Here is a 49,308-nt window from a genome sequence, read left to right on the forward strand (position 1 = left end):
TCTTCTAAATCCAGTAAAGCAGCGCAAGCCACATACGTATGACCTTTTTCAGTATCATGAACTCCGTGATAAATCAATATCCAGCCTTCAGGAGTTTCTATTGGCGGAGCGCCGTTTCCTAAATAAGAGAATTCATGATCGTGATCCGGATCAAGCACAATATGTTTACAGAATTCCAGCATATATTCGCGCCAGAATTCAGGCGTTAAAACCTCAAGTGAATCCACACAGGCAATTTGAATTCCCGGATGAATCCGATGCAGGAAATAGATTTTATTATCGATTCGTCTCGGGAAGAAAACGACATTTTTATCCCAGACATATCCATCAATGCCTGTACTTGGTGTAAAATATTTATTATTAAGTCCGGTTTGTCCCTGCAATAATCCGTTAAGATCATAACCTTTTATTTGCGGAACAACGATTCCGTGCTTTTTAAATTCTTTTAAATCTGATGAAGTTGCAACGCATCCAAACGCATTTTCTCCATCATAACCACAATACGAAAGATAAAACAAATCATCGATTTTGACGATTCTGGGATCTTCAACACCGTGTTTTTCGTTAGGAAGTGTGGGCGTTAGAACCGGAAAATCAAGTCTTGTTTCGATTGTTAAAGGATCTTTGAAAATGCAATATCCAAGTGTGGAATGATTTCCTTTGGCAACGGCACGATAAAACATATGTATTTTGCCGCCATCGTAAATAACCGCAGGATTTAGTACTCCATCGCGTTCAAAATCCAAATCTCTTTTGGTCAAAACCAAACCGTGTTTTTGTAGCATATATTTCAAAAAATTATTAAAATTTAAAAAATAAATATACAGCCATGATTTGTATTAAATTTACACAAAATCAGCAAACTCTTTCAGAATTTCAAGGCTTTTTTGCACAAAAATTAATCGAGCAAAGGCGCTAAGAGGAAAAGTTTAAAACCTATTTTATACAAGACAATTGCAAAACATTCGCATTAAGCGGTTGTTCTATTTTGCGTTCGAGTTTTTCCTGATGCACCGTGATGTAAATTTCCATCGAACCGGTTCCTACTTTTAAACCCAAAATATGACCGCCATAGGCATTGAACTTATCATCGGTTGCGATTCCGTGAATATGAATGGATGGTTTTTCGCCGTTCCAGGCAATTGATCCCGTGAGATTTCCCATTTCTACTTTTTCAAATTTCTTCGGATTGAATTTCTTTTCTTTATTATCATAAAAACCAAATGTAACTTCGCTCCCAAAACCAATTCCCGTAAAATTTGCAAATGGAATTTTTTCCTGCTGCGCCAGATTTTCGATTAATGCCAATACATCATCGCCCTGACGTAAAACCATCAAATAACCGGTTGCTGTTTTGATATAACGGCATTTTGAAGCATCAGTTTGTTGAGCCTGCGCAAAAGTGGCATTGATAAAAAAAAGAGCAAAAAGCAGCATTGTTTTTAATAATTTCATCTTGTTGTAATTATGGGGTTATAGAAAATATTCTAAAATTCATTTTATGATATCAATTGATCAAAATGTATCGGTAGATTGTGAATTCTTCGTCCTGTTGCGTGATAAATAGCATTTGCAATTGCCGGAGGCATACCTACGATTCCTATTTCACCAATTCCTTTTACGCCAAGATCATTCACAAAATTATCATCTTCTTTTACAAAAATTACGTTAAGATCCTGAACATCTGCATGAACCGGAATATGGTATTCACCAAGATTGGCGTTCATGTATTTTCCAAATCTGTGATCTGTAATCGTTTCTTCATGCAGCGCTTTACTGATTCCCCAGATCATTCCGCCCAAAATCTGACTTTCGGCAGTTTTAGGATTTATGATTTTTCCAGCTGCAACGGCAGTTACGGCTCGTTTTACCTCTATCATTCCTAATTCTTCATCGACTTCCACTTCTACAAAAACGGCGCTGTGAACAGCTCTCGCTTTTTTTCCATGTCGTAAAGGATTTGGCATTGCCGTACTGGTGATTTGCGTTGCTTTTAGATTATTTTCTTCAAAAATTTGCTTAAAATTTACTTTTACATTTGAGTCACTTTTTAGGATTATAAAACCCTGATCAAAAATTACATCTTTAAATTTAGCTTTCGCCAAAGGAGAATTTCTAAGGACTTTTGCCTTATTAAATAATCTCTTGTTCATTGCTCTGCATGCTTCCTGCACAGCGGGACCAACAGTTGCAACGGTGAAAGATCCGCCTTGTATGGGCGCAAAAGGCATTTTACTATCAGCATATAAAAAAGTAATATCTTCAATAGGCAATCCTAATTCATCAGCTGCGATTTGCGTCATTACAGTCAGAGTTCCGGTACCAATATCAGTTACGGCATTTTTAATTTCTACTTTTAAATCTTTTGTCATCGTGATTTCGGCTCTGGCCAAAAGTCGGTTTGCTTCCCAGATTCCCGTTGCCATTCCGTAACCTACCAGTTTATTGCCACGTTTCATGCTTCGGGGTTCCGGATTTCTGTCTTTCCATCCAAACCTTTCGGCACCTTGCAAATAACATTCTTTCAATTCCTTACTTGAATATTCCTTACCCGAAGTGGTATCAATATCTGAATAATTGATCAGGCGCAATTCAAGCGGATCAATTTTTAATTTATACGCGAGTTCATCCATCGTAATTTCAATGGCATGCATTCCGGTACTTCCGCCCGGAGCGCGCATATCAAGCGGACTATAAACATCTAACGGAACTAATTCATGTTCCAGCAACGTGTTTTCTACAGGATAAAGCATTGGCGTCCAGTTGACAACAGTTTCTACATAATCTTCAAATTGCGAAGTTTCTCCTATTGCTTTATGATATGCTGCGTTTAGTTTTCCGTTTTCATCGGCACCAAATTTCGTAGTTTGAAGCGTTGGAGGTCGATGTCCGAAAGTATACATTTGCGCTCTGTCAAGCGTAACGCGAACGTTTCGTTTTAGTTTAAGCGAAGCCATAACTGCCATAAAAAGCTGGTATTGCGGACGAAGCCCTGAACCAAAACCTCCTCCAACAAATGGTGCAATGACCTGGACATTTTTCATTTTTAAGCCAAAAACGTTCGCCACATACATTTGAGAATTAATGGTTCCCTGCGTTTTATCGTATATTTTCAGTTTGTCTTTACCTTCATAAACTACGGTCGTAGCAAACATTTCCATAGGGTTATGGTGCTCTGTACCGTGTGTAAAATCGCTTTCAATTTTTGCGAAAGACGCCTGATACGCTCTGCCAAAATCTCCTGTTGGTTTTGGCGGAGGCGGTTTTAACAGCGATGCTAATCCTTTCTTAGGTTCTCGGGCTTTGCCTTTATTTCCTACAAGATCTGTTGAAAATTCTTCTTCGGTGTAAACCACTTTTATCAAATGCGCCGCATAACGTGCCATTTCAAAAGTTTCGGCAACTACCAAAGCAATTGGCTGACCGTTATACTTTATTTCATTGTCTTTTAAGGGTTTGAAAACCGTTCCCGGCGGAGCATCCATATCTGCGTATTGCAAATCAAACCAAGCCGTTGAAGGTCGGTTTTCATGCGTCAAAATCGATATCACACCATCGAGTTTTTCAGCTTCAGCGGTATCAATTGACTTTATTTTACCTTTTGTAATGGTGCTGTTTACCACGTATCCGTATAGTAAATCGTCAACATTATATTCACCCGAATATTTTGCAGTTCCGGTAACTTTTTGAACGCCTTCTAAACGGTTTATCGGTTGTCCTATTGAGGGTAATTTTGTCATAACTTTAATTTTAGGTTCGATGTATTATAAAGAAGGTTTTGCGCCGGGACGCTGAGATTCCGGATTCAGCGCCATCATACAATTACGGATAATAGCTCTTTTTGCCAGATCTATTTTAAAATCGTTGTTTTCATACCCTTTCGCACCTTCGAGAATAATATCCGCAGCAGCGGCAAAATGCTCTCTTAAAGGTTCTTTGTCTTTTAGGAAATATTCGGCCTCCATAATACGCCACGGTTTATGCGCCACGCCGCCAAGTGCAATTCTGGCTTCTCTGATAATGCCGTTTTCCAGATCTAAACCTGTTGCTACAGACACTAAAGCGAAGGAATAAGACGCTCTGTCACGTAATTTTAAGTACGAATAATTATTGGCAAAACCCATTTCAGGCAAATCAATTCCGGTAATTATTTCGCCTTGTTTTAAATTATTATCCAGATCCGGCGTATCTCCCGGAAGTCTGTGAAAGGTTTTAAAATCCAGAGTTCGGTCGCCTTCAGGACCCGTAATATTCACTACGGCATCTAAAGCCGCAAGCGCCACGCACATATCTGATGGAAAAACAGCAATACAATTATCACTCTGCCCTAAAATGGCGTGAATTCTATTATATCCTTTTATCGCCGAACATCCTGAACCGGGTTCGCGCTTATTACAAGGTGTGTTGGTATCATAAAAATAATAACATCTTGTGCGCTGTAAAAGGTTTCCGCCATTGGTCGCCATGTTTCTGATTTGTGCCGATGCTCCTGCAAGTATCGCTTTAGATAGTAACGGATAACGATCTTCAATAATGGGATGATACGCCGTTTCAGCATTGGTAAGCAATGCGCCAATTCTAATCCCGCCATTATCAAGCGCAATAACCGAATGATTATCCATAACGGGATTTATATCTACAAGCTTTTTTGCCGTGGTGACAAAATATTTTAAAAGGTCATTTATATTTGTTCCTCCCGCAACAATTTTATTTCCGGAATCATTGCTGAGTTCAGCAACTGCCTGACCTATGTCGTTTGTTTTTATGTATGAGAAATTATTCATGGTAGCTTTCCTGTTTTTTAACTTTCATAATTGCATCGATTATACCTTTACTGGCACCACATCTACAAAGATTTCCGCTCATTAATTCCTGAACCTCTTCTCTGTTTTTTGCCTTATTTTCATTCAGCATTCCAATCGCACTGCATATTTGTCCGGGTGTGCAATAACCGCATTGAAAAGCATCACATTCAATAAATGCCTGTTGTACAGGGTGCAGATTTTCGCCATCGGCAACGCCTTCAATTGTTGTTATTTGTGCACCGTCTTTCATAACCGCAAGCGTTAAACAACTTAGTACCCGTTTCCCGTCGACCAAAACCGTACAAGCGCCGCATTGCCCGTGATCACAGCCTTTTTTTGTTCCTGTAAGATCTATTTTTTCCCGAAGCGCGTCAAGCAACGAAACCCAGGGCAAAAGGTGGAGATGATGAGCTTGTCCGTTTACATTTAATACTATTGCGTGAGTTTCATTTGTTTGCATGGCGTATTTATTTAGTTCGTACTATATTTAAAATCAAGAAATCAGGCTTTCTCAGAATCTACTTTAAATGACTCCATATCAATAACATATCTAAAACGAACTTCTTCGTCCTTGATCTTATCAAATGCCTTATTGATATCTTTAATATCGATCATTTCTACCTGAGGTAAAATATTATGTTCTGCACAAAAATCAAGTACTTCCTGAGTTTCAGCAATTCCGCCAATTAAGGAACCGGCAACAGATCTTCCAAATTTTGCGACTTCCATATTATTGGTTGGTGATTTATAAGGTCCTAATAAACCAACAGTTACAATGGTTCCTCTTGGTGCTAAAAGACTGATGTAAGGCGTAATATCAAAACTTTCAGGAATAGTAACCAGTAAAAAATCAAACGATGTTTCCTTAGCTTTCATTGCTTTTTCATCTTCAGAAATCAAGACATCATCAGCACCAAGTTCAAGTGCTAACGACCGTTTTTCTTCTTTGGTCGTAATCGCAGTTACCTTTGCTCCCATTGCTCTGGCAATCATAACGCCCATATGCCCTAAACCGCCTATACCAATAATTCCTACCGAATCACCGGATTTTACTCCCCAATGTTTTAACGGAGAATATGTAGTAACACCGGCACATAAAATTGGCGCAGCTGCGGAATATTTTAAGGTATTTGGAATACTCAAAACAAAAGAATCTTTGACAACGATATGGGTAGAGAATCCGCCAAAAGTATTATAATCAGAACCGTCAGGTTTAAAATATCCGTTGTAGGTCATGGTTTGCGCCACTGGTCCAAGGCAAAATTGTTCCTCGCCATCCTGACAGGATTTGCATTCCTGACAAGAATCAATCATGCAACCCACTCCTACTATATCGTTTACAGAAAATTTCGAAACTCCGCTTCCGGCTTCAATTACTTTACCTATAATTTCATGTCCGGGAACACAAGGATATATTGTATTATTCCAGTCGTTATTGACCTGATGAATATCTGAATGGCAAACACCACAGTACAAAATTTCTATTAAAACTTCGTCAACTTTTGGTTTATATCTTTCTATTTCAATAGGTTCTAAAGTTTTTCCTCCAAAAATATTTCCTGATGCCCCGTATGCTTTGGTAACAAATTTTTTAGATTCGTCGTAAATGATTGTATCGCTCATAATTCAATTTTAAGATTTGTATTTTATTTTCTACAAATGAGCAACATTACACTCATTTACAGTCGATTAAAATTACTTGACAACAATCGTTTTATTTTATATTATTCAATCTTATTCTTACAGGAATCCAATTAGGATGATTTTTAGGCTCTGGAAAATTGAAAGGCGATACTTGGATTTTTTTAAACACATAGAAACATAGGATATTGTAAACTAAAAAAGGCGTTTCACTTTACAGTAATTCTCATAGCTATGTGAAAGAAACTTGTTTCTCATTTATAATCTTTTAAACTATGAAATCTATGTTTCTATGTGTTAAATGTTTTTTTATGTGAGAATATTAAAAAATAATATTATTGTAAATAAAAACCGTTTTTATCCGCGTTTTTACGAAGTAAATCTTTTATCCGCGTCAAAATTAGACGCTGATTTTACTGATTCGCTAAAGCGAAAACGCTGATAAAAACGGATTTTTCTATTTACTTCATTGAATAACTGTTAAGTAAATTTTATAGATTTTGCCTTAATTTAATGACATTGCCCCATGCTTCGCAACTATGTGAAAGAAACACATTTCTTTAATAATCTTTTTTAATCTATGTTTCTATGTGTTAAATGTTTTTTATCTAAGAATTAATCAATATGCATATTTTTTTAACACATAGAAACATAGGATATTGTAAACCAAGGAAGGCGTTTCACTCTACATTAATTCTCATAGCTATGTGAAAGAAACTTGTTTCTTTAATACAATCTTTTTTAAACTATGAAATCTATGTTTCTATGTGTTAATTTTTTTTTATCTGAAAATAATTAAAAATAAAAACCGTTTTTATCCGCGTTTTTACGAAGTGAATCTGTTTTATCCGCGTCAAAATTACACGCTGATTTTACTGATTGGCTAAAGCGAAAACGCGGATAAAAACGGATTTTCTAACTTATTTATGGATTAAACTATTCAGTATTTTTATAAATTCCCCCTTAACTTAATGACCTTGCTCAATGCTTGCGAACTATGTGAAAGAAACTTGTTTCTCTAATACAATCTTTTTTAAACTATGAAATCTATGTTTCTATGTGTTAAAAAATTATACATTCTAAAAACTTTTGAAAACAAGAAAGCTCTTTACAATAAGATTTCTTAAATTTGAGATAATCCAATTCTCTTACTTCTACAAAGAGATTATTAAACGTTTCAAGCCAATACTATGAATACAATTCCCGCTGAACAAAACATAGAAACCACCAAAAAAATATTACCCATAATTCTGGCAACTTCTATTTTTATGCAAATGCTGGATTCTACGATTCTAAATACTTCAATCACATCGATTGCCAGAGATTTACATGAATCACCACTTGAAATGCAAAATGCAATTATTAGTTATGTATTAACGCTGGCACTTTTTATGCCCGTGAGCGGATTTTTATCAGATAAATTCGGAACCCGAAGAATCTTTATTTTCGCTTTGTTTTTATTCAGCATTGGATCATTATTATGTGCGCTTTCGCAGAGTTTAACGCATCTGGTAATTGCGCGCGTTATTCAGGGAATTGGCGGAAGTTTAATGACGCCCGTTGGGAAACTGGCACTTATTAGAACATTTCCTAAAAATGAATTATTAAAAGCCATGAATTTTGCGATCATTCCTGCATTAATTGGTCCCGTTTTAGGACCGCTTGTTGGAGGTTATATGGTAGATTATTTATCGTGGCACTGGATATTTCTCATCAATATTCCGTTTGGGTTAATTGGAGTACTACTAAGTTTAAAATACATGCCGGATTACAAATCGCCCATTATCGATTTTGATTTAAAGGGCTTTTTGATTTTTGCTGCTGCTTCGCTCCTATTATCAATTTCATTGGAATTATTTGGCAATACCGTTCGCGTTTCGCCTGTTTTATTGATTTTAATGGGAGGATTTTTAATGTTGTATTGGTATTATCGCCACGCCATAACAGATAATAATCCTATTTTTCCTTTGAATTTATTTAAGGTCAGAACGTTTCGAGTTGGGATCATTGGCAATTTAGCAACACGTTTAGGATTCAGTTCCATTCCGCTTTTACTCCCTATGATGATCCAGATTGCTTACGGACAATCGGCAGTTACATCAGGCTGGATTGTGGCGCCAATGGCATTGACGGCAATGTTTGGAAAATCTGCCGTAATAGGAATTTTAAATAAATTTGGTTATCGTAAAACTTTAATGGTCAATACCTTTATTATTGGAGCTTTAATTTGTGCTTTAGCGATTCCGTCCATTCATACTTCCATTTACTGGTATGTTCCCATCATTTCGGTTTTGGGATTTTTTAACTCGATTCAGTTTACATCGATGAATTCGATTTCTATTGCCGATTTAAGAGTGTATCATACCAGCAGCGGGAATTCATTAGTTTCTGTTAATCAGCAATTAGCGATAGGTTTCGGGATTGCTTTCGGACTTTTGGTACTTAAAATATTTCAGGGCGATGTAAAATTAATTCATAACGAAATCCACAATGCATTTCGCTATACTTTTCTGGTCGTAGGTTTCTTAACGATCTTATCAGGTTTTGTTTTCAGACGATTGCATTTTAAAGATGGTGATAATTTAAAATCTGCCAAATAAATTATCATAACCATTATTTTCCTGATCTAAATTGAAAATATAACAATTTTTAACTTTTCAAGTGTCAATTTTTCTATTCTAAAATTTGCTTAAACGTTTAACTTAATTATATTTGCATTTAGAAATCGATATAGTGAAAAGAATTTCCATAAAAGATGTAGCCTTAAAAGCAGGCGTTTCGATCGCCTCAGTTTCTTATGTACTTAACAATAAGATTGATAGCCGCATTGGAAAAGATACTATTGAGAAAGTGAAAAAAGCCGCGGAAGAACTTAACTATCGCCCCAACAACGTTGCCAAAAGCCTCAAAACTCAACGAACGCATATTATAGCACTTATTGTAGCCGATATTGCGAATCCTTACTTTTCGCAAATAGCCCGAATTATTGAAGATGAAGCCAATAAAATGGGATACACCCTATTAATAGGAAGCTCTGATGAAAATGCAGAAAAATTTGAAAGCCTGATCAATATGTTTTGTGACCGTCAGGCGGATGGATTAATCATTGCGCCGGTTGAGAATACAAAACCCTGTTTGCAAAAATTACAAAAACAAAAAATTCCTTTTGTATTGATTGACAGGCATTTTCCAGAAATCGAAGCTGATACTGTTCAAATCAACAACTACGACATTAGTTATCAGGTAACTGAACATCTGATAAATAATAACTATAAAAACATTCATCTTGTAGCTTATAAAACGCATCTTGAACATTTGTTACAAAGAACTCAGGGGTTTACAGATGCCTTGAAAAAGCATACTTCTGAAAAAAATAATGTCCTGAACATCAATAAGGACAACATCGATCAGGATATTAATACTTGTTTTGAAGATGTATTTAAAAATTCAAAAAACAAACCCGATGCCCTATTTTTTACCAGCAATAAACTTGCCGTTTCCGGACTTAAAAAAATCATGAAAATGGGATTAAATATTCCGCAGGATGTTGCTGTCGTAGCTTTTGATGAAACCGAAGCGTACGAACTTTTTGCCACGCCATTAACTTTTGTGAGACAACCGCTTGCTGCGATAGGAACAACAGCAGTAGAAATTTTACACAATAAAATTGCAGATCAATTAGCACCATTACAACACATTGTATTAAATGCTGAATTGCATATTAACCAATCTTCGCAACCTCAAATTAGCTAACTTTTTTTATTTACCAATCTGCTTAAACGTTTAATCAAAAATATAAACAATCATGAAACAACTAACTAAACCGTCTGTATTTTGTTATGGAGAAGTATTATGGGATATTTTCCCTGAAGGAGCGCGTGCCGGAGGAGCACCATTTAATGTAGCGTACAATTTAATGCGAATGGGTATTGACGCGCACATGATCAGCCGTGTAGGAAATGATAAACTTGGAACTGATCTTTTGGCTCAATTAACAGATTGGAACATCAGCACGAAAGAAAGCCAAATCGATCTTATCAATCCTACCGGAACTGTAATTGCGCATATCGACGAACATAACGAAGCGCATTATGATATTATCCAGCCTGTTGCTTGGGATTTTATCGAATTCAGAAAAGATTATATGAAAATAAGCAGTGCTTCGGCATTTGTATTTGGAAGTTTGATTACACGAAATGAAGTTTCAAGAAATACTTTATTCGAATTACTGGAAGTTGCCAAATTCAAAGTTTTTGATGTCAACATTCGTCCGCCTCACTATTCGATTCCGGTTATAAAAGAGTTGCTTTACAAAGCCGACTTAGTCAAAATGAACAAAGCCGAACTCCGATTAATCCTTGATTTTTTAAACAAAGATTATACTAGTGAAGAGGACGGAATTCGTTATATCCAGGACACTTTTACTATCAATGAAGTTTTGATCAGCAAAGGCAGTAAAGGTGCGGTTTATTATAATGGAGAACAGCATTATGAAGCACCGGCAGTTCCCGTAACCATTCAGGATACAGTAGGAAGCGGTGATGCATTTTTAGCCGGATTTTTATCTAAAAGAATACTAAATACTGATCCTGTGGAAATTATGAATCAGGCAACGGCACTTGGTGCTTTTATCACTTCAAAAGAAGGTGCTTGTCCCAATTACTCCTGGAGCGATTTTGAATCTTTCAGAATAAAAAATGACGTTCACGGAAAAATATTTAACGAATAATAAGAATCGAAAATGAAATCTGAAGCTAAATTCACCGAAAAAAAATATACGATTACCCTAATATTTGTCATCTCTCTTTTTTTGTTCTGGGCAATCGCCATTACGATGGGCGATGTACTGAACAAACACTTCCAGAATGTATTGCACATCAGTAAATCCGAATCCGGTTTGGTGCAATTGTCCATTTTTGGCGCGTATGCCATTATGGGGATTCCCGCAGGATTATTCATGAAAAAATATGGTTATAAAAAAGGCGTTTTGCTGGGTTTGGCACTTTACGCACTTGGCGCATTTCTATTTGTTCCGGCGGCGCAAAACGAATCTTTTTCGTATTTCAGGATTGCATTGTTTATTCTGGCGTCAGGACTTGCAACGCTTGAAACCGTTGCGCATCCTTTTGTGGCTTCACTTGGCGATGAACGAACCAGCGATCAGCGAATTAATTTTGCTCAGTCTTTTAATGGTTTGGGCGCTATAATTGGACCTTTGTTAGGAGGATTTTTCATCCTGAATACAACAGGCGCAGACGGATTAGAATCAGTTAAAACCTTGTACATGGTTATTGGTTTTGTGATACTTGCGATAGGTATTGCATTTTGGTTTGTAAAAGTTCCTGCGTTGAAAAATGCGCATGGCGGGACTGAACAAGATACAAATGAAACTGAACATCAAGATGTTATTGTTAATGCGCCATTATACCGCCAGCGTCATTTTATGTGGGCAGTTGTCGCACAGTTTTTTAACATAGGCGCTCAAGGCGGAACCTGGGCTTATTTTATTAATTATGGTGTGGAAAAAACAGGTCTTGCCGATAATCAGGTGGCGTATTATTTCTCGCTAAGTATGGCAATGATGATGATTGGGCGTTTTATAGGTACTTTTTTAATGCGTTATATTGCACCTAACAAATTACTCGCAATCTATTGTCTGGCAAATATTGTGCTGTGTCTCGTGATTTCTCAAAGTTTCGGGTGGATTTCGTTTATCGCACTGATTATGCTGAACTTCTTTTTAAGCGTCATGTACCCAACAATCTTCAGCCTCGGATTAAAAAAACTCGGAAACAAAACAGAACAAGCTTCGTCATTTCTGGTAATGGCAATGTTTGGCGGCGCGGTGTTCCCTCCTATTATGGGATTTGTAGCCAATACTAATATTGCTTATGCTTATTTATTACCAATTATTTGCTATCTGGTAATCTTTTTATTCGCCGTAAAATACTCCAAACCTAAAACTCTCGGGATTAGTGACAAAACAACTTCTCCGAATTTAATTTAATACCACAGCAAAATGAAAATCAAACTTGGTGCTTCTCTCCTTTCCTGGATTACTCCCAACTGGACTGCAGAAGCCGGACATTATGCCATAAAAAAAACAGCGCAAACGGGTTTTGATCTGATCGAAATACTATTGCCCACTACTATGGAATTTGATTCCGAAACTGTAAAAAAGCAGTTGAAAGAAAATAAACTCAATGTTGCCTGTTCGCTAAATCTCCCAAAAGAAGCTCATATTCCGTATTATCCTAAAGCGGCTTTGGAACTTATTTGTAAAGCATTAGATAAAACCGCTGCTGTTGAAAGTACTTTTTTAGGCGGCGTTTTACATAGCGGTATTGGCGTTTTTACAGGAAATCCTGTTACAGCTTATGAGAAAGAAATTGTAATAAATGTTTTAGGAGAAGCCGCACTTTATGCTCAAAAATCAGGCATTACAATTGGTATTGAACCTATAAACCGTTACGAAAGTTACGTTTGTAATACTGCCGCAAATGTTTTAGAAATTATTGATAAAACGACTGCTCCCAATCTTGCCGTTCATCTGGATACTTTTCACATGAATATTGAAGAAAACAACTTTTATGATCCGATTATCGCGTCGGGAAAAAAGCTGAAACATTTGCACATCACCGAAAGTAATCGCGGAATGCCGGGTGAAGGAACGGTGAATTGGGACGCACTTTTTAAAGGTTTACGAGACATTAATTTTGAGGGAAATTTGGTTCTGGAAAATTTCTCGTCATCAATAGAAGGAATGCAGCAAGCGGTTTCGTTATGGCAGACTTCGCCTCATAATGCAGAGGAATTAGCAATTGGAAGTCTGCATTTTATGAAGGAGAGAATAAAGGATTTGCAGTAATCTGCTAGCTAGTTCCCAATATCATTAAGTTAAGTTTTTTTTAATAATTTTAAGTAATGCGATCCAAATGGAAATGTGCCGTTAGGCACTAAATATTGGTAGTTAATTATAGATTTCACATATGTTGGCGTGCCGTAGGTACGCAACAAAATGATCACTATTGCGTATCTAGATACGATAAATTTATTCCGGTTCCTGTTAACTACCAATATGTAGTACCTAACGGCATAAATTGCAGACTTTCAAATCTTGATTGGATATGAATAATATGATTGTTGATTTTAAGCTGTTTAAACATCTAAATCAAAAAGCATTAGTCAAAATCCTAACTTAATGACATTGTAGGCGCGAGCGCAATATCATTAAATCAAGCTTTTTTTTGAAAATTATGATAATGCGATCAGAGTTTAAATGTGCCGTTAGGCACTACATATTGGTAGTTAAGATAGATTTCACATACATTGGCGTGCCGTAGGTACGCAACAAAATGATCTCTATTGCGTACCTACGGCACGCTAAATTTATTCCGGTTCCTGTTAACTACCAATATTTAGTGCCTAACGGCACAAATTGCAGACTTTCAAATCTTGATTGGATGTGAATAATATAATTGTTGATTTTAAGCTGTTCAAACATCTAAAATCAAAAAGCACTAGTCAAAATCCTAACTTAATGACTTTGCAGGCGAGAGCGCAATGTCATTAAATTAAGCTTTTTTTTTGATAATTTCATCAATGCGATCAAAGAGTTTAAATGTGCCGGTAGGCACTAAATATTGGTAGTTAATATAGATTTCACATACGTTGGCGTGCCGTAGGTACGCAACAAAATGATCACTATTGCGTATCTACGATAGGCTAGATTTATTCCGGTTCCTGTTAACTACCCATATTTAATGTCTAACGGCACAAATTGCAGGCTTTCAAATCTTGATTGACATGATTAATATCCTTTTTAATTTTAAGCTGTTCACACATCTAAAATCAAAAGCATTAGTCAAAATCCCTAACTTAATGACATTGCGGGCGAGCATTCCGCTGTTGCCTAAAATCAAACTCAGCAATAAGAACCTTCAAATTAAAAATGATTTCATAGTTTTTGTGTAATTTGTATTTTCAACCTATATTTTATATTGAAAATAAGCATCTTTGCATCTTGATAAATAATTGTATTAATGATAAAAATTACACCTGAATTATCTTTTCCATTAACCGATGTATTATTTTCTTTTGCACTGCAATCTGAAGCGGCGGCTGTTTTTGACGCCCATAATGCGCTGATTACCGGAATAGGAAAAGTAAATGCCGCTTATGAATTAACAAAAGAAATTCAGCGAAAACGGCCCGCATTAATTGTGAATCTGGGATCTGCGGGAAGCAGTCATTTCCAGAAAGGTGATGTTATTTGCTGTACTAAATTTATTCAGAGAGATATGGATGTGAGAGGTTTAGGATTCGAATTATATGAAACTCCCCTTTCTGATTTACCCGTTATTCTGGAATATGGTTTAACAATGGATAACTTACCAATAGGCATTTGTGGAACAGGAGATAATTTTGAAATGGGACACGCCGTCAAAATATACGATGTTGTCGACATGGAAGCTTATGCGCTCGCTATGATCGCCATGAAAGAGAATATTCCGTTTTTGTGTTTAAAATATATTTCAGACGGAGCTGATGATAATGCTGCTGATGACTGGATTATTCAGGTTCATAAAGCTGCTGTAGCTTATGGAACTATTTTAGGTTTGAGTACCATATAGGTTTAGGCAGTCTTATTCTAAAAAGTCCACATGTTACCTTATTCTATTATTTAAATGACTTTTAAAGGTAATTTAAACGATGATTTTAGTTTTGTTTTACTGGTAATATTAACAACCAAACAAAATTAAATAATGAAAATCAGAATTGTAAAAGGAACAATAACAAAAACCACAGGTGGAAATCATAATATTTATTCTAATGGAGATATTATCTACAATGCGGGTGGTTTTATTAATGAATATGCCGAGAATGGTTTTGTTTACGGAGATCCCGAAGATGCTCCATTACCAAAGTTTTTTGATCGCATCATAAATGTAAACGGACATTTTTATAATAAAGATGGTAGTTTTGAAGGTAAATTAAATGAACCTGATTTTGAAGGAAGGGTAGATGACGTTTACGTTTGTGATGGAAAATCGACTAAAAAAGATAAAAATGGAAATGATGTTTTGACTTATAACAATACCAAATTACTGAAAGAGAATGAGGTAAATATAACGCATGAAAAGTTTATAATCTTAACTTCTACGGTTTATGGGGAGAGTAGTTTTCCTTATTTTAAGAAGGACGATGAAATTTTAAAGTTCGAAATGCTTTCTCTTGCGAGTGTCAATTATAATTATAAAGAAACTGCATTTGGTGAAAACAGTACCGCAGCAAAAGATTTTAGAAGTAAAACTCTTGAAGAAAGAAATGATACAAAGATGCAACTTGCAATACTTGGGGTGATTAATGCATTGACAGGAGGGAAAGATTATAGTAATGGAGCACGTTACTGGGATGGGAAAGAACAAGCTCTTTATTCAGCAGATGACAATAGACTTCGAGATCCTGATGAAAAATATATTATTCATATGAATACTAGAGGTTGGAATATATTAGATGAACATTACAAAAGCTGGAAAGAAGCTATTGGAAGTTCATTTCAAGCTCCACAAATGAAATATTCTCCATCTGGTGTTAATAAAGGTAAAATAACTTATGAGTCTACAGCGGTTTGGGGGAGAACTATATTTTGGAAGGACGTTAAATATGTTCAAGAAACTAAAAAATAATACGATGAGGGTACTTTTATTAATTACTTATTTCCTTACGTACATCTGTAATGCACAAGATCAGAATGTAAAAGTTACTATTAATAATAGGAATAATTATTATTTCATTAAAGAAAAACTTATAGCTATAGTGTCATCAAAAAATGATTCGATTTCTTTTAAATATAAAGATACTTTATTACTAAAAGTGGAGAAATATAAACTAGGTAAATTAATAAGTGAAGCGGATTTTATTTATGATTCGGATAATATAATAGCGGACGACTATACATTTTCAGAAGACTACTACGACTATTACGAGAAATTTCAAACAAAAATACCATTTATTAATAAATATAAAATGTTAGATGACGATTTTTATTATATCGATGCCATTTTGGATAAAGTAAATTGGGAAAATTACAATCCCGACAAAAAATTAAAATCTGCATATAATATAAGGTTTAAATTAGATATAGGTGTTTCTAATGCTAAATTTTCTCCTTTTGCATATGGGACAACAATAAGAGAAATTAAATTATATGTTGTTGCTAATTTTTTAAAAGAAATGAATGCTGATTTTATTGATAATCCAAGTGGAAAACAGGTAAAGTATAAGAAATATTATCATTACGATAATCAAGGAAGACTAGTTTTAACTAAAACTATAAATTCAAGTTTAGGAAAAATTGAAAATCAAGAAAAATTTGAATATAAAAGTTGGCAGTAAACTAAAAGGGTTGATAAAAAATACTTCGTTAAAATGAGAAATAATAAATTTTTAGTTTGCCTAATATCTCTTCAAGTATTGTTTTCTTGTACGCCTACGTACACAAAGAAAATAGATATACAATATCAAGATTTCAATATTATAGATGAAAAATGCAAAAAAGAATATGGAGGAAGTTTCACTTTTGATAAGATAGAAATTTCAAATTATTATTACATAGAACATAAAATTGGGTTTAATCCAGCTAGAAATACAATTGATTCTATTGCCATAGTTGTACCTAAACAATTTAACATGTTTAGGTATGATACGAATTGCAATATTAATGATACAGATAAAAATTTGCTGGTAATAACCTCAAGCAAAAGTAAAGAATTCTTTGCTTACGATAAAATAATATCTAATGAATCAATGTTACAAGGAGAAGAACTATTATTAGAATCAAAAACAGGATTTATTATTCAAGGTGACTGGGGACATTCAAATAAAAAATTCACTAACGTGTATGTCAATTTTTACCAAAATAACTTTTTTATAGACAGTATCAGAATTCAGTCAGATGGTAAAGAACAATACAATAAAATCAAGACTTTCAAAAAAAGTAGTTTTAAATTAAAGAATTACACAAATAAAGAAATCAATTCTTTGATTGAGTTATGGAGCAAAAAGTGAGATGAATAAATAGTAACATTTAAAATAAAATATGATGTAAACTTATTCGTCTAAACGCCGTAATACAAAAAACCTCCACAATCAATTGATTTTGGAGGTTTATAATTTTCAATCTAATACAAAATCAAGGAATTAACTTCTGATTTCTTAAGTCTGTAAACAAATCTAAAAAGGAATCTTTTGTACTTGTAAATGCCGTAAATCCTAGTTTTCTGCTTTTCGAGATATCTGTCATTACTTCAAGCGGACGACTAAGATCAAGATCTGTGTGCCATGCTGACGCTAATTGATTTAAATCTGATTCTGCTAAGTTTTGGTCTTTTGCAATTTTTGTCCAGATGGCTTGTTTCTCGTTTAATCGTGTTTCAAGTGGTTTTATTTCGCCATTATATCCTTCAAAATCAATTTCGAACCATTCTGCTATTTTTGGCCAAAGCCATTTCCAACGGAAAACATCACCGTTTGTGATATTAAAAGCCTCATTATGAGCCATTTTAGTTGTTGCAGCCCATATTATTTGGTCGGCTAAAATTTTAGCGTCGGTTACATCAGAGATTCCGTTCCATTGTTCAGCTGATCCCGGCCAGATGAAAGGAAGTCCTTCGTGTTTGCAAATACTGGCATAAACGGCTAATGTACTTCCCATATTCATGGCGTTTCCTACCGCATTTCCTATCAAAGTATGAGGGCGGTGAATGTTCCAGGTAAATCCGTCTCGAGAAGCCGCCGTGTACACTTCATCTTCCTGCGCATAATAAAAATTAGGTAAATCTAATCTTGGCATTTCTTCTCTTAACGGAGTTTCCGGCAACGTTCCTGCTTTGGCGTAAGCATCAAATGGTCCCAGATAATGTTTTAAACCTGTAACCAATGAAACATGTATTACTGATTTTTTAGGAGATAAAACGTCCAGTAAGTTGCGAATCATTGCACTATTTATTCTGATATTTTCCTCCTCGGTATCGTTTCGCATCCAAGTTGTGAAAAAAACATGTGTTGGCGCAACATCATTTAATGCCGTAGTCAAAGAATCTGTGCTCAATAAATTAGCAGCAATGGAATGTAATCCTCCGATATTGTTTTTTGGGTTTCTTGAAAGTCCAAAAACTTTCCATCCCTGTTCTATTAATTTTGTAGCAAGATTGCTTCCGGCAATTCCGGTTGCGCCTACAACTAAGGCAATATTTCCTTCTGTAGAAAGTGTCGTTATTTTTTCAGTATCCATAATATGATTATTTTTTCCAAAATTACTTCTAAAACAAGCTTCAAAAAGATGATCTAAAACAAGAAATTCGATTGATCTATATCAAGTTTACTCTAATAATAAGTTCTTTTTAAGCCTGCTAAGTGTTTCGGGCGAAAGTCCAAGATAGGATGCTAAAAGGTTCTGCGGAACACGTTTGATCAAATCCGGATTGTTTTCTGTAATATGTCGGTACTTTTCTTCTGCGTTATGGGTGTGAGAACTTATTAGTCTTCTTTCTTTGGTAATTAAACTATTCTGAAAAAGAATCCTGAAATACCTGTCCATAACCGGAACCTGCAAGGTTAAATTGTTAAAATCTTCGGCTGTAATGGTCAGAATATCCGAGTCTTCGATTGCGTTAATGCTGTAAAATGAAAGTTCGCCGCTAAAAAAACTGTTCATGTCTGATGTCCACCAGCCTTCGGGCGTAAACTGGTTGATGTGTTCATTTCCTTTATCGTCGACATTATAGGATTTTAAAAGTCCTTTTGATACAAATGTGAGGTATTTGCAAACGTGACCTTCAATAACTAAAAATTGCTTTTTCTTTAATTTCTGAGGTTTGAAAAAAGTTTTAATCAGTTCCTTTTCTTCTAAGGATAAAGTAACTTTTTCTTCCAGATGTTTAAAAATAATATCGTACATATCGGGGGTTATTAATGAAGGAGAACAAAGATAAACTATTTATTTTTCAGCATTTTTTTGATTCTTCTCAATTGCGAATATTTTTTGTTCGTACAACTTTCAATTAAAACAGACAAGTCCTTCAATAAAAATAAGCTTATCAATTTTGACTAAATTTGCAGCCGCAAGAGTATAAAATCAGAAATTTATAAAATGAATATAAAAAGGTTAGAAATTAAAAAAAACATTCAAAAACCGGAAGATAAAAATTTATCGTTTCGCGTTTTTGATTTAAATGCCGTAAATATTCAGGATTATTTACAGCCGCATAAAAACGATCATTTTTGTATTATCATTGTTGAAGCAGGAAAAATAAATATTCAGATTGAAGAGAAAATACATTATCTCAAAGCGGGAAAAATTTCTATTATTTTTCCGGAGCAAGTTCATTCTTTATCTGATTTAAGTGAGGATTTAAAAGGGAAAATTATTCTGTTTGAAGAAGTTTTGTTTTGTTCTGATATTCTAAAAAACGAATTAAGTGCTTATAATGTAAATCTTTCGGCTAATTTAAATTGCACGATGCTTTTAAATCCGGAATTTACAGAGGCTTTTTTTCTGATTCAGAATATCCAGAATATTTATAATAATCCCAGTCTTGTCAAAAAAGAACAGGCACGTTTTTATATCAAAGTATTTTTGTTGGGACTTATAGAATCTATTCACGGTCAGCATCCTGTATTATTACAAAAAGCCAATCAGCATGTTTATATTGGTTTTAAAAAACTATTAAACGAGCAATATAAAAGCGAACGTACGGTTCAATATTATGCTTCGGAACTTATGGTAACGCCCAAAAAACTGAATGAAATAACCAAAAAAAATTGTGGGGAAACGGCCATCAATGCGATTCATAACCGAATCCTGACTGAAATCAAAAGGCAATTATTATTCTCTGATCTTTCACATAAAGAAATTGCGTTTGATCTGGGTTTTAGTTCTCCATCGGCACTAAATAAATTTGTAAAGGCTAAATTAAAAGAAACTCCAACGGAACTTCAGCAAGAGCTGGCGCAAATTTATACCGCATAGTCTTGTTTGTATAACATCCCCTCTCCTGCCCGACTATATCTTTGCCTCAATAATTAATACGAATTAAAGATGAGCAAATTATTTGTTGCAGGTGAGGTTTTCCACGGTCCGGGAAGTCTTGAAGAATTGAAAAATATTAAAGGAAAAAAAGCTTTTATTGTTACTGGCGGAAGCTCGATGAAAAAAAGCGGAACGTTAGATAAAGCAATAGCGTACTTGAATGAAGCCGGTATAGAAACTACTGTATTTGATGGTGTTGAGGAAGATCCGTCATCTGCTACAAGTTTTAAAGGTGCAGAAGCAATGAGAGCATTTCAGCCTGACTGGATTGTTGGTTTAGGTGGATGTTCTGCAATTGATGCTGCAAAAACAATGTGGATTTTCTATGAATATCCGGACACTAATTTTGATTCATTAATCAAACCTTTCAATGTTCCTGTATTGAGAAACAAGGCTAAATTTATAGCTATTCCTTCTACAAGCGGAACAGGAACTGAAACTACTGGTCTTGCAGTAATTACAGATCGCGAAAAAGGGGTTAAATATCCTATTGTATCGTATGAATTAACTCCTGATGTTGCTATTATCGATGGTGAAATTTGTGCTTCTATGCCTGCTCACGTGACTTCAAATACGGGATTAGATGCCTTAACGCATTGTGTTGAAGCTTATGTTTCTAACATTGATGATAATTTTGCTGATGTTCTGGCAAAAGGCGGACTGGCAATTGTTTTTGATAATTTGAAAGAAGCGGTTAAAAATCCTTCTAATATTACAGCGCGTCAAAACATGCACGATGCTTCGTTCATGGGAGGTCTGGCTTTTAATAATGCATGGTTGGGAATTGTACATTCACTTTCTCACCAGGTGGGTGCTTTGTTTGGTGTTCCTCACGGATGTGCCAATGCCATTTTCCTGCCTAACGTGATTCGTTACAACTCTAAAGTAAGTACGCGTTTTCCTGATCTTGCAAAAGTTATTGGTAAAGAAACTACCGAAGAATTAGCTCAGGCAATTGAAGCTTTAAGACTTGATGTTAACAACATAGGTTCGATTAAGGAATTTGGTGTTTCTCAGGAAGACTGGAATGCAAAACTGGATTATATGGCTGCCAATGCTTTGGCTGATCCATGTACTGGTTTTAATCCAAGAAAACCAACTATTGAGGAATTAAAAGCTATTTATCAGGCATGTTATAATGGCGAAGTAGTGAATTTTTAAGTTTAAAAAACATACACGAATTTCAAGATTTTTAAAAAGGACAGCTATATATAAGCTGTCCTTTTTTTGTTGTGCTTATTTTTTTAACACATAGAGACATAGATTTTTGGATTCTTAAAATCCTATTAATTCATGCCAATCAAAATTTGAAATCCTAAAATTTGTGCCGTAAGCACTAAATATTGATAGTTTAAAAAGAATCGGAATAAATCCAGCGTGCCGTACTAATAGTTATCGTTATGTTGCGTACCTACGGAACGCCAGCGTATTGCTAATCTATTTTTTTTACCAATATTTAGTACCTAACGGTACATTATTTTTCTTAAAAATCATCTTAATTCATGCCAATCAAGATTTGAATTCCTGAAATTTGTGCCGTTAGGCACTGAATATTGGTAGTTAAAAAGGAATCGGAATAAATCCAGCGTGCCGTAGGGACGTAGTAGCTATTATTATGTTGCGTACCTACGGCACGCTAGCGTAGTGCTAATCTATTTTTTTTACCAATATTTAGTGCCTAACGGCACATTATTTTTCCAGCGTGTCGCAGGGACGTAATAGCTATCGTGATGATGCGAACCTACGGCACGCCAGCGTAGTGCTAATCTATTTTTTTTAGCAATATTTAGTGTCTAACGGCGCATTATTTTTCCAGCGTGTCGCAGGGACGTAATAGCTATCGTGATGATGCGAACCTACGGCACGCCAGCGTATTGCTAATCTATTTTTTTACCAATATTTAGTGTCTAACGGCACATTATTTTTCTACCAACATTTAACTCCTACGGAGTATGTCTCTTTGATATTGTATTTCATTTGTTTTAATGCGCATTGCTTTGTATGTGAAAGAAACATGTTCCTTTTTTGGATTCTTTTTTTGGCGCATAAAATCTATATTTCTATGTGTTAAAATATTTTTCACGTGTTTTATTATGCACAGATATCATGTGAAATAAATATTTTTCTATGTGTCAAAATATTTCTTAGAACGCAGATCTCCTATCCATTTTATGACGGTTTTTATACTAGTATTATATATCTTTGGTTTCGAAATCTTTAATGTTCACACTTCAGCACAATTAAGATTAAACCAAAATTCTATACAAACCAACCGTTACAATGAGTACATCAGGAATTAAATTGTCTAAAAGTCTTTTTATAACATTACTTTCTTTTTTTATAATAAGTATTTCTTACGGACAGAAAACTAAAAACGAGTTACTGAAATTAATTGGCCAGAAAGATTTACCGATAGAAAAAAAATGCGATTATTTATGTGAACTTAGCTCTTGTTATAAAAAAACAGATACTATAAAAGCCTATAAATATGCCAATCAGGCATTAAAACTGGCACGTGAAGAAAACGACATAAAAAGTCAGTCTATTGCATACGAAGCACTTTCAGACATTGCCCGATTTCTTGATAATGTGTCGCTACAAATAAAATTTGCCGATTCCAGTTATACTTCGGCCACAGCATCTAAAGATTTAAAAGCAATAGCATATGCGAATTACGCCATTGCTTACAAAAATGAATTTATTGGAAATAAAGAAAAATACATTGACTATATGCTCAGATCGCTGGCTTATTTTGAAAAAAATAAAATGCGATATGACAAACTGGTGAATGGATATGAGAATCTGGGTGCCTATTTTATAGATCATAACGATCTCATTCTTTCTGAAAAATACAATAAAAAGGCTTTGGAATTAGCTTATGAAAGCAAAAATCAGGTTAATATCGCCAATGGTTTAACCAGTTGGGCACTTTTACTCGTACGAAAAGCAGAACAGAAAACACCCGTAGATTTCCATTTACTTCAAACTGCAGAAAACGATTATCTCAAAGCGATTGAAATATTTGAAAATGAAAAAAGAAAAGGAAATATTATTAGTTCTTACGGCAGAACCTGCTTAAATCTAACCAGTCTTTATTTATATCATTTTTTTGAAAGTGAGCCCGAAAAAACTTTAGCGCACTTACAAAAAACAGAAGCCGTTTGCCTCGAATTAAATGAACCAATGCAGCTTATGGTTATGTATGGTCAGCAAGCACAATATTATACGAACTTAAATGATATACCAAACGTTGAAAAGGTATTGAAAAAAGTAGCTGATATTATTGCAAAATACCCCAAAATAAACCCACGGTATTATGCCTTGCTTTATAAAAATTATATGGATCTGGCAGACATTAAAAATGATTTTTCTTCGTATAAAAAATACTTCAATCTGTACGATAAAGCGGTTGCTGTTATGATGGAAAAGGAAAACAGAGACAGAGATTACAATGCTTCCGTACGTTTTGAGACTGAAAAAAAATCGCAGCAAATTCAACTGCTTCAGGATAATCTTGAATCGAGAAAGAAAATTAATTATTTATATATCGCGCTTTTGGTTTTTGTGTTTTTTACATTGGCCTTTATGCTGCGTTCCTATCATTTTAGACAAAGATCTTATATCAAAACGAATCTGTTACTTCAAAAAGCAAATGAAGAAGCGACTCTTTTATCTAAAATAAAGGAGGAAGAAGCGATGATTGCTGTTCTTGAAGCTGAATTGACAGAGAAGGAACTTCAAATTGCCATTCAGGAAAAAATACTGACGGAACAGCAAAAAAATAAATTGCAGCAGGAATTAATGACGAATAATTTGCAACTGGAAAAGAAAAATGAGGTTTTAAAAGACATTCAGAATAAATTGTCTGTCATGAAATCTGAAAAATCCACAGATATCAAAACGATTTCAAAAACAATTGACAAAAGCATGGAAGTCGATGATGAATTTGAGTTCTTAAAAACCAGTCTGGAGAATACAAATCCCATCTTTTTTTCGACTTTACAGGAAAAAGCTTCGGGAACTTTGACGAAGCTGGATTTTAAATATTGCGGTTATATAAAGTTAGGAATGAGTACGAAGGAAATCGCAAATCACATGAATATTGAAACGCAAAGTATGCGAATGGCGCGTTACAGAATTAAACAAAAACTAAATCTGGACCGCGAAACTGATTTGGATACCTATATCATGTCGGTTCAGTAAAATCAATACTTCCCGCGTATTTTTAGTTTAGATTTAATGATCTTGTAGATACAAAATAGATGCTTAAATAATGAATGTAGATAGTTAGTAGATATAAGATATGTGTTTTTTGAATATTTGATTGGTAGTTTTGGATTGAATTTTAAATCTACAAATCATGAACAAAAAGACGCTTTCAATTATTTCTTACATTACCATTATTGGATGGATAATCGCTTATGTAAATTACAATAAACTTACAGTTAAAGATTCTCTTACGAGATTTCACCTGAAACAAGGTTTAGGAATCGCAATACTTGGAATTGTAATTTCTGTTGCATTGACAATAATTGCGGTTGTAGTACCAACTTTAGCCAGCATTTTAAGTTTGGTAAATATTGTGGTTTTAGTATTATGGGTTATGGGAATAATTAATGCTAATAACGAGCAGGAAATTCCTGTTCCTATTGTAGGTAAATTATTTACTGACAAATTTGATTTCATCAAATAATTATAAAATTTAGCCAGTATAGAAACGTTGTTTTTGTACTGGTTTCTTTTTATCGAATGAAATGTAAAAAACAAAAATTCACGAACATGAAAAAAATTCAACTTTTACTATTATTGATTTATATTCCTAATTTAATATATAGCCAGGTTATCGACAACAATATTCAGGGCTATTATCAGTCTAAATCAGATTCAAGCATTTATTCATTTTTTGAGTTTGATGGAAATGGTAAAGTAAATATCGTCGGAATGGGGGCCGGCGATTACTTTACCAAAGGCGATTCGCTGATTGTCTATCCGGATAAAAGCATTTTTAAATTTAAAATAAAGGGCAATACTTTAATTGGAGCTTCGAGCTGGGTTGAAAAACAAACCTGGATTAAAAAAGATACGGTTGTTGCCAATAACAGAAAGGACGCTGCTGCCTCTAAGAAAAAAGCGGAATTACTTCACGAATATTATAAAATATCCCAAACTAAATCATCGCTTGATTTTGCGCTGAATGAGAAATCATTAAAAGCTCAGGAAGAAAAAATGAATATGCTTTGTAACCAGGGACTCAGCAAGGCTTGTCTGGATTATTTCGGGATGATGCTTATTGCAGATCAGGGTTTGGGTGCGTTATTGAGTAATAAAAAGAATGATAAACCCATAACGGTTAATCCTGAAATTATTAAACTTGGAAACAAAATTATTGCTCAGGGTGAACCTGAAGGTTATACGGTTTTAGGTGCTTATTATTTCTATCTGGGGGAAAAGGAAAAAGCGGTTGAACAATGGAATATTGGCGCAGATAAAGGAAGCCAGAAATCTGTAATGGCATTATTACAGGTTGAAATGGAATAAAAAATTATTCTAATTTTGGGAATAAATTTTATATCCTAAATTCTATTAAAAATAAAATGAAACGTTTAAAACAAATTATTAAGTCAGCATGAATCAGTTAATTATCCTTGCCACTCTTTTTTTAAGCAGCTTTTATTCTTCTACAGAAAATAAAACTTGTGAGCTGAAATCACCAATTGAAATTTCTGAAAATCATTTTAAAAAAGATGATTTCAATGATGATGAGGCAGCAAAAAAGTGGTTGTTAAAAGCTATTGATCAGTTTTTTAAAGAAACTGTTGAAATGGAGAATATTACAACAAAAGCATACAATGAATATAAATTGGATGCAATGAATATCGATATGGAAAGCGGAATGACTTTGCCTGCATTTGAAAAAAAATGGAAAAGTAAATTTAATACTAAACGTGTTGGTTATGATGGATTTTTAATTTCGGCTCAGGATTGGAACAAGATTAGCGTTACGAGTTGTTTGCTTATGAATACGACAAAGGATAATGGTTGTCTTTTTAGAGTGGTTCTTAAAGATGTTGTATCTAAAGAAGTTTTTAAAAGAGATATTAAAGTTATTCCGTCTGGAAAATCATTTTTAATTGCAGATGTTCTGGAATAATGGTAAATTAGAATATAAACTAAATAATACAAAAAATTAAAAAAATGACTTCTAAAATAAAATTCTTATCCTTAATATTACTTTCGATTTTCATGCAATCCTGCCAAAATACTCCTGAAGAATATTTTGACACTACGGCTTTAAACACCAATACTTTAACTCAATTTGGAGGAAAGGATTTCAGAACAATGGAACAGAATAAAAAGGGAAATCAGCTTTTGGCTTTTGATGACAAAAGTACATTTCCTGCCAAATCATATGAGGATCATATTCTACGATTTAAAATTCCGTACATCGATCAGATTATTGAAAAAATAAAGGACTTAAAACCTACGGAAGAAACTACGCCTTTGATTAATGCTTCATTAGATTTATTTGAATTTGTAAAAGGCAAATACAAAACCGATTACATCAAAATTGCTAAACTAATGGAAAGTAATGCGCCTCAGGAAGAAATTGACAAGGCAATTGCTGAAATGGAAAAAACATCGTTTCCTGAGTTTGATGCTAAGTATAAAAAAGTATGGGATCTTGCTATGCCGTATGCAAAAGAACACGGAATTCAGGTTAGTACTTATTAATCAAGATTTCAACAATGTATTTACTGGGTGATTTTTTGGGTGATTGAGTTATATACTGGGTGATTTTACCGCAAAGCTCGCAAAGGTTTTTATATTAGAGTGTTTTGAAAAATGCAAAGTTCGCAAAGCTTTGTGTTGAACTGGCTTTGTGAATTTAGGTGATTTTTTGCGTGATTTGAGTTATATATTGGGTGATTTTACCGCAAAGTTCGCAAAGTTTTTTATAGTAGAGTGTGTTGACAAACACAAAGTTCGCAAAGCTTTGTGCTGAACTTGCCTTGTGAATTTTGGTGATTTTTTGCGTGATTATACTGGTGATTTTTACCGCAAAGTTCGCAAAGTTTTTTATAGTAGAGTGTGTTGACAAACACAAAGTTCGCAAAGCTTTGTGCTGAACTTGCTTTGTTAATTTTGGTGATTTTTTGCGTGATTATACTGGGTGATTTTACCGCAAAGTTCGCAAAGTTTTTTATAGTAGAGTGTGTTGACAAACACAAAGTTCGCAAAGCTTTGTGTTGACCTGGCTTTGTGAACTTTGTGTTTATATCCATACTCCTTGGTGAAAAATCTTTGTGTGATCTGCGATAATTTTTTTGTTCTAAAATATAATCCTCTTTTCATAACGAAAGGAGATTTTTTTATTTCTTAAAACAAAAAAAACACCTGACATAAATTTTCATATGCCAGATGTAATTACAAATCAACCTTCAATTAAATTCTTATTTTACTGTATACAGAACATGGTTTGCTTCACAAAGCCTGAAATAGCCTAGTGCAAAATTGTTCGCATCGGTGGTATTGACTACATTTCCTCTGATATTTCCTGGTACTGCACCAAAAGGGTTAGCACTTGATGCCTCTAATATCAAATTAATGTAATTATAAAAGTTCTTAGAAATACCACGGTGCGTTATTTCCACAATTTTTCCGGGCTTTAAATCCGTATCTCCAAATTTTTGATTTATTTCATTCCCATTAACAAATTCATCACTTGATGATCCGTACTCAGGAAAGGGAGACAAATCACTTTTATAATCAGTCAGATAATAATTGACCTGATCTGCCGGATCTTTATAATAAAATGATACCACAATATAATCAGGTCCAGTTATATCAGGCATTAACTCCTGCTCTATTTTGTCAATTGGCGGTACGGAAATTAATTTTTCTGTAGCCGTTAAACTTTGTCCATCAACTTGTACGAATAATTTATAATCCATATTAATTTCAGGAACAAAATTAGTGCAGACATATAAGCCTGGTTCAGATTCATTGAATGTAAAAACATTTCCATTACTGTTTTCTACTCTTACCTGTGCTCCTGACACCTTTGGTACTTCGGCATTATAATAGGGAGCCATTCTGGTAATTTTAATTGATTGTTGGCTGCCATCTGTTCCTTTTTCCCAAATTATCTCAGCGTCGATCACTATTTTAGGATCTCCTGCTTGTAAATCAAGCTCAACAACCTTGTCACAGGACGAAAAAAGTAAAACAAAAAAGAGACTGAATAAAGTAATTGTTTTGCTTTTAAAGCTATATTTATTTAAAATCAGCATACTATTAAAATTTAAAATTATAAGAAACCCCAGGTACTAAACCGTAAATAGACAATTGACTGGACTCATTCATTCCTGTGTCATCATTTTGTGAAAACGTCATCGATGCAGCATTTTGCCTGTTATAAAGATTATAAATACTAAATACCCAATAGCTTTGCCATCCTTTCTTTTTATCCGGTTTGGGCGTGTAAGTTGCACCAAGATCTAAATGATGATATGCAGGCAGTCGGTCTGAATTTCTCAAGGTATAATTGGGTATATTGATTCCTGCAAATTCATAATAGCCATTTGGGTACGTTACAGGCTGACCAGATTGTAAGGAGAAATTAGCATTAAAAGACCATTTAGGACTGAATTCATAATTTGCGGTAATATTTAAATTGTGCAATTTATCATATCCTGACAGATACCATCCGCCATTGGCAATGCCCGGTTCTTCTGCTGTTCGTCCCGGTGTTTTTTGTTCTGCTTTTGACAAAGTATAAGAAACCCATCCTGTAAAACGTCCGGTATTTTTTCTGAATAATAATTCCATACCATAGGATCTTGCTTTTCCGTTTAGGATATCCTGTTCAATATTATTATTGCCCAGCAGGTTTGCTCCATCAATGTAATCAATCCTGTTTTTGATGTTTTTATAAAATAATTCTCCTTCAAAGGAATACTCACTTTCTTTAAAATTTTTGAAATATCCTACTGCGTATTGATCGAGCATTTGTGGTTTTGTGAAAGGTCCGCTTGGTGTCCAGATCGTCATGGGCAACGGAGCACGGGTATTGGACAACATATGAATATATTGCGCCATTCTGTTATAGCTCGCTTTTACCGAAGTTTCATCATTAAAAGCATATGATAATGCCAATCGTGGTTCAAGGTTATCAAATTTGCTGATGGTTTTTCCTTTTCCATAATACTTACTTCCGGTTGGCGTTGCTTCTTCATAAATATTATAGAGAGGATTGTAAACTACTGATTGTTCATTTTCGTACGTACTGATAGTTTCGTTACCTAAACGAAAAAACGTACTGTAACGAAGTCCGTAACGAAGATTCAACTTCTCAGTAACCTGATTTTCAACATCCAGATAAGCAGAAGTTTCTAAAGCATATTTTTTGTCTAATTGATTGTAATTATATGATGAATCCGAACCATAAGGTTTTACTGTTCCCGGATTAAAATCATAATACAAACCATCAATACCGTAATTAAGTTTAAAAGCCTCAGATAAAGTGTGGTTCCAGTTGTATTTAAGACCATAGTTGGTAATCTTACTATTCCATTCAAATTTTTGAAATGGAATTTGCAGATTAAATTTATAATCACTGTAAAAAACAGAAAGGTTTGTGTTTAAATTGTCCGAAAATTTATGTTTCCAGCTAAATGTTCCCATATTATTACCATAAATAGTATTGAAAAAATTGTTAATATCAAATAAATCATTTCCCATATAACCGGAAAAAGCAATCGTATTATTGGCTCCCAAACGATAATTAAACTTGGCATTAATATCATAAAACATAACAGTACTTTTAATATCTGTCAGTTTTAAAAATAAATGAGCGTATGATGCGCGTCCTGCAATAATAAATGAACCAACATCTTTTTTTAAAGGACCTTGTACCATTAGCCGGCTTGAAATAAGACCAATTCCTCCACTTACTTTATAATCAGTAAGATCTCCGGTTTGCTGGCTTACGTCAAGAACAGAAGAAACACGCCCGCCAAATTTAGACGGAATCCCTCCTTTGTATAAATCTAATCCACTAACAATATCTGCATTAAAAATGGAGAAAAATCCAAACATATGCGAGTCACCATAAACGGGAGCGCCATCTAAGAGAATCAAATTCTGATCAGCAGCACCACCACGAACATTAAATCCTGACGAAGCCTCTCCTGCATTTGTAACTCCCGGTAAAGTCAATAATGATTTTAAAGGATCCGGTTCCCCCATAGCGGTTGGCAATCTTTTAATTTCTGCCATTGAAAGCTTACTCACACTCATTTGGGTATTCTTGATATCTACGGCTTTAGTTCCTGTAACGATTACCTGATCGAGTTCCTGACTATTATCCTCCATATTAAAATCAATCCTGACATCATCTGAAACTGTAATTTCCTTTTCTTTATTTTGAAAACCTACATAACTAATTACAACAGTATAAGTGCCTTGGTCTAACTCTACATCAAACATTCCGTTTCTGTCGGTTGTTGCTCCGTTACCGGTTTCTTTAATGTAAATATTCGCACCAATAACAGGCTCTTTATTTGCATCAATGACTTTTCCGGTCAGCTTGTTTTTTTTTTTAGTGGTTGCTTTTGCAGATTTTTGCTTGACAAAAATATTGTTACCTACTATCGAAAACTGAATTGATGAAGTTTTATTAAGTTCGTTGATAAGCTCTTTTATTTCTATATTTCTATACATATGTGTCTGTGTGAAATATTTTTGGCTTGTATTAATCTGATCTGTAAAGGCAAATTTAAAATCGGTTTGATTTTCAATTTCTTTAAAGAATTCTTTTAATGTTATAGTCTGATCTACATTTACTGTAATGTTTTGGGAAAACATACACAAACTGAATAAAAAAAAGCATGCTGAAATTATATGCTTCATGAAATTTTGTATTTTTGAATATTATTAAATGTGATAGTTTTATACTATCCTGAATATGAGGAGGATGTTTAGTTTCGCGGCTAGTGCATCCTTTTCTTTTCTATTGAAAAGTAATCTGTTTTAAATTTTCATTTACTTCAAAATTTAGGTTATACATTTCTGATATTAATTGGACAATGGTATTTAAATCTTCTTTTTTATTGATTCTGATTGTAATTCTCTGATTATTATATTCTTGCGGAATTATCACATTATATCCGTAATGGGTCTCAATGTAATGGCTGATTGTGATTAGTTTTTCATTATCAAAATCTACAAATCGATTAAATTCAGCTACTAACGCTATATTATTTCCGTAGGTGAATTTTTCACCGGGTTTCAAAATCCATTTTTCATCCTGATTTTTTACACTCATCTGCACACTTCCTTCATAAAGTTCTACTGAAACTTCCTTTTGATTCTTTCCTTTAACTGTAAATGAAGTTCCTAAAACGGTTGTGGTTGTTTCGTTACAAAATACCTGAAATGGATGCTTTTTATCTTTGGTAACTTTAAAATAAGCTTCACCCCTAACTTCAATTTTTCTGTTGATGGCGAAATTATTTCCATAAACAATTTTAGAATTCGGACTCAATTCTATTCTTGAATTATCGGGCAATACTACGGTTTTGATTATTGAAGTGGTATTTTCAATCACATTTTCTGCAACAACACTTATCTTATTTACAGGGTCGTTATTAAAATAGATTCCGGTTCCTGCAAGAATAAAAAGCAAAACAGCTGCCGCAGCTGCATAACGCCAGGGTTTAAATTTCTTTTTATTTGAAGGGAATGCTTTTGACTGGAATTGTTCCCAGGAAACTTCTTTTTCTTTATCAGAATGTGAAACGGGAGTTTCGTCCCATAATTTTTTCAATTCTTCTTCTAATTTATTTTCATCCATTTTTTGGAGCGTTAAATTTTTTGGCAGTAGAATCCCTGTTTATTAAAAACACCATAGACCATTTCTTTAATTTCTCTGTTGGTTTCGATTCTTAGAATATTCTCATTATTTTCGAAATCAAATTTCATGATGCAATCAGAAATGATGAATTTCAGAAGCATGACAATAAAGCCCGCATCTTCTGTGGTTCTAACATCTGTTTTATAAGTCTCAATGTGCATTTTATGTTCTGTTTATAGTTATAACAAACGAGAACACAAAAGTTCCTAATGATCTTCGACTTTTTTTCGAATAAATTTACTGGCAAGATAAATATGATTGGCAATTGTTTTTTCAGAAAGGTCTGTAATTACTGCAATCTCCTTATAGCTAAGGTTTTCCAGTTTGTGCAGGGTGAATATTTTTTGTTGCTGTTCCGGAAGCTGATTAATGAAAGAATATAATTTTTCTTTTCTTTCTTCAAAAATTTCGGTTTCTGTGTCCTCAAGTTCCATTTTTTCGAACTTTGGATCTAGCTGAATTATCTTGTTTTCTCTGTTAAGATGATTGAGGATAATGTTCTTGCAAATTGTAAACAATTGTTTATCAAACAAAATCTCTTCATTAAGTAATTCTCTTTTATTATAAAGTCTTAAAAAAGTTTCCTGAACAAAGTCCTGGGGTGTAAGAACCGTAAAATCGAATCGTCTGGCAATGTTTATCAGTTTATCGTAGTAATTGAGATATGCTTCCCTGAAAGTAGCCTCATTACCTTTTTTTAAACTTACTATAAACTTTTTGTTGTCCATAACTTCAATACGATCCATAATCTAAACTCAATGTGCAAAATAATATTGCATTTTTAAGCTGACAGTTAAGACTTTTTCTGATTTTAAAATAAAACTTTTGGACGCAAAGAACAGCAATTTTATTGTAAAAATATTGAATCTGAAAAATATAGTATTAACCATCGATAACTGTACAGTTAGTAGCCTTTCCTGATAAAAGGTTACACTAATCTCCTGTTTTATTATCCGTTTTTATGAGAAGTGATGAAAGGAAATCTTTATTTGATTATCTACTAGTGTTTTATAAAAGTTAAAACTTGTATCTATTTTTTAATATGAGAATTTGTTATTCTGTTAAAATAAAATAAGAATAAACTTAAATAAGTTTATCTCACTGCTAATTATGTCATATTTTATTTATATTTTTATCAAGTAAACAGACAAAACTTACAAATCTTTACGTTTTCAATACAATATTTCATAATTAAGTTTCAATACAGATTCTCTATTTTGATGGAATGACTAATGGATTTATGAAAATGCCCGATCAAAATTTTCTATAACAACAAAAAGGGTTTTCGTGACATGAAAAACCGGCTTTATAGCATCTTTTCCTTTTTACGGGTCATAGATATCTAATTTTAAATCGGATTAAGAATACGGAATAATAAAGGAGATTAATTCTTATCATAAAAGTGAATTTATTAGAGTATGACAATTATTTGTCATTTCGAATTTCTAGTGTTATAAAAAGATATCTCTTTGTTTCGTTTGGATTTCAGAATAAAAATAATTTGTAATTAATACAAAATCAGGTAAAAACACCTGCTTCTGAGATACTTATAAAAAGTAATTTAGCAACATCTAAAAGACCGTCATAACCTATTAATTAGGTCATCTATTAAAACTAAATCTAATCATTAACTATTTAACACTTTTAAACTATGGAAGAATTCATTGGAGTTGTAAAACTTTTTGCAGGAAATTTTGCACCTAGAGGCTGGGCTTTATGTAACGGACAATTATTGTCTATTGCTCAATACAATGCTGTTTTCGCTATTTTAGGTACTACTTACGGTGGTAATGGTACTACGACATTTGCATTACCTAATCTTCAGGGTGCAACAGCTATTGGAGCTGGAAATGGTGGTGGATCAAACTACGTTTTGGGACAAACTGCTGGTACACCAAATGTTTCTATTTTAACAAGCAACTTGCCTGCACACGTTCACGCAGGACCAGGTAAAATATCTGTAAGTGCATCAAATGCAACAGACTCAACACCTGTAGCCGGTGCATCCTTAGCAGTACCGGGATCTGTTGTGTCAAGGGTTTTTACTCCAACATTAGGATATGCCACTGCAACTCCAAGTGTAGACTTAGCAACTAATATTACAACTGGTGTTACGGGTGCTAATATTCCGATTTCTGTAATGCAGCCTTATGTAGCATTGACTTACATTATTTGCTTAGAAGGTATTTTTCCATCAAGAAATTAATAGGGTTAATTACAATTAGTTTTTTAGGCTGTAAGACCATTTTGGTATTTCGCTAAAATCGTACATCAGCTGAATTCCTGAATAATCATTAATACTGTAAAGGGATACAACACAATATGGGTTTGTTATATACGACTCAGCCGTTTTTAACTCAATGTTGTCAAAGATCTTAATTTCAGTAAAAATGCAAATATCAGGATGATTTTCAAAGTTTGCCGGCAGGTCATAAAATTTACTTTCAATTTTTGAATTGTAAATTATACTGCTAAAAAGTTCTTTGTTTATTGTAAATAATCTATCAACAAATACATTGTGAGGATAGGGCTGCATTTGTTTGTGGCCCTTTACCTCTTGTTTGGCATTTTTAAGTGCTGGTTCATGATCAAAAAAAGTATAGGCAAGATCAATTGTTATTTCTTCCGGAATTAAAATTCCATGAGGAGGCAATTGTGAAACAATATTTTGTGTAATGGCAACTTGCGGTTCACTGGTCAATGCGTAATGCATAGTCTCAGAAATTGCCAGATCAATTGTAAAATCATTTGGTTTAGTGTACGTTGTCGCATCGGTTTCAATTAATTGTAACTGGTATTCATCAAGACCTGATACTACTAAAAGATGTTGCACAGATGCTATTGAAGCTGCATTGATATCTAATAGCAAAGCTTTAATTCTGTTTTTATCGAATAAAGGAAGTAAAGGCAGAATTAAGGTTGCATAAGGGCCACAGCCTGCATATAGAATATTAATGCTTCTTTCAGGAAAATCAATGCACAGTTTTATCAGAGCCTTGTAAATACCCTTTATAAAAAAAACCGTGCGCAGATAATCATCGACACAATCTGCCGCACCGGAACTTGATAATGCAATGCCGCCTTTAACAAGTGTTTCATTGCTGACAGAATGTTCTACCGAAGAAATTTTACTGTAGAAATCTGACAGTTCCTTAGCGCTTTTTACATGTTCATCAACAGTATTTGACGCAATGATAGATTGAACAATAACCGTTAACTCTTGTTTATACATGATATTCAACTTTAATTTAAAGATTGGAGTTTGAAAATAAACTGAAAAATAATTAACAAGAATACAAAATGATAAATCTAATATCAAAACATTATGAAAAAACTTTACTTATTATTAATTTTTCTCTTATTTGCGACGCAGTATATAACTGCTCAGACAACAGAGACATTTGAAGGCGGTACTGTTGGTGCAGCAAATTTCACTAGCGCTTCAAAAACATTTAACCTGACGAGCAGCTATGGCGTTTTTACGGTATTTAATGGTACAACTCAGGGTTATGGTGGTTCAAATAGATTTCTACAGGTTTCAGACTCACCAGGACCAGAAGCTTTAGGGCAGTTTGGTACTATTACTGCAGCTGCAGGAAGCTTTAAGGTTAGCAACTTTTGGATTTATCTAAGTGGTGACTCTGCTCAAAATGCAGGAGTTACCAGCAATGGTGCTGCGGGATCTGTTACTTTTACAGGAAAGCTCGCTGGTGTAACACAATTTACTGTTGTTAAAAATACTACTGGTGCTAACATTGGTTATACTTTACCGGGTAACGGTTTTGTTTATACTAATTTTGTTACTGACGGGGCTGCTGATTATACTAATGTAGTAATTGATCAGCTTGTGATTCAATTAAGTGCCAACTATGATTATTTTGCTATTGATAATTTTACATTCGCAAATGGAGCCGTAGCTCCAACGGTTACTACAACGGCAGCTACAAACGTAAAAGCGGTTTCTGCTACAATTGGCGGAAACGTAACTGCAGATGGCGGAGATGCAACTATAGAAAGAGGAATCGTTTGGGCAACTACAACAAATCCAACTATTTTAAGTAATAAGGTTCAAATTGGAACCGGGACTGGAGCATTTACAAATACTGTAACCGGATTTCCTCCCGCATCACTTATTTATTACAGATCATATGCTACAAATAGTGGAGGCACAAGTTATGGTGCTCAATTAACACTAACTACTAATGCAGCATTAGGTACTGCTGCGACGGGACAAAGTAATGTGAGTTGTAATGGTGGCAGTAATGGTACTGCAACTGTTATTGCAAATGGAGGTGGTGCTCCATACACGTACTTATGGACTAACGGAGCTACAACAGCTACTACATCAGGACTTGGTGTTGGACCAATATCTGTAACTATTACTGATAGTGAATTATCACAAATTACCAGAAATTTTACAATAACGCAGCCTTCAACTATCGTGGGAACTCCATCTGTAACAAATGTTTCTTGTAATGGAGGATCTAACGGAACTGCTACAATCACTGCTACCGGAGGTACTCCGGGATATACTTATTTATGGTCTAATGGAGCTACAACGGCTACTGCAACAGGACTTTTAGCAGGATCTTACAGTGTAACGATTACAGATGATAATTCATGTACACGAACTGTAAACAACATTATAGTAACACAACCAGCAGCTCTTAACGGAAGTGCTTCAGTAACCAATGTTTCTTGTTTTGGAGGATCTAACGGAACGGCTACGATTACTGCTTCCGGAGGTACGGGTTCCCGTACTTATTTATGGTCAAACGGAGCTACAACAGCTACTGCATCCGGACTTACTGCAGGAACTTACAGTGTAACAATTACTGATGCTAATTCATGTACAAGAACCGTGAGTAACATTATTGTAGGAACACCTTCTGCTTCTGTTAGCGGAACCGCTTCTACTACATCTGTTTCTTGTTTTGGAGGATCTAACGGTACTGCAACTGTTACGCCTGGGGGAGGAACTCCGGGATATACTTATTTATGGTCAAACGGAGCTACAACAGCTACAGCAACAGGACTTATAGCAGGAACTTATAGTGTAACTATTACTGATGCTAATTCATGTACAGGAACTATCAGCAATATTGTTGTAGGCGGACCTTCAGCTATTATTAGCGCAACTCCCTCTACTACATCAGTTTCTTGTTTTGGAGGATCTAACGGAACGGCTACAATTACAGCATCCGGAGGAACACCAGGATATACTTACTTATGGTCTAACGGAGCTACAACAGCTACTGCGTCAGGACTTTTAGCAGGAGCATACAGTGTTACTGTTACTGATGCTAATTCATGTACAAGAACTGTAAATAATATTATTGTAGGGACATCAACAGCTATAAATGCTGCTGCAACTCAAGTTAATGTGAGCTGTAACGGAGGAACTAATGGTTCTGCTACTGTTACACCAACTGGAGGAGCCGGAGGTTTTACTTATCTTTGGTCTAATGGAGCTACAACAAATTCTATAACGGGTTTAACACAAGGAAATTATAGTGTAACTATTACAGATGCAAATACTTGTCAGGCTACACAAAATTTCACAATAACTCAACCGGCTGTACTAGTTGCGGCTCAGGGAACAATAAATAATGTAAGCTGTAATGGAGGATCTAACGGATCTGCAACTGTAGTAACTACAGGAGGAACTGCTCCTTATACTTATGTATGGTCACCAACAGGTGGCACCGGAGCTACAGCAAGCGGTCTTACGGCAGGTACTTATACCGTTACGGTTACTGATAGCAAACTATGTCAGACAACTCAAACGTTTACCATTACAGAACCTGCTACATTTGCTGTAACTACAGCACAAACTGATATTTTATGTAACGGATCTGCAACAGGATCTGCGACTGTAAATGTAACTGGCGGAACAGGAACTTATACTTACGCATGGTCACCTTCAGGAGGAACTGCTGCTACGGCAACAGGTTTAACAGCAGGTAATTATACTGTAACCATTACAGATAGCAATACTTGTCAAACTACAAGAAATTTTACAATTACACAACCTTCTGCGTTAACACTAACACCAGTATCACTTACTAATATAGGGTGTCGTGGTGATGCAACAGGATCTGCTACTGTAAATGCAACTGGCGGAACAGGTGCATATACTTATTCATGGTCACCATTAGGTGGTAATGCAGCTACGGCTTCAGGATTAACTGCCGGTACTTATACCGTAACAGTAACCGATGCTAACTTATGTCAAAAAACTCAAAATTTTGTTATTACACAGCCGGCAGCAATACTTTCTGCTTCGACAGTTTCAACAGGAGTTAGTTGTTTTGGCGGATCAAATGGTTCAGCAAGTGTAACAGTATCAGGTGGAACTCCCGGATATACGTATCTATGGGCTCCTTCAGGAGAAACAAGTTCACTTATTTCAGGAAAATCTGCAGGAAATTATACTTGTACAATTACTGATGCTAACGGATGTACATTGGTGAAAAATATCACTATTAGTACACCAGCCGAATTCTCTGCGACAGTAGCACAAACAAATGTGTCATGTAATGGAGGCAGTAATGGTTCTGCAACTGTAACTCCATCCGGAGGTACAGCGCCATATTCTTATTCATGGTCACCTACTGGTGGAAATGCAGCAACTGCTTCAGGATTAACAGCCGGAACTTATACTGTGACTATTCAGGATGCTAATACTTGTGTATACACACAATCTGTTACTATTACAGAACCTTCAGCTTTCACTGTAACACCATCACAAACAAATGTTTTATGTAATGGAGGAAGTACAGGAACAGCTTCTGTAGTGGTAAGTGGCGGAACACCGGGATATACTTATGTATGGTTACCAACCGGAGGAACTGCTGATACAGCTACAGGATTAACAACAGGAAATTACAGTGTTTTAATTACTGATGATAATGGATGTACTTATACTCAGAATTTCAACATTACAGAACCTGCAGTATTAAATGCTTCTACAAGCCAAATAAATGCAACTTGTATTATTGGCGGACAAGCATCTGTTACTCCTGTTGGAGGAACGACTCCATATACTTATTTATGGTCACCAAACGGTGAAACTACGCAAACTGTCACAGGATTGGCGGCAGGAAATTACAGTGTTTTAATTACTGACGGTAATGGTTGTAACATTACTAAAAACTTTACTATTGGTTCAACCAATACTCTTGTTGCTGCAACATCTCAAACTGATGTATCCTGTAACGGAGGAAGTACTGGTTCAATTACCGTAGTTCCTTCAGGAGCTCCTGGTCCGTTTACTTATGTATGGGCACCTACAGGAGGTACTGCAGATACTGCAAGCAATTTAGCAGCAGGTAATTATAGCGTAACAATTACTTCGGCTAATGGTTGTTCTACTGTAAAAAACTTTACTATTACTGAACCGGCTATATTAGCAGTTACACCATCACAAACTAATGTGTCTTGTAATGGCGGAACTAACGGATCTGCGTCTGTAAACGTAACCGGAGGAACTGCACCATATACTTATGCATGGTCACCATCTGGAGGAACAGCTGATACTGCTACAGGATTAAGTGCAGGAACATATACTGTAACGATAACTGATGATAACTTATGTCAGACAACACAAAGTTTTACTATATCAGAACCAACTTTACTTATCACTACAACTACAGTTTCAAATGTTTCCTGTAATGGGGCAAATGATGGGACTGCTACTGTAATTGCAACTGGAGGAACAGGTACTTACTCTTATGTATGGTTACCAACCGGAGGAACTGCTGATACAGCTACAGGATTAAGTGCAGGAACTTATACTATAGAAGTTACTGATTCAAATTCTTGTACTACAACACAAATCGTTACTGTAACTGAACCACAAATTCTTGATGCTACAACTGCACAAATTGATGTAACCTGTACAGGAGGAAATGATGGAGAAGCAAGTGTAACAGCTAATGGCGGAACTTTACCTTACACTTATTTATGGTCTAACGGAGCTACAACAGCTACGGCGTCCGGTCTTACAGCAGGAAATTATACTGTAACTATTACTGATGCTAATGCATGTAATGTGACAAAATCAGTAACTATAATAACAAATCCAGACGTTCTTGCACCAGTTCCTGATGTAACGAATTTGCCTGATATTACCAATTACTGTTCAGTTTTAGCCTCTGAAATAGCTATTCCAACAGCTACTGATGTTTGTGCAGGAATTGTAAATGCTACAACTACTGATCCATTAACGTATACTGCCGTAGGTACTTATACAATCACATGGACGTATGATGATGGTAACGGAAACACTGTTGCACAAAATCAAACAATTAAAGTAGTAGCAAGTCCATTGAATCTGGTAACTTTTAGCAATGCTGAGGTTACTTATAACGGAAGTGTTCAGGCATTACAAGTTGCGAATCTTCCTGCGGGAGCTACCGTAGCATACTCAATTACACCAGCAGGAAGTACTGCAAATGGTGCAATCAATGTGGGTGTTTATACGGTTACTGCAATAGTATCTCCATCAGCAAGTTCAGCTAATTGTTCTCCGGTTACGCTTACTGCGCAGCTTACGATCAAAAAAGCGGCACAAGTGATTACTTTTGCACCAATACCTCAAAAAACTCTTGGAGCAATTAACACCTTTAATTTAGAAGCTGCTTCTACTTCAGGTTTAGCAATACGTTACTCTTTTACATATACTTCTGCCCTTCCTCCTGCTAATGTTTCAGCAGTTGGATTAGTGAATCTTTTAAGATCCGGAGAATTATTAATTGTAGCGCATCAGGATGGTAATGCTAATTATTTACCGGCAGCAGATGTTTCTCAACTTCTTGTAATCAAAAACAATGATGTTAGTATTACAAAAATTACTCTTGGTAATGTAGTATATCAAAACCCTGCTAAGGATATCAAATATGTTCTGGCTTGTGGAGAAAACAATTTGAATGTGGCTATAGTAAATGAAACTAATGCAACTTTTACTCCTTCTGCTAACTTTACAATTACTCCTCCTAAACCGGGAATTTATACACAAAACGTAAAAGTTACTTCTCAGGATGGATCTGCAACAGCTAATTATACTATAACTGTTGAAAAACCTTTTGGATTCTATGACATCGTTCATCAAAAATTCAATAATGTACTTCTTGTGAACAACAATCCGCAAACGAATGGTGGTTACGAATTTGTTTCGTACCAATGGTTTAAAAACGGACAGTTAATAGGAACAGGTCAATATTATTCAGCTGGAGATGATTTGGCTAATTCATTAGATAAAACAGCCGATTACAGCGTAAAAATGACAACGAAAGACGGGAAAGTACTGAGCACTTGTGCTACTAAAATCACGACTCAAAAAACGTTATCTGCTAAGCTTTATCCAAACCCAATTCAGGCTGGAAAAGTAATTACTGTTGAAGCTGATTATCCTCAGGAAGAACTTGATAACATGCAAATAAGCTTGTATTCAGTTTCCGGTCAATTAGTGAATACAATTAAATCTTCTTCAGTAATAACTGAAATCCAGTTACCTGACGCTGAAAGCAATATGTATATTGTAGTTATTGAAACTCCAAATATCAAAAAAACACTAAAAGTAATAGTAAATAAATAAAATCTGTCCGTGCTGTTTTCGGACAGCACGGGCAATTAAAAAAAATTAAGATGAAAAAATATATACGAAACTATATAGCATCAACAGCAATGATTACTGTACTTTTAGGATGCTTAAACAGTTATGGTCAGGATAAAAAACAAGAATTATCGATTTCTGTAGGCGGACCCGGTTCTTTTTTGAAATATAATACACCCGGAAATGTTGTTCCCGGAAACGGAATAAACGCAGGAATTCGATATTCCTATTACTTAAGTGAAAGTGTAAGTCTTGGAATTGGTGCCGAATACCAAACCTATAAATCTGATGTAAAATTCAACTCGATTAGCGGGCGTTATGCTGCTACAGATGCTGAAAATGAAAATTTTCAATTCAGATATTCAGCAACCGGATTGAGAGAAACTCAGAAATTAGGATATATTAATGTGCCTGTGAGCATTCAGTTTGAAACTCCGGGAACTACACAATTGTATCTTGCCGCAGGTGCAAAAGTTGGATTTGCAGTAAATGGAACTTACGAAAGTAAAATGGAAAACCTTACTACAAGCGGTTATTTCCCGCAATACAATGTGGAATTATTCAGCCCTGCATTTGCCGGTTTTGCCAGTACAAATAATGTACAAACAGCTAAAGAGGATCTGGATACTGAAGTATCCTATTCGGCTACTTTTGAAACTGGTGTGAAACAAAAAATTGGTGACAAAAGTGCTATTTATATCGGAGTTTATTTAGACTACGGATTAAATAATATCTACGATAAGAGCAGCAACAAAAATTTTGTTCAATATAATCCTGAATTGCCTGTGCAATTAAAACAAAATAGTGTACTTGAATCGCCGTTTGCAAGCAATGTAAGATTAGTTTCTTACGGACTTAAACTACGATTTGCTATACGATAAATTTGTTAGTATTAAATTTCTTTCCCTTTAGGGAAAAACTTAAAAAGCCGGTTTCATGGGGGAAACCGGCTTTTTTTTGTGCTCTTGTTTTTCAAAACAATGATTTTAAATATGTGCATTCCTTTGAGGTTCGTTTGGAAGGATTTTTTATCAAAATTGCAAAAGCTTGTCATTTAGAAGCAAGGAGAAATCACACGAGAAATTCCGCTCCTAAATTTGCCAATCTTTATCGAATATGTGATGTGATTTCTCCTTGCGTCGAAATGACATATTGTGTTTAAACTTTGCTCCAGCTGAATGATATTTATTAATTCATTCATTTTCAAAACCAATGTCACCCCTCTGGGGTTAGTTTGGACGGATTTATTGTTTTCTATAAATATTACGTCCCGCTGGGACTTGCAAATTCTTATTCGATCAATGCTTATTATTCTGTAATGCTCCAGCGGAGCAATATATTTATAGCTATTAGGCATCCTTTTTACCAAAAGCTCCGGCGGAGCGATATATAATGACTAAAAACCATAAAAAAAGCTGCAAGAAAATCTTGCAGCTTTTAAAATTAATAGAACCTCATGTTCTTATTTCATAGAAACAATTACAAATTCGCTTCTTCTGTTTAACTGATGTTCTTCTTCTGTACAAGCTACATTATCTGAACATTTATTGATTAATTGGCTTTCGCCATATCCTTTTCCTGTTATTCTGGCTGAGGCAATTCCGCGTTTTACAAACCATTCGATAGTTGCCTTTGCTCTTTTATTAGACAATGTCATATTATATTCCTGAGTCTGTCTGCTGTCTGTATGAGAACGAACATCGATTTTCATTTCGGGATATTGTTTTAATACAGCAAGTACTTTCTCTAATTCAAAAGCAGCTTCCTGACGAATAAATGATTTATCAAGATCAAAATAAATTATTGGAATCTCTAATGTTTTAGCCAAATCTGTCCCTACTTCTATTGGTTTGATTTGTTTATTTAATTTAATATCTAATTCAGGTTTATCATTTGTTGGCTGAATTGTAACCGGACTTTCATTTGTTTCATAATCTTGTTTTGAAACTCTTACATGATAGGTTTGATTGCATTTTACATCAAAATTATAAGTTCCGTTTTTATCCGAAATTACTGTTGCAATTTCCTTAAATTTATCGTCAAGCAAAATTACTTTTGCATCGGATAAAACTTCGTTCGTTTGAGAATCTGAAACAATTCCTGATAATTTTTTTTCACAATCCAGTCTTTTTGTTTCTGTGAATTTATAGATATCATCATTTCCAATTCCGCCTTCTTTGTTAGAGGAGAAATAACCTTTACGAGTATTGTTGTCAATTATAAAAGCAAAATCATCCGACTTTGTATTTACCGGTTCTCCAATATTTTGTACCAGATCAAAAGTAACATCTTCCTTGATTTTTGCCACAAATACATCAAGTCCGCCTAATCCCGGACGTCCGTCACTTGAAAAATATAGTTCATTATCGCCGGATATAAACGGGAATGTTTCTCTTCCTTCGGTATTAATTGCAGTTCCTAAATTTTCCGGTTTCCCAAAGGTTCCATCTTCATTAATAACAACACTAAACAAATCCGATTGTCCTAAAGTTCCCGGCATATCTGATGCGAAATACAGCTTTTTTTCGTCCAGACTTAAAGCAGGATGCGCAATACTATATTGATCACTATTAAAAGGCAACTCTGTAATATTGGTCCATTTATCATTTATAAAATCGGCTTTGTACAATTTCAATAAGGTAATTCTTTTAGTATCTTTTCCTTTTTTACCGCTTAAAAAATTGTTTCGGGTAAAGTACATTGTTTTTCCATCTTTGGTGAAAACCGGAGAAGATTCGTTGAATTTAGAATTAATCTTTTTCTCAAACCGAATTGGATTCTCTAAAGTTCCATCCGCTTTTAATTCTGCAGCAAATAAATTGGTAAATGATTTATTCGTCCATTTAAATGTTTTTTTTATAACACTTCCGGTATCACGAGCAGAAGCAAATACTAATTTATTATTATAAATTGTACTTCCGTAATCTGATTGTTTCGAATTAATTCCGGCATTTGCAATATCAAATCTTCCTGAATTCGCTTTAATCTGCTCCAGATAATTTTTATTGTTTTCGAATAAAACACCTCTTTTATCCGTTTTAACTTTGGCATTAAAAGTTTCCAGCATTTTATCTGCTTTGGCATAATCACCCACAGATTTCAGTGCCTGAGAATATCTGTAATAATATTCAGGTTCCTGCTGCTCGTTAAAAGCAAAAAGCGCGTCGTACCACTTTGCAGCTTTCGGTAACTCGGCATTAAAATAATAGGAGTTTCCTAATCTCTGAAACATTTTTTCATCCTTATATCCGCTTTCGGCTACTTTTTCATAAATAGCAATAGCATCTACATAAGCATATTGATTATACTCCTTCTCTGCTTTATTCAAAACTGTTTTTTGAGCCATTCCGTTAAAGCAAACAGACGACAAAACAGCAGCATAAATTATATTTTTAACTTTCATAATTAGAAAAATCTTGGTGAAGTTATACGTCCATATTTGTTTAAGAATTCAAAACGCAGGAATATCTCGTGCGATCCTGAGTTATAATTCACTAATTTGGTGGTTTCACGATCGTAAGCATAACCAAGATATAAAGCATCTGTTATTTGAAATCCAGCCAATGCACTTACCGACGCACTCCATCTGTAAGCCACACCAATTACAAATTTATCGTTGAACATAAAGTTAGCTGATGCATCTACTTGTAATGGAGAACCTTCGACCATTTTTGTTAATATAGCCGGTTTGAATTTTATAGTTTCGTAACGGTCTAAATCAAATACATAACCTGCGATGAAATAATAGTTGATTTTGTCTTTGTAAATGGCAACATCATTATCATCATAACGATTGGTCTGGATGAAATTAGGAACCGATAAACCTACATAAGCTTTATCTGTATGCCAGTAAACTCCTGCTCCAATATTAGGTGTGAATTTGTTTCGAAAATCCTGAAATTGCGGATCTCCCTGATCTTCCGGTGTTAATTTAGTTGGATCCAGTTTGAATAAATTGGCTGATCCTTTTATACCAAAAGAAAGTTTGGCTGTAGCCGATGTTGGTATAGAATAGGAGAAATCTGCTGATAAGTTATTCTCATTCGTTGGCCCTATTTTATCATTGATTAATGAAACTCCTAACCCAACGTTATTACCAACCGGAGTATTTACAGAAAAACTGCTGGTTTCCGGCGCACCGTCTAACCCAACCCATTGCGTGCGATAAAGTCCAAAAACGCTCATTACGCCTCTTGAACCGGCGTAGGCAGGATTTATATTTATGGTGTTATACATGTATTGTGTAAACTGCGCATCTTGCTGGGCAAAACCTGCAACGGAACAAAACAATAAAACTAAAACTAATTTTTTCATTTACTTTATTTTTAAATAATGGCTTAGCTGTCACTAAGCCATTTTATTTGTATAGTATATTATCTGGTCAGGTATAAATATCCAGCCTCTTGGTGTGGGTTAGATTGCTTGTCCTTATATCTTATGATATAATAATAAGTACCTTCCGGTAATCCGTTTGAGTCCTTAATAGTAACACGTCCTTCTGATATACCTCTAAAGGCGATGTCGTTATTATTATAATGATCTCTTTCGAACACTAAAACTCCCCAACGGTTGTAAATCTGAACCGTATTCTCAGGATAACATTCTAAACCTTGTACATAGAATCTTGAGTTCTTTTCATCTCCATTTGCAGAAACTGCGTTAAAGATTTTGATTACACAACCACTTAATTCTATGATAGTTGGTTTTTCACCATCGACATCGCTTGAATCTGATTTGTCCATAACAATGATTCCGCTTTTTGTAACTCCCGAAGCTGTTGCCTGATTGCTTATCGTTCCGGAATTTACATCTGCCTGAGTTAAAGTATACGTTCCTGTAATTGAAGAAGTATCAGTTTGACCAGCTGCCAAATTAATTGGACCTCCGCTCATCACAATTCCAGGTAACGGATCTGCAACAAGTATGTTTTCAAGATCTGTGTTTCCTTTGTTTGTAATTGCAAAATTATAGGTTAAAGTTTCTCCCGCTTCAGCATATCCATTTCCGTTAGTATCATTCAATACAACTGTTTTTACAATTGCAATTGCAGGAACTTCAACAAAAATCTTAACTGTTGCAGTGGTACAATTAGATGAATTTGCTACTTCGCATATTTGATAGGTTAATGTATAGTTTCCTCCTTTTGTTCCGGGTGCTACATCAATAGTTCCGTCAGGATTAAGTGTAATTCCTGCTGGAAGATTTTGACCTTTCAAAATAACATCCGCAGGCTGAACCGGAACACCATTTAATTTATCATTATCTAAAACATTAATTACTTCCAGTGATCCGTTAAGTCCGTCTGCGAGTGTTACATCATCTTCATTTCCTGCTACAATTCCAAATGTTGGCATTGCACTACATCCAGTTATTGCCGAAGGATAATTTACTACTACAGATTGTGTAGGATTCAATGAAAACTGCATTGTAACAGCTGGTCTTGTTAATTCGAAACCATCATTTCCTTGCGTCCATTGTCCGTTTGTTAGTACCCATCCCGGCCAGTCAACAGGATTATTATTTCCGTCAACAACAGCTCCAGGCCATAGTACATTACCATTTAATGGCATATTGTTTTGTGTCGCTACAATATTGTTGGCACTATCTATCCAATTAATAGTTAACAATGTTGTTGGCGTAAAATTATCTGCTACCACATTATAAGAAACATAAGGTGTATTATTCGAACAATAACTACTTGCCGTAATTGTCATTGTAGGCGCAACAACCGTAACTGTTACAGTAGCTAGGCTACAATTTCCAGCATTTGCTTTTTCACAAATTTCGTATGTCAATGAATAAGTTCCCGCTGGTGCATTTGGCGCCAGTTCGATTGTTCCATCAGGTTTTAATGTCAGAATACCTTTTGGATCCGGAGTTGGAAGACTTAGTTTAACATCTAAAGGATCTAATGGACTATTGTTTAAAGTGTCATTATTGAATATGTTGGTTACCGTTATAATTTTATTAATTCCTACAACTGAATTTATAGGATCAGCTACTGCATTTAAAATTGTTTTATCAATTACAATAGTAACAGTCGCCGGACTAATATCTATTGCTCCGTTATTATCCGTCGCAGTAAATGTAAATGTATCGTTACCTGAAAATGCTCCGCTAGGATCATAAGTAAGCATTGCAGCTTCTGAAGGTGTCAATATTTGGTTCACCGTTATTGCAGTTCCGTTTAAAGCCAAAGTTCCATTTGAAGGTAAACTTAAAACAGTATAACTTACAATTGTTCCGTCAGTATCTGTTGCTGTTAAAGCATTCATTGCTGTTGCTCCTGCTCTTGAAGGAATACTTGCATTTGTAGCATCATCGTGAGCAGTTGGCGGATTATTGCCAACCGGAATTGTAATTGCTGCAACTGCTGATACAGCATTTAAATCATCTGTCGCGTTAAAAGTAAAGGTATCAATACCTGTAAATGTTCCGCTTGGCTGATAAGTAAGCATCGCTGCTTCTGCAGGAGTTAATACCTGGTTTAAAGTTACCGGAACTCCTGATAATGCTAAAATTCCGTTAGTTGGTAAAGTTAAAACAGTATAATTTGCAATTGTTCCGTCAACATCTGTCGCCGTTAGAGCATTGATTGCCGTTGCTCCTGCTGTAGATGAAATAATAGCATTTGTATCATTGTTTGCTACTGGTGCATCATTTACTGATGTGACCGTTATCAATTCGTTTGCCGTAGCTGTTCCGCCGTTTCCATCGCTGATTACATAAGGAATACTGATTGGTGTAGCCGAATTAAAGTTCAATGCCGGAGTGAAAGTAATTACGCCAGTCGCCGAAATATTTACGGTTCCGTTGCTAACATTTATGGTTTGGATTCCACCAGTTAAAACTGTTCCGTTGATTGAAGTAATACTCAAAGTATCGCCGTCAACATCTGAATCCAATGCCAAAGGTGTTAATGTAACTGTTCCGTCTTCTGCAACCGTATAAACATCATCAACTGCAACCGGATTATCATTTACAGCCGTAACTGTAATTAGTTCATTTGCCGTAGCTGTTCCGCCGTTTCCATCACTGATAACATAAGGAATGCTTATTGGCGTAGCCGAATTAAAGTTCAATGCCGGAGTGAAAGTAATTACTCCAGTCGCTGAAATATTTACGGTTCCGTTGCTAACATTTATGGTTTGGATTCCACCAGTTAAAACTGTTCCGTTGATTGAAGTAATACTCAAAGTATCGCCGTCAACATCTGAATCCAATGCCAAAGGTGTTAATG

At 34.9% G+C, this 49,308-nt stretch carries 36 protein-coding genes (1 of these 36 cut by a window edge); 19 read left to right on the plus strand and 17 right to left on the minus strand.

What is annotated here, in order from left to right; all coding sequences use genetic code 11:
- The 6 genes from ACHRVX_RS23445 to ACHRVX_RS23470 form a co-directional block, all read right to left on the minus strand.
- Window positions 1–785: the 5' portion of a pesticidal protein Cry7Aa gene (locus ACHRVX_RS23445; RefSeq protein ID WP_395336931.1), read on the minus strand. The gene continues 259 nt to the left of window position 1, outside the view; 785 of the gene's 1,044 nt are visible here — the first part of the coding sequence; the start codon lies at window positions 783–785; its stop codon lies beyond the left edge, outside the window.
- A 151-nt stretch (window positions 786–936) separates the two neighbouring features.
- The gene (locus tag ACHRVX_RS23450; RefSeq protein WP_395336933.1) at window positions 937–1,455 is read right to left on the minus strand and encodes a PPC domain-containing DNA-binding protein; all 519 of its coding nucleotides are present in this window, start codon (window positions 1,453–1,455) and stop codon (window positions 937–939) included.
- A 44-nt stretch (window positions 1,456–1,499) separates the two neighbouring features.
- A complete protein-coding gene (locus tag ACHRVX_RS23455; RefSeq protein WP_395336935.1) occupies window positions 1,500–3,740 on the minus strand; it encodes a xanthine dehydrogenase family protein molybdopterin-binding subunit in 2,241 nt (746 codons plus the stop codon).
- A gap of 24 nt (window positions 3,741–3,764) precedes the next feature.
- Entirely contained in the window at window positions 3,765–4,784 is a 1,020-nt protein-coding gene (locus ACHRVX_RS23460) for an FAD binding domain-containing protein (RefSeq protein ID WP_395336938.1), read from the minus strand.
- A complete protein-coding gene (locus ACHRVX_RS23465; RefSeq protein ID WP_395336940.1) occupies window positions 4,777–5,265 on the minus strand; it encodes a (2Fe-2S)-binding protein in 489 nt (162 codons plus the stop codon). The genes ACHRVX_RS23460 and ACHRVX_RS23465 overlap by 8 nt, the downstream gene beginning before the upstream one ends.
- 41 nt (window positions 5,266–5,306) lie before the next feature.
- Window positions 5,307–6,428: an NAD(P)-dependent alcohol dehydrogenase gene (locus tag ACHRVX_RS23470; RefSeq protein ID WP_395336942.1), complete on the minus strand. Its 1,122-nt coding sequence runs from the start codon at window positions 6,426–6,428 to the stop codon at window positions 5,307–5,309.
- A gap of 1,208 nt (window positions 6,429–7,636) precedes the next feature.
- Here ACHRVX_RS23470 and ACHRVX_RS23475 point away from each other — a divergent pair.
- The 9 genes from ACHRVX_RS23475 to ACHRVX_RS23515 all read left to right on the plus strand — a co-directional run bounded on the left by ACHRVX_RS23475 (window position 7,637) and on the right by ACHRVX_RS23515 (window position 17,516).
- A complete protein-coding gene (locus ACHRVX_RS23475; RefSeq protein ID WP_395336944.1) occupies window positions 7,637–9,046 on the plus strand; it encodes an MFS transporter in 1,410 nt (469 codons plus the stop codon).
- Between the two features lie 133 nt (window positions 9,047–9,179).
- Complete coding sequence (locus ACHRVX_RS23480) at window positions 9,180–10,199, plus strand: LacI family DNA-binding transcriptional regulator (RefSeq protein WP_395336946.1); 1,020 nt, start codon at window positions 9,180–9,182, stop codon at window positions 10,197–10,199.
- 52 nt (window positions 10,200–10,251) lie between these two features.
- On the plus strand, window positions 10,252–11,175 hold the full coding sequence (locus tag ACHRVX_RS23485; RefSeq protein ID WP_395336948.1) for a carbohydrate kinase: 924 nt from the start codon (window positions 10,252–10,254) through the stop codon (window positions 11,173–11,175).
- A gap of 12 nt (window positions 11,176–11,187) precedes the next feature.
- Entirely contained in the window at window positions 11,188–12,453 is a 1,266-nt protein-coding gene (locus ACHRVX_RS23490; RefSeq protein WP_395336951.1) for a sugar MFS transporter, read from the plus strand.
- Between the two features lie 12 nt (window positions 12,454–12,465).
- Window positions 12,466–13,314 carry a sugar phosphate isomerase/epimerase family protein gene (locus tag ACHRVX_RS23495; protein WP_395336953.1) on the plus strand — a complete coding sequence of 283 codons (849 nt, stop codon included), beginning with the start codon at window positions 12,466–12,468 and terminating at the stop codon, window positions 13,312–13,314.
- Between the two features lie 1,174 nt (window positions 13,315–14,488).
- A complete protein-coding gene (locus tag ACHRVX_RS23500) occupies window positions 14,489–15,079 on the plus strand; it encodes a nucleosidase (RefSeq protein ID WP_395336956.1) in 591 nt (196 codons plus the stop codon).
- A 132-nt stretch (window positions 15,080–15,211) separates the two neighbouring features.
- Complete coding sequence (locus ACHRVX_RS23505; RefSeq protein WP_395336958.1) at window positions 15,212–16,135, plus strand: hypothetical protein; 924 nt, start codon at window positions 15,212–15,214, stop codon at window positions 16,133–16,135.
- 4 nt (window positions 16,136–16,139) lie between these two features.
- The gene (locus ACHRVX_RS23510) at window positions 16,140–16,844 is read left to right on the plus strand and encodes a hypothetical protein (RefSeq protein ID WP_395336960.1); all 705 of its coding nucleotides are present in this window, start codon (window positions 16,140–16,142) and stop codon (window positions 16,842–16,844) included.
- A gap of 33 nt (window positions 16,845–16,877) precedes the next feature.
- Window positions 16,878–17,516: a hypothetical protein gene (locus tag ACHRVX_RS23515; RefSeq protein ID WP_395336963.1), complete on the plus strand. Its 639-nt coding sequence runs from the start codon at window positions 16,878–16,880 to the stop codon at window positions 17,514–17,516.
- A 124-nt stretch (window positions 17,517–17,640) separates the two neighbouring features.
- On the opposite strand, the gene ACHRVX_RS23520 is transcribed toward ACHRVX_RS23515, so the two are convergent.
- Together ACHRVX_RS23520 and ACHRVX_RS23525 are read right to left on the minus strand one after the other, a co-directional pair.
- A complete protein-coding gene (locus ACHRVX_RS23520) occupies window positions 17,641–18,741 on the minus strand; it encodes an SDR family oxidoreductase (protein ID WP_395336965.1) in 1,101 nt (366 codons plus the stop codon).
- A gap of 87 nt (window positions 18,742–18,828) precedes the next feature.
- On the minus strand, window positions 18,829–19,407 hold the full coding sequence (locus ACHRVX_RS23525; protein WP_395336968.1) for a Crp/Fnr family transcriptional regulator: 579 nt from the start codon (window positions 19,405–19,407) through the stop codon (window positions 18,829–18,831).
- Window positions 19,408–19,599: 192 nt separating this feature from the next.
- Between ACHRVX_RS23525 and ACHRVX_RS23530 the strand changes: the two genes are divergently transcribed.
- The 7 genes from ACHRVX_RS23530 to ACHRVX_RS23560 all read left to right on the plus strand — a co-directional run bounded on the left by ACHRVX_RS23530 (window position 19,600) and on the right by ACHRVX_RS23560 (window position 27,270).
- Complete coding sequence (locus tag ACHRVX_RS23530; protein ID WP_395336971.1) at window positions 19,600–20,478, plus strand: AraC family transcriptional regulator; 879 nt, start codon at window positions 19,600–19,602, stop codon at window positions 20,476–20,478.
- 69 nt (window positions 20,479–20,547) lie between these two features.
- Entirely contained in the window at window positions 20,548–21,699 is a 1,152-nt protein-coding gene (locus tag ACHRVX_RS23535; RefSeq protein WP_395336973.1) for an iron-containing alcohol dehydrogenase, read from the plus strand.
- Window positions 21,700–22,818: 1,119 nt separating this feature from the next.
- Window positions 22,819–24,741 carry a hypothetical protein gene (locus ACHRVX_RS23540; protein WP_395336975.1) on the plus strand — a complete coding sequence of 641 codons (1,923 nt, stop codon included), beginning with the start codon at window positions 22,819–22,821 and terminating at the stop codon, window positions 24,739–24,741.
- Window positions 24,742–24,898: 157 nt separating this feature from the next.
- Window positions 24,899–25,231: a DUF4870 domain-containing protein gene (locus tag ACHRVX_RS23545; RefSeq protein ID WP_395336977.1), complete on the plus strand. Its 333-nt coding sequence runs from the start codon at window positions 24,899–24,901 to the stop codon at window positions 25,229–25,231.
- A gap of 86 nt (window positions 25,232–25,317) precedes the next feature.
- The gene (locus ACHRVX_RS23550) at window positions 25,318–26,076 is read left to right on the plus strand and encodes a hypothetical protein (protein WP_395336980.1); all 759 of its coding nucleotides are present in this window, start codon (window positions 25,318–25,320) and stop codon (window positions 26,074–26,076) included.
- An 88-nt stretch (window positions 26,077–26,164) separates the two neighbouring features.
- Window positions 26,165–26,689, plus strand: a complete 525-nt coding sequence (locus ACHRVX_RS23555) for a hypothetical protein (protein ID WP_395336982.1) — start codon at window positions 26,165–26,167, stop codon at window positions 26,687–26,689.
- A gap of 44 nt (window positions 26,690–26,733) precedes the next feature.
- Complete coding sequence (locus tag ACHRVX_RS23560) at window positions 26,734–27,270, plus strand: hypothetical protein (protein WP_395336984.1); 537 nt, start codon at window positions 26,734–26,736, stop codon at window positions 27,268–27,270.
- A gap of 719 nt (window positions 27,271–27,989) precedes the next feature.
- Here ACHRVX_RS23560 and ACHRVX_RS23565 read toward each other — a convergent pair.
- The 5 genes from ACHRVX_RS23565 to ACHRVX_RS23585 form a co-directional block, all read right to left on the minus strand.
- Window positions 27,990–28,829, minus strand: a complete 840-nt coding sequence (locus ACHRVX_RS23565; RefSeq protein WP_395336986.1) for a DUF4249 domain-containing protein — start codon at window positions 28,827–28,829, stop codon at window positions 27,990–27,992.
- A gap of 4 nt (window positions 28,830–28,833) precedes the next feature.
- Complete coding sequence (locus ACHRVX_RS23570; RefSeq protein WP_395336989.1) at window positions 28,834–31,449, minus strand: TonB-dependent receptor domain-containing protein; 2,616 nt, start codon at window positions 31,447–31,449, stop codon at window positions 28,834–28,836.
- Window positions 31,450–31,549: 100 nt separating this feature from the next.
- The gene (locus ACHRVX_RS23575) at window positions 31,550–32,392 is read right to left on the minus strand and encodes a FecR family protein (protein ID WP_395336991.1); all 843 of its coding nucleotides are present in this window, start codon (window positions 32,390–32,392) and stop codon (window positions 31,550–31,552) included.
- Between the two features lie 11 nt (window positions 32,393–32,403).
- The gene (locus ACHRVX_RS23580; RefSeq protein ID WP_395336993.1) at window positions 32,404–32,613 is read right to left on the minus strand and encodes a hypothetical protein; all 210 of its coding nucleotides are present in this window, start codon (window positions 32,611–32,613) and stop codon (window positions 32,404–32,406) included.
- Window positions 32,614–32,658: 45 nt separating this feature from the next.
- Window positions 32,659–33,180 (minus strand): RNA polymerase sigma factor, encoded by a 522-nt coding sequence (locus ACHRVX_RS23585; protein WP_395337009.1) that lies wholly within the window; start codon window positions 33,178–33,180, stop codon window positions 32,659–32,661.
- Between the two features lie 923 nt (window positions 33,181–34,103).
- Here ACHRVX_RS23585 and ACHRVX_RS23590 point away from each other — a divergent pair.
- Window positions 34,104–34,658: a phage tail protein gene (locus tag ACHRVX_RS23590; RefSeq protein WP_395336995.1), complete on the plus strand. Its 555-nt coding sequence runs from the start codon at window positions 34,104–34,106 to the stop codon at window positions 34,656–34,658.
- Window positions 34,659–34,673: 15 nt separating this feature from the next.
- Here the strand turns inward: ACHRVX_RS23590 and ACHRVX_RS23595 are convergent, their stop codons facing one another.
- Window positions 34,674–35,684, minus strand: a complete 1,011-nt coding sequence (locus ACHRVX_RS23595) for a hypothetical protein (protein ID WP_395336997.1) — start codon at window positions 35,682–35,684, stop codon at window positions 34,674–34,676.
- A gap of 93 nt (window positions 35,685–35,777) precedes the next feature.
- Between ACHRVX_RS23595 and ACHRVX_RS23600 the strand changes: the two genes are divergently transcribed.
- Together ACHRVX_RS23600 and ACHRVX_RS23605 are read left to right on the plus strand one after the other, a co-directional pair.
- Window positions 35,778–42,050 carry a T9SS type A sorting domain-containing protein gene (locus ACHRVX_RS23600; RefSeq protein WP_395336999.1) on the plus strand — a complete coding sequence of 2,091 codons (6,273 nt, stop codon included), beginning with the start codon at window positions 35,778–35,780 and terminating at the stop codon, window positions 42,048–42,050.
- A 50-nt stretch (window positions 42,051–42,100) separates the two neighbouring features.
- The gene (locus tag ACHRVX_RS23605; protein ID WP_395337001.1) at window positions 42,101–42,949 is read left to right on the plus strand and encodes an outer membrane beta-barrel protein; all 849 of its coding nucleotides are present in this window, start codon (window positions 42,101–42,103) and stop codon (window positions 42,947–42,949) included.
- 581 nt (window positions 42,950–43,530) lie between these two features.
- Here ACHRVX_RS23605 and ACHRVX_RS23610 read toward each other — a convergent pair.
- The 3 genes from ACHRVX_RS23610 to ACHRVX_RS23620 form a co-directional block, all read right to left on the minus strand.
- Window positions 43,531–45,471: an OmpA family protein gene (locus ACHRVX_RS23610; RefSeq protein WP_395337003.1), complete on the minus strand. Its 1,941-nt coding sequence runs from the start codon at window positions 45,469–45,471 to the stop codon at window positions 43,531–43,533.
- 2 nt (window positions 45,472–45,473) lie between these two features.
- Window positions 45,474–46,382 (minus strand): type IX secretion system membrane protein PorP/SprF, encoded by a 909-nt coding sequence (locus tag ACHRVX_RS23615; RefSeq protein ID WP_395337005.1) that lies wholly within the window; start codon window positions 46,380–46,382, stop codon window positions 45,474–45,476.
- Window positions 46,383–46,441: 59 nt separating this feature from the next.
- Window positions 46,442–49,308 (minus strand): Ig-like domain-containing protein (locus tag ACHRVX_RS23620; RefSeq protein ID WP_395337007.1); only part of this gene is annotated, 2,867 nt, incomplete at its 5' end.

Source organism: Flavobacterium sp. FlaQc-47, from assembly GCF_044006475.1.
Lineage (GTDB): Bacteria > Bacteroidota > Bacteroidia > Flavobacteriales > Flavobacteriaceae > Flavobacterium.

Excerpts from the sequence above, each read along its gene's own strand:
- ACHRVX_RS23450 (WP_395336933.1), bottom strand. The coding sequence starts at position 1,455 with ATGAAATTATTAAAAACAATGCTGCTTTTTGCTCTTTTTTTTATCAAT.
- ACHRVX_RS23455 (WP_395336935.1), bottom strand. The coding sequence starts at position 3,740 with ATGACAAAATTACCCTCAATAGGACAACCGATAAACCGTTTAGAAGGC.
- ACHRVX_RS23460 (WP_395336938.1), bottom strand. The coding sequence starts at position 4,784 with ATGAATAATTTCTCATACATAAAAACAAACGACATAGGTCAGGCAGTT.
- ACHRVX_RS23465 (WP_395336940.1), bottom strand. The coding sequence starts at position 5,265 with ATGCAAACAAATGAAACTCACGCAATAGTATTAAATGTAAACGGACAA.
- ACHRVX_RS23470 (WP_395336942.1), bottom strand. The coding sequence starts at position 6,428 with ATGAGCGATACAATCATTTACGACGAATCTAAAAAATTTGTTACCAAA.
- ACHRVX_RS23475 (WP_395336944.1), top strand. The coding sequence starts at position 7,637 with ATGAATACAATTCCCGCTGAACAAAACATAGAAACCACCAAAAAAATA.
- ACHRVX_RS23485 (WP_395336948.1), top strand. The coding sequence starts at position 10,252 with ATGAAACAACTAACTAAACCGTCTGTATTTTGTTATGGAGAAGTATTA.
- ACHRVX_RS23490 (WP_395336951.1), top strand. The coding sequence starts at position 11,188 with ATGAAATCTGAAGCTAAATTCACCGAAAAAAAATATACGATTACCCTA.
- ACHRVX_RS23495 (WP_395336953.1), top strand. The coding sequence starts at position 12,466 with ATGAAAATCAAACTTGGTGCTTCTCTCCTTTCCTGGATTACTCCCAAC.
- ACHRVX_RS23500 (WP_395336956.1), top strand. The coding sequence starts at position 14,489 with ATGATAAAAATTACACCTGAATTATCTTTTCCATTAACCGATGTATTA.
- ACHRVX_RS23505 (WP_395336958.1), top strand. The coding sequence starts at position 15,212 with ATGAAAATCAGAATTGTAAAAGGAACAATAACAAAAACCACAGGTGGA.
- ACHRVX_RS23510 (WP_395336960.1), top strand. The coding sequence starts at position 16,140 with ATGAGGGTACTTTTATTAATTACTTATTTCCTTACGTACATCTGTAAT.
- ACHRVX_RS23515 (WP_395336963.1), top strand. The coding sequence starts at position 16,878 with ATGAGAAATAATAAATTTTTAGTTTGCCTAATATCTCTTCAAGTATTG.
- ACHRVX_RS23520 (WP_395336965.1), bottom strand. The coding sequence starts at position 18,741 with ATGGATACTGAAAAAATAACGACACTTTCTACAGAAGGAAATATTGCC.
- ACHRVX_RS23525 (WP_395336968.1), bottom strand. The coding sequence starts at position 19,407 with ATGTACGATATTATTTTTAAACATCTGGAAGAAAAAGTTACTTTATCC.
- ACHRVX_RS23530 (WP_395336971.1), top strand. The coding sequence starts at position 19,600 with ATGAATATAAAAAGGTTAGAAATTAAAAAAAACATTCAAAAACCGGAA.
- ACHRVX_RS23535 (WP_395336973.1), top strand. The coding sequence starts at position 20,548 with ATGAGCAAATTATTTGTTGCAGGTGAGGTTTTCCACGGTCCGGGAAGT.
- ACHRVX_RS23540 (WP_395336975.1), top strand. The coding sequence starts at position 22,819 with ATGAGTACATCAGGAATTAAATTGTCTAAAAGTCTTTTTATAACATTA.
- ACHRVX_RS23545 (WP_395336977.1), top strand. The coding sequence starts at position 24,899 with ATGAACAAAAAGACGCTTTCAATTATTTCTTACATTACCATTATTGGA.
- ACHRVX_RS23550 (WP_395336980.1), top strand. The coding sequence starts at position 25,318 with ATGAAAAAAATTCAACTTTTACTATTATTGATTTATATTCCTAATTTA.
- ACHRVX_RS23555 (WP_395336982.1), top strand. The coding sequence starts at position 26,165 with ATGAATCAGTTAATTATCCTTGCCACTCTTTTTTTAAGCAGCTTTTAT.
- ACHRVX_RS23560 (WP_395336984.1), top strand. The coding sequence starts at position 26,734 with ATGACTTCTAAAATAAAATTCTTATCCTTAATATTACTTTCGATTTTC.
- ACHRVX_RS23565 (WP_395336986.1), bottom strand. The coding sequence starts at position 28,829 with ATGCTGATTTTAAATAAATATAGCTTTAAAAGCAAAACAATTACTTTA.
- ACHRVX_RS23570 (WP_395336989.1), bottom strand. The coding sequence starts at position 31,449 with ATGAAGCATATAATTTCAGCATGCTTTTTTTTATTCAGTTTGTGTATG.
- ACHRVX_RS23575 (WP_395336991.1), bottom strand. The coding sequence starts at position 32,392 with ATGGATGAAAATAAATTAGAAGAAGAATTGAAAAAATTATGGGACGAA.
- ACHRVX_RS23580 (WP_395336993.1), bottom strand. The coding sequence starts at position 32,613 with ATGCACATTGAGACTTATAAAACAGATGTTAGAACCACAGAAGATGCG.
- ACHRVX_RS23585 (WP_395337009.1), bottom strand. The coding sequence starts at position 33,180 with ATGGACAACAAAAAGTTTATAGTAAGTTTAAAAAAAGGTAATGAGGCT.
- ACHRVX_RS23590 (WP_395336995.1), top strand. The coding sequence starts at position 34,104 with ATGGAAGAATTCATTGGAGTTGTAAAACTTTTTGCAGGAAATTTTGCA.
- ACHRVX_RS23595 (WP_395336997.1), bottom strand. The coding sequence starts at position 35,684 with ATGTATAAACAAGAGTTAACGGTTATTGTTCAATCTATCATTGCGTCA.
- ACHRVX_RS23600 (WP_395336999.1), top strand. The coding sequence starts at position 35,778 with ATGAAAAAACTTTACTTATTATTAATTTTTCTCTTATTTGCGACGCAG.
- ACHRVX_RS23605 (WP_395337001.1), top strand. The coding sequence starts at position 42,101 with ATGAAAAAATATATACGAAACTATATAGCATCAACAGCAATGATTACT.
- ACHRVX_RS23610 (WP_395337003.1), bottom strand. The coding sequence starts at position 45,471 with ATGAAAGTTAAAAATATAATTTATGCTGCTGTTTTGTCGTCTGTTTGC.
- ACHRVX_RS23615 (WP_395337005.1), bottom strand. The coding sequence starts at position 46,382 with ATGAAAAAATTAGTTTTAGTTTTATTGTTTTGTTCCGTTGCAGGTTTT.